Here is a 57307-nt window from a genome sequence, read left to right on the forward strand (position 1 = left end):
TCTATCTCAAACTGGATTAGTGGTAGGGGGCAACGTCAGGCGAAACCACGAACGGCCGCAGACCGCTGAAGAGCCCGTTACTAACCAAACGATTTATTCCGGCCGTACTGGACAGGCGAGACGTGTAAGTGCAGTAAGAAAACCTTCTGCTCACACTTGCTTAGTCGATATTGCAGGGGCATTGTAGCCCCTGGATTATGGGGGCCAACAAAACCTATCGCGTGCCTCCTGCTGGCGGCAGTTAATCTGAACACTTCGTTGGTTCGCGAAGCAGACACATTGGAGTAGGCAATATTGATGTAAAGTTAATTTTTTTACTGTACAAAAATTTGGACGATTTCAGATATATCTGAAAGCTGCGGGAGATACAAATAATGCGGGCATTTCTTTCACATTCTTCGCTCGACAAAGGTTATGTGGAGGCAGTAGTCGAGAATCTGCGCCCAGGACAATATGAGCTTGACGCTCATACATTTGAGGAGGCAGGATTAAATGGTTCAGAGATATTGAAGTCCTTGAACCGCTCAGATTTATTTTGTTTGTTTCTTTCTAAAAATGCTATTGATTCGGGTTATGTCAATTTTGAAATTGCCTTTGGAGCTGAATTAATAGCGAGCGGAAAAATAGAGCGTCTTCTAACGATATGTCTCGATGAAGAAGTGTTTCAGGATGCGCAAAAGTTTATTAAACATTACAACATGATCCGTAAACCTAGATCTCCAGAAAGTGCAGCCAGACTTATTGAGGGAAAGCTAATTTCGGCTCGGTATGCTAGAGAACTTAGTCACCACCCTTTTGTTGGTCGTGAGGAAGAGCTGAGGGTACTTGAAAAACAGGCGAACGATCTTACAAAGCCTCGGATAAAAGCGCTATATGTTTCTGGAAACACAGGAGCGGGCAGACGCACAATAGCTAAAAAATTCTACCAAAATCAGTATCCCCAAGTTGGAATAGTATCGCCTCACATCGAACTTGATAGCTTTGAAGGGTTCGATGACATATACCGTGCGATGGTTTCCTCAATAAGGCCAAGTATATCCATTACCAGATTGAGAGACAAGGTTGTGGAATTTGCAGATCTTGATGAGAATCAAAAAGCGAAGGCAATAGCAGATGAAATTAATGCTCTTCTGCCTGACCGCGAAGTGCTTTATGTTTTTGATAGCGGCGGCCTCTTAAGAGACGACGGCTCATTGCAGCCTGAGTTTGATGAAATTTTAAACCACATTGAAGACAAACCTTTTCCTCCTGTGGTGTTTCTGTCTTCGAGAATGATTCCTCATAAGCTTCGTCGAAATGCTGACGACCTTGCATATTTAAGTGTGTCTTCACTAAATAGGGAAGACACAGGCAGGATAATTTCTGGACTGCTTAAGGAAAAAGGAATTCATGCGGATTTAAATCAAGTCGAGAGCTTGATAGATATGGCGGATCAACATCCTTTCAATATTTATCGCATGATTGATCTGATTAAGCAAAGCTCAGTAGATCTTTTTTTGGCGGAACCGAGAGATTTTATAGACTGGAAGCATAAGCAGACTTCCGAGTATCTTCGCTCCGCTCAGCTTAGCAACCTTGACTTCAGAATACTTGCTATATTCTCAATTGCGCCAGAGTTGGACTTTGCCTCGCTTACTGAAGTCATTCCAAACACAGGAGCTGAAATAAGCGCGTCGATTCAAAACATGCTGGACCTGCATATTGTTAGAACTGAAGATGAAAGAATATCGATTTCACCTGCTCTGCGGATAGCTTCTGAAAGAGATCCAAGGACAGAATTGAAGGGCGATGAAAGAACTAAAATTATGCGTCATCTTGCAGAGTCACTCGTAGTAAAGTTAGAGGATGGAGAAGCACCGATATCTTTACTTGATTCTGCCATTTTAGCGTCTCTGGAGGGCGACAAGCCCACCAGCAAGCTCATGGAGGCCTTTATACTGCCTTCTCACCGCGTTTGGCTTGCGAAACGTCACTATGATATGAAGCGTTGGAAAGATAGCATTCGTATGGCACGAGAGGCTCTGGAGGGGCGGGGGCGTCTTTCAAGGTCAGGTGCTGTGGCAGCATGTCGCTATTTAGGATTGGCCGCTGCAAGAGTTAACGATCAGGAAACTTTTAGGTTGGGCATTTCTCAGCTTCGAAGCATAGCTGATGACAACTGGTCTAAGTCGAACGTTCATTTCCTGGAAGGGTTTAACCATAGACTTCAAGGTAAACTATACGAAGCGAGGGAAGAGCTGCTTGCATCTTATGGGTTGGCTCGCGGTAACAGATCAACTGCCCGCGAACTTGCATCGATATGCCTTAGTCTTGAACTCCCTCAAGAGGCAGAGACTTATGCCCGTGAAGCATACGAGACGTCTCGCAGCAATCCCTACATTATAGATATTCTTATTTCCTGCCTGATAAAGAATAAAAAGAGGTCTTGCGTAAACGATTCCGAAGTGGCTGAACTTCTCGCTTCCTTGGAGAAGATAGATGAGGAAGAAGGACGCTCCTTCCATGCAACACGGCTTGCAGAAATTGAGTATCTGTATGGAGATAATCGCAAAGCATTGAAGCTAATACAAGACGCTCTTAAGAAAACTCCAAGATTGTTTGATCCCCTAAGGCTATACTCAAAGATATTGCTAAAGGATGGAAACTTGTCTCGCGCAAAGGATCAAATAAACTTTGTTCAGAAGATTGTTTTTGACAAATCAGCTTTTGACCTTCGAGCGAACCACAGACCTTATCTTCAGCTTCTCGCAGAATACCATATCGAACTTGGTGAATATGGAAATGCATTAGATGTTTATAGAAATAACAAGCTATTCACAGAAGCTGACGTTTCTGCGATGCAGAGGGAAATTGAAACACTTAAGGCGTTAGCCGCGAAAAAGCGGTAGTGACTTGTCCGAATTAAGTTGGTATTTTTGAAAAGCCTCGGTCTCAATGCAGAAGGCTCCCGATATTCATTCTGAGTTTTCTGTTCTAGGAACAAAGTCGTTTCGGCAAAATTGTCTCATTCGCTCGAGAGTTTTGTAGGTTTATCTCTGTTTGATCGGCGTGTGGGTTGAGTTACAGCACGCGAACTATTTTATGTGTTTCACTTGAGCGTGATTTTTCCAGTTTATTTCATGTGTATCTGGTGCCTTTTTATTCGGTTGGTCAGGAATGCTAGAGCTTAGAAAAGACTGAGCCTACCTCCAGAATCGGTATCCTTATCCATCGGTTGCTTCGTGTTTTGTCCGCTTAGTTGCAGGGCACTTTACTCACTAAGCAACTCGCACTCCGGCCCGTGGGGCCTGCGTGCGAGCTGCGCGTTCGCTGGGGCTAAGCGCCCCAGACCCAGCGCCGCTGCGCGCCGCCAGGGAGACACCCATTCTCCCTGACCCTCTCGGGCAAGGGTGTCGTTCCGCACTCCCCCTTGCATCCACCTGCTCGCAGGGTCGTCGTTCGCCACTCCCCCTGCACCCCCTGGCGCCTTCCGGCAGACTTGGGCCGTCGTTCCGCACTCGCTCAAGACCCACTGCTCCCTGGGGAGCGTCGTTCCGCACTCCTTCCCAGAACCCCCACCTGCTCGCGCTCCCCACGCCAGGTCGAGAGGAGGAAAACTCCCTCTCAACGCTCTCCCCATCGCTGCCCGTTTGATGCGGCAGGATAGAACGCAATTCGGACAGTATCGCCACAAGAGGCTGAGGCTTGAGCCCAGGCTCTTTCGCGTGCGCGCGCCCTTTGACGCGCACGACGAAAGGCCTTCGCCCGAGTGGTGGAAGGTTCGGAAGGCGGACGCGTCGATCATTCACCTCGAAAGGAAGATCCGATGCTTGATGCAACCCCAATTACCCTGACCAAGACTGAAGCTTGGCAGGAACACATTTCCTACGGCGATGTCGTGTCGTTCCGGTTTCCTGTAGCCGAAGCGGGCGACGATGCCCCGCTGAAAGCGCGACCTTGCCTGATCCTCGACATTGAGGAGAAGAAGGGCGTGCGCTATGCCCTGCTTGCCTATGGCACCACATCACGGCGTAAAGCCAATACCGGATATGAGATCCACGTCCGGACTTCGTTCGCTTGTGCTGCGGTAGGGTTGGATGCACCCACGCGGTTCGTCGGCGCACGGAGGATCCTCGTTCCGCTGTCGCACAGCGGCTTCGTCATACACCCTGGACTGGGCGCGCCTGTGCTGGGTCGCCTTGAGGGTGACGAGTTCGAACGGATGAATGAAGTCCGCGCGCGCATCTTCGCGATGGCCGACATTCGTGCGGAACGGAAAGTGTGGACCTTACGGAAGCGCACTCGCAAATTCCTGAATACGTACACAGTCGAGCCCCGGCGCCTATCGAGAGCAAGGCCCGCGCCACAAGAATTAAGGCAGCTCGATTTGCCTCTGCCGACAGTGGCGCAACCCAAAAGAAGGTGACCGTCAAACGGTCCGGCCCTTCATGGGGGGGGGCCGGACACGATTTCCCGTCATCACATCGATTAACAGCAAAGAGAGAAACAAATGCTCGTAATACCGAACACCTTTCCCAACCAGAACAATCACCGCATCGCGCTGTTTCAGCCGGATATCGCGCGCACTGACTTCGACCGCATCGAAGACATCGGTGCCAATGCTATTTCGTCTGCTTGCTGTGCCGTGGGCCAGTTGGAACACCTTCCGCACGCGACCATCAAGCCGATCGACGGATTCGTGCGCACGATCAGAACCAGCGATGATCAGCGCCGGATTCTGACCGAGGATTTCCGGCACGCCGCGTTGTTGGTCCTGAAGCATATTGTCCGGGAGGATCGCGGCGATGAGATCACCGGTGATTTGGAGCTCTCCATGCGCTACCTACGAGATGCGCTTAACTACTCGAATAGAGTTAAGGATCTGCTAGCGGCAGAGAGAGACATCGGGAGGCATCGGGGAATATAGGACTTCCCATGCATCGACTTGCAAAACCCATCCAGGACATGAGGCGATGAGCGCCGTAAAGGTCTAGCCCATCAATTGCTGGCTGCGGAGTGAGCGACGATAGGTTCCTAATTTGTTCTTTCTCAGCTATGGATCTTGTGCGAGAGTTCACCTTCGCTGATTATTTGCCTTGGACAACCAATACTGGCTTGAGATAGTCAACATGTAGCAATGGAGGGACCATGCCGCACACTTACTACGATTTTTTCGCTGGCGGCGGCATGGCCGGTCTTGGCCTCGGATCAGAATGGCAATGCCTGTTCGCCAATGACATTGATGCGAAGAAAGCGGCCAGCTATCGCGCCAACCATCACGGTGGCAATGAACTGTTGCTCAAGGACGTGGCGATGGTCACGCTTGATGAGATACCGGGCACCGCTGATCTGGTGTGGGCCTCATTCCCCTGCCAAGACCTTTCGCTTGCAGGAAGAGGCGAGGGACTTGCAGGCAAACGTTCCGGCATGTTCAAACCGTTCTGGCAACTTGTCCGCGACCTTCATGCCGCAGGGCGAGGCCCAAAAATGGTAGCCGTCGAGAATGTTTATGGCGCGATCACAAGTAACGGCGGACGCGACTTTGCAACTCTTGCCGCGTCCTTCTCGGGTCTCGGCTATCACTTCGGCGCGGTCGTCGTCGATGCGGTTCACTTCCTGCCACAGTCCCGCCCACGCTTCTTCATCATCGGCATCAGCGGTGATCTTCGCGTCCCAGACACCTGCACCCAAGAAGCACCTTCGTCGATCTGGCACCCGCCCGCATTGATCGAAGGGCATAGCCTCCTTTCAGCAGCGGCCAAAGCGCGCTGGGTGTGGTGGAACCTGCCTGTGCCACAGATGCGCGAAACGACGCTCTCTGACCTTATCGAGGATCACCCGCAGGGTGTGAAGTGGCATACGGTCTCAGAGACAAAATATCTGCTCGACATGATGACCGATCTGAACCGCAAAAAGGTGGAAGCGGCGATGCTTCTCGGCACCAAAGTTGTCGGCACCATCTACCGCCGCACAAGGCCAGACGAGAACGGCATAAAGCGGCAGCGTGCGGAGGTTCGGTTTGACGAGGTCGCGGGTTGCTTGCGGACTCCTGGAGGAGGTTCAAGTCGTCAAACGATCATAGTGATCGAAGGCAAGAAAGTCCGATCACGCCTGCTGTCACCGCGTGAGGCAGCAGCCCTGATGGGTTTACCCAAGACCTATGAACTGCCTGTTCGCTACAATGACGCCTATAAGCTTGCGGGGGACGGTGTCGCCGTTCCCGTCGTTCAGTTCTTGGCGTCGTCAGTATTCGAACCCGTTATTCACAAGAATCGACTCGCCTTGGTCGCGTGATTTCTATTAACTATATGTCATGATAGACCGAAATGCCTTCGACACCAAAACACCTCCCTTTGAAACTGCGGAATTGCGGTCCAGCTTAGGCAAATTCATGCGCAGCGATTTTGTCGATCCTGTTACAGGCCTGACGAACAAAATTGGCAGTTTCACTTGGGGAGTTTACGCGTTCTTCGATTACGACGGCGAACCCATTTACGTTGGCCAAACGAAGGAAAGCGTCAGCGGGCGTGTCGGGCGGCATCTCACGGGACAGCGGACGGACGCTGTGGCGAAGTCAGTTCTCGATCCTCTCGAAGTCAAAGATATTCAGATTTGGCCCCTACCGCAATTCAAAGGGGTAACGGCCAAGAAAAAACCGCTTGAACATAAGATCGCAACACAGCATCTAAATGCGCTGGAATACCTGATCCATCAGAAATTGATTGCCGAAAGCAGGTTCAATGCGATTCTCAACGAGAAAGACCCACCAGTCCCCAAAATGGTTGTGACTGAGCCTGCATCGTTCAAAGGGCGCATCGTTTCTAACGCAGTTATTGAGATTCGCGGGCATCCCGACTTTCGCATTTCCAGACGAGCGATGGTCATAGCTCGACTCAGTCAAGGCATAGCAGAACGAAAGATCGACGGTGGAGAGGGCGGGCTTCGCCGAGTTCTGCTGACACAAGCAAAACGCCTGCAATGGCTGGCTGACCAAAGATACTTCGCCCTCGGAGGCGACAAAACGGTCCCGGTTGGTCAAGAAGAAAATAACGGCATTGAAGAATAGGTGCACCCGCGGCCAAGGGTGCTACCGGTGGACGATCCTTATCGTTTCAGCCGTTAAGCGGACTGAACCTAATAACGATTGAAAAGAATACGATTTTATCCTTAAGTGAAAAAATATTTTTTCATCAAACTATGAATGGAAATCAACTATGACACCCTTCTCTGTGAGCAACCTGCGTGACGAAACAGATAATTTAAGAGAAATAGAGGGGCCTTTAGAGAAGGGACTGTTAGAGCAGCAGCAGAAAATAATTAACCTAATGAATGATCGACCGGACCGATTTGTTCTTGGGAAATTACGGGATGTAAGAATTCGAAAGGCCATGCAAGCATTGAAAGCAGGTCAGGAGACTATGATCTCTTTGAAAATGACTCTAAGCCACTTAGAGATTGAGTTGAAAATTGCCCTAGATCGAGAAAGAGAAGCTTAGTCCAAGTATTCAAGGGGACACCTAAGAATGATTCTGTTTTGAGTATGGCGGTTCTATTGTTTTTCGGAAATTGGCTGCTTCGCACCCTCCAAATTTTTGCTGCCGCGACTGCCGAGGGTTGGTTCGCAAATTAAGCGAAAGGCAGCGTTGTCCGCCTTCCTGGCCTTCATTACTGCTCGAATGCTACAAGATGCACGAATGGTCTGTCTCGTGAATCTGCGCTGCGGCGTCGACAGTGCCTATGCATCGAAGGTCTGGCCCGGCCCCACGTCAGTTGAGCAGGTTTGAAGTCAGCTACCAAAAGATCCAAACATTGACAGGCATTGTGGAGCAGTTTGTGTAGCGTAAAAGCGCTCCAAAACACATGAAAAATACTTAAAGTATTGATATTAATAAATAAATTCTGCGAACAAAATCTGTGATGTGGCGGAGAGACAGGGATTCGAACCCTGGGTCGGCTTGCACCGACAACGGTTTTCGAGACCGCCGCATTCGACCACTCTGCCACCTCTCCGCGGGGGTCTGGAAGCTGCGTTTAATCTCTCCGGCCGCAGGTGGCAAGAGGGCTTTTCGGGTTTTTCGCAAGCGGGCGGACAAAGCGCCGGCATCGCCCTGCAAGCACAGATCAACTGCTTTTGCATTGTCACGGTCCGGAAATGTCCTAGGCTTGCGACGGGCAGGGGGCTTGACCATATATTGGGCATCCGTCCGCCGCCATGAACCCTATTCCGCGCCGTCAAGAACCGGCTGCAAACGCCCTACCATGATAAGGACCGCCTCAGTATGTATCAGACGGCCACGCCACCGACAGGCAACAGCGCGTTGCGGAATATCCAGTTTCATCTGCTGCAACTGGTCGCAGTCTTGATGCTTGTAACAGGCTTCGCGGGCGACAGCCAGACGGCCCATGCGCAAGCGCAACCGCCGCAATTTCAGGATAGGGACCGGCTTGAGGCGTTTCTGTCTGTTACCGGCTTTGACACGGCGCTGGAATCGATCACACTGTCGGCGGGCGATGCGCCGCTGATGCTGGGGCGTGAGAGCAGCGATTTCGGTGCCGACTGGAGCAGGACCGTCACCGAAGTGTTCGACCTGTCCGTGATGCGTGACATGGCGCTGGATATTCTTGGCAGGGCGATGACCGATGAACTGCTGAACCACGCGGTGGAATTCTATGCCTCGGATCTGGGGCAGCGGCTGGTGGCGGTCGAAAACGCAGCGCATATGGTAGAGGACAAAGAGGACACCCGCAGCGCGGGAGAGGCGATGATCGCCGACTTGCTGCGCGAGGGCGCACCGCGTCTGGCGATCCTGCAGCGGATGGGGCCTGCGATTGACCCGCAAGACAGCGCTGTACGCGCGGTCGAGGAAATCCAGATCCGCTTTCTGCTCAGCGCCTCTGCGGCAGGGGTGGTGGACATGCAACTGGACGAGGCCGTCTTGCGCAACTTGATGGAGGAACAGCGCGGCGCGCTGCGGCTGGCATTACAGGAATCGGCATTGGTGCACGCGGCCTATGTGTACCAAGATTTCACCGATGCGGAGCTAGAAACCTATGTAAAGGCGCTGGAACATCCCGATATGCAGAAAGTCTATGAACTGATGAACGCGATCCAGTATGAGATCATGGCCAACCGCTTCGAAGTGCTGGCCGGGCGCATGGCGGATTTGCATCCCGGCGAGGATCTTTGAGATGGTCTCATACCGACAAACGCTTGGCCGGCTGGCGCTGACTTTTCATGTCTTTGCCTTGTGGGGGCTGATCTGCACGGCGCTGACCTTTGGCGCGGCACCGGCAAAGGCGGATCAGGACAGGCAGGACGCCGCCATTGCGGTCCTGATCGACGAGATGGGGCTGGACGAGATCATCGCCATCATGCGCGAGGAAGGCCTGAGCTATGGCGAGGAACTGGGGGCCGACATGTTGTCGGGCGGGGGCGGTGCGACATGGCGGCAGATGGTAAATCGCATCTATGACACCGATGTCATGTCAGGGCTTGTGGTTGAAACCTTTACGGAGTCTTTCGGCGCGGCCGATCCCACGCCGCTGATCGAGTTTTTCCGCAGCGAAAGCGGCCGCCAGATCGTCACGCTGGAAATTGCGGCGCGCCGTGCCTTCATGGACGCGCAGATCGAGGAAGCCGCCCGCGAGCAATACCGCCGCGTGGCCGCAGAGCTTGCCGCCGACAGCCCCCGCGATATCGACGCGCATTTGGCGGCCATTGATTCCTATATCCAGACCAATGATCTGGTGGGATATAATGTGATGGGCGCGCTAAATGCGAATATGCTATTCTACCGTGGCTTGATCGAAGGCGGCGCTTTCGAGATGTCCGAGGCGGACCTTCTGGCTGATGTCTGGTCGCAGGAAGAAGAAACGCAGGCCGAGACCCGCGAATGGATTTACGCATTCCTGATGCTGGCCTACGAACCTTTGGACGCGGCAGAGATCAACACCTATGTCGATCTGTCCCGTACAGATTCCGGGCGCGCGCTGAACCGTGCGTTGTTCACGGCATTTGACCGGATGTACGGAACAATGTCACAAGCTTTGGGCGTGGCGATTGCCGGCCAGATGCTGGGCGAGGAACTCTAACAGCACCTCGCGTTGCAGCGCCAAGGGACAGGCTGAAAATGGCCAGATCACCCTTGACTTCCCGCCCCAAGCGCCGCATAAGCCCGCAACTCGGAAAGGGCAAACTGCCTTTGCCGTGCCTATTCATCATCGCTCGCAAGGGCGCGCTGTCCGCGGTGGAACCGGAGAAGGCCCAAAGGGTCATCATCCTGCCGAAACGCCCTCAGGGGGACCACAGGACGCGGTAACAAAGGAAGAGACAGATGTTCGCGGTTCTGAAAACCGGCGGCAAACAGTACAAAGTCCAGCCCGGCGATACGCTGCGCGTGGAAAAACTGGCCGCTGATGCAGGTGAGACTATCCAATTCAACGACGTGCTGATGCTGGGCGGCGATACGCCTGTTCTGGGCGCGCCGATGGTTGCGGGTGCCGCCGTGCAAGCCGAAGTGATCGACCAGATCAAAGGCGAGAAAACCATCAATTTCGTCAAGCGCCGTCGTAAACACGGCTCGCAGCGCACCAAGGGTCACCGCCAGAAATTGACCCTCGTCCGGATCACCGAGATCCTGACCGCGGGCGCGGAAAAGACAGGCGTGAAAGCCGCAACCGGCAAGGCACCTGCTGTGGCTGCCGCTGATGCGGCACCTGCCAAGAAGGCACCTGCCAAGAAAGCCGCCAAAGCAGCAAAGCCTGCCTCTGACGCCGCTGCAAAACCGAAACGCGCCGCCAAAAAAGCGGCCGAGACCAAGGAGTAATCCCCCATGGCACACAAGAAAGCAGGCGGTTCATCCCGTAACGGTCGCGACTCTGACGGTCGTCGCCTTGGCGTGAAACTGTTTGGCGGTCAGGCCGCTATTCCCGGCAATATCATCGTGCGCCAGCGCGGCACCAAGTGGTGGCCGGGCGAGGGTGTCGGCATCGGTCGTGACCACACGATTTTTGCGACAACCGAAGGCAAGGTGACTTTCCGCAAGGGCCTCAAGGGCCGCACCTTTATTTCGGTTCTGCCAGTGGCGCAGGCCGCCGAGTAAGCCGTTCTTCAGGTGACATACATCGGGGACCGGCGCGACAGCCGGTCCCTTTTTCGTTTCCGGATTCCGATTTTACGGGTTCCGGTGTCTGGAATTCGCTTCACTATGTTCACATATCCGCCATGCTGCGGTGTCACATAATGGCCGACCGGACAAAGACCCTGCGCCATCTCCGGGGAGGGGGGTGGCATCAGGCATGCGGGTCGGTGGCGCCTAGCAGCTTGGCAACCGGCCATTGACGACAGGAAGCGGAGGACTACGCGGATGAAGATCGACCCCATCACGACCCAGCCGGTAATCAGCACCGAGCGATTCAATCTGCGTCCGCTGCGTCTGTCGGACAAGGGGTTGATTGAAATGCACGGGTCGGACAAGCGTGTGGCGATGAACACACGCTCGATCCCGCACCCGCTGCCACCGGGGGCGACCGATGCTTTCGTGGCGCGCGCGATGTCTCCGGCCAGAACGGAAGACGTCTGGGCGATGGATGGCACGGATCACGGCGGTCCCGAAGTAATGGGCGTGATCAGTCTGGCACAGATGGATCGCAACCAGTCCGAGGTCGGCTATTGGGTGGCACCCGCCTATTGGAATTCAGGCGTGGCATCTGCGGCTGTCAGCGCGCTGGTGGCGGCCAATCCGCTCTCCTGCCGCACGATGTTCGCCGCGGTTTTTCAGGATAACCCGGCTTCGGCGAGGGTTCTTACAAATTGCGGGTTCGAATATCTGGGCGATGCCGAAACATTCTCGGTCGCGCGCGGGGCCAAGGTGGCCACCTGGACCTATAGTCGAAAACTGGATTGAGCAGAGCAAGGCCTTTGCGATAGGGGAAGACCATGAAGTTTCTTGATCTCGCAAAGGTCTATATTCGCTCGGGTTCGGGCGGTGGCGGGGCGGTCAGTTTCCGCCGCGAGAAATTCATCGAATATGGCGGTCCAGATGGCGGCGACGGTGGCAGTGGTGGCTCGGTCTGGGTCGAAGCTGTGGACGGTCTGAACACGCTGATTGATTTCCGCTACCAGCAGCATTTTTTCGCACATAACGGTCAGGCCGGCATGGGCCGCCAGCGCACCGGCAAGGATGGCGACGATATCGTGCTGCGCGTGCCTGTAGGCACCGAGATTCTGGACGAGGATGAAGAGACCGTTCTGGCCGATATCACCGAGTTGGGGCAGCGCGTATTGCTGGCACGTGGCGGCAATGGTGGCTGGGGCAACCTGCATTTCAAGACATCGACCAACCAGGCCCCGCGCCGCGCCAATCCGGGACAGGAAGGGGTCGAGCGTACGATCTGGCTGCGCCTCAAGCTGATCGCGGATGCGGGCCTTCTGGGTATGCCCAATGCGGGCAAATCGACCTTTCTTGCAGCTGTGTCCAACGCGCGGCCCAAGATCGCGGATTATCCCTTTACCACCTTGCATCCCAATCTCGGCGTTGTGGGCGTGGATAATGCCGAATTCGTCATGGCCGATATCCCGGGCCTGATCGCGGGCGCGTCCGAGGGCAGGGGGCTTGGCGACCGTTTCCTTGGCCATGTCGAGCGTTGCGCGGTGCTGCTGCATCTGGTCGATGGCACATCGCCCGCGCTGGACGAGGATTACCGCGCCATCATCAACGAGCTTGAGCTTTACGGCGGCGATCTGGCCGACAAGCCGCGCGTCACGGCCCTGAACAAGATCGACGCGCTGGACGCGGAAGAGCGCGCCGAAGCCCGCGCCATCCTGGAGGCCGAAGTGGGTGGCCCCGTGATGATGCTGTCGGGCGTGACGGGCGAGGGCGTGCCCGAAGTGCTGCGCGCCGTGCGCGCCCAGATCACCGAAGAGCGTCTGCGCCAGAAGCAACCCTCCGTGGAGGAGGACCAGACGTGGCGTCCCTGATCGAAGCTGTCAACGAAACGGTCATGCGCCTGTCCGAGGCGCGCCGGATCGTTGTCAAGATCGGCTCGGCGCTTCTGGTGGATCGCGCGACCGGCTTGCTGAAACAGGACTGGCTGGCGGCGCTGGCACAGGATGTCGTCTGGCTGAAGTCACTGGGCAAGGACGTGATCCTTGTCTCCTCGGGGTCCATCGCCTTGGGGCGCGGCGTTCTGGGTCTGCCCGCCACGGCACTCGCGTTGGAGCAGTCGCAGGCCGCCGCTGCTGTCGGTCAGATCCGGCTTGCCCGCGCCTATGAAGAAGTGCTGGCCCCGCACGGGATCACTACCGGGCAGGTGCTGGTCACGCTGGAGGATAGCACGGACCGTCGCCGCTACCTGAACTCGCGTGCCACGATGGAAATGCTGATCGGTCTGGGCGTCGTTCCGATCGTGAACGAGAATGACACTGTCGCAACCGATGAAATCCGCTACGGCGACAATGACAGGCTGGCCGCCCAAGTGGCCGTGACAGTCGGTGCCGACCAGTTGATCCTTTTGTCGGATGTAGACGGGTTTTATTCCGCCAATCCGCAACAGGACGCGACAGCAATCCATTTCCCCGTGATCGACCGCATCACCCCCCAGATCGAGGCAATGGCCGGCGATGCCGGATCAGGCCTGTCCAAAGGTGGCATGAAGACCAAGCTGATGGCCGCCAAGACCGCTACGGCATCCGGTTGCGCCATGGCCATCACCGAAGGATCGGCGCAACGCCCGCTCCATGCGCTGGAACACGGTGCCCGCGCGACATGGTTCACAGCGCAGCTCGATCCGCAAGCCGCCCGCAAACGCTGGATCGCCGCGATGAAACCACGCGGCGAGGTCATGCTGGATGCAGGGGCGGTGCAGGCCCTGAACGGCGGCAAAAGCCTTCTGCCTGCCGGTGTCACGTCCGTCTCCGGCCGTTTCGGGCGCGGCGATCCTGTGGCGATCCTTGGCCCTGACGGGGCCATTCTCGGACAGGGCCTGATCCGCTATACTGCGCAGGAAAGCGCGCTGATCCTTGGCCATCGCAGCGACGAGATCGAGGCGCTTCTGGGTTATCCGGGACGGGCGGCGCTGATACACCGTGACGATATGGCCCTGTAAAAGCTGCTTCTTCTTGCCCTAAATATCTCCGCCGGAGGCATCCGGCATCGCGACGGATACCAGACTGATGACCCAGAATTCCGACCTTTCCGCCCAGATGGACGCCCTTGGCCGCCGTGCCCGCGCCGCAGCCTCCGTGCTGTCATTCGCGCCCGCTGCCGCGAAAACCAAAGCACTGGACGCCGCCGCCGATGCGATCATCGCGCAGTCCGACACGATCATCGCCGCCAATGCGCGCGATATGGACTATGGCCGCAACAAGGGCCTCAGCCCAGCGATGATGGACCGCCTCATGCTGGACGGCGCGCGTATTCGCTCGATTGCGGAAGGTCTGCGCGCAGTGGCTGCGCAGGATGATCCCGTAGGCCGCGTTCTGGCAGAATGGGACCGCCCCAACGGGCTGCGGATCACCCGTGTTGCCACACCTTTAGGTGTGATCGGCGTGGTCTATGAAAGCCGCCCCAATGTGACCGCCGATGCCGGTGCGCTTTGTCTCAAGGCCGGCAATGCTGTGATCCTGCGCGGTGGGTCTGAAAGTTTCCATTCCTCGCAAGCGATCCATGCCTGTTTGGTTGCCGGTTTGCGTGAAGCCGGTCTGCCCGAGGACTCGATCCAGCTTGTGCCGACACGAGACCGCGAGGCCGTCAGCGCGATGCTGCAAATGACCGACTGGATCGACGTGATCGTGCCGCGCGGCGGCAAGGGGCTGGTCGGGCTGGTACAACGCGAGGCGCGCGTGCCGGTGTTCGCCCATCTGGAAGGGATCGTGCATATCTATGTCGATGCGAAAGCCGATCACGAACTGGCACGCCGCGTCGTCCTCAACGCCAAGACCCGCCGCACCGGTATTTGCGGCTCTGCGGAATGTTTGCTGATCCATCGCGATATCGCGGCTACTCTGGGCGCTGACTTGGTCCGCGACCTGATCGCCGCCGGTGTCGAGGTGCGTGCCGATGAGACGCTGCAATCCATTGACGGCACCGTTCCCGCCGAAGCTGACGACTGGGGGCGCGAGTTTCTTGACATGATCATCGCAGCGCGTGTTGTCGATGATATCGACGCAGCAATCGCGCATATCCGGCAGTTCGGCTCGAACCACACCGATTGCATCCTGACCGAGGATCACACCGCCGTCGCCCGGTTTTTCGAGAGGCTGGACAGCGCGATCCTGATGCACAATTCCTCGACCCAATTTGCGGATGGCGGGGAATTCGGTATGGGTGCAGAATTAGGCATCGCCACGGGCAAACTACATGCACGCGGGCCTGTCGGGGCCGAACAGTTGACCAGTTTCAAATATCTGGTGACCAGCAAGGGTGCCGTTCGGTCCTGATTGTCAGGCGGACGGGCTGTCGCGCCGTTCAGAACTGCATCATTATGGACTGGTCCGTCATTTGCAGGCGGATGGTGCGCCCCGCCTCTTCCAGCAGGACCGGCAACAAGGCGAACTGCACTTCCGATGCGCTTACCTCAAGGGCACTGCCCGCCGTTGCAAGACTGGACCAGAGCGCCGGTAGCGCACGCAACTTGTCGGCATCCCCGCTGATGACCCAGCTATCCCCGTCACGTGCCAGCGTGATACGCCCGCCGTAGGGCATCGCCGATTCCAGACATTGCGCCGCCAGAAAGGCCAGCCTTACCTCGGTCCGCCGGATGTCTTCCAGCGGTCCCCAGTGATAGCTGACGCGACTGCCCTGCGCCACGGCCTTGAGGATACTGACAACTTCGACGCGGCCCATAGGTTGCTGCGCCGAAGCCATCCCATAAGCCACACGAAAGAAACGGATGCGTGCATTCGCATTCTCGACCGATTCCGAGATCAGCGCCGCTTCGGGCGTGAGGGTCGCACCCGACATCTGCATCAGTTCCAGCCCGTTGGCGATGGCCCCGATCGGACTGATCAGATCATGACAGATACGCGAGCCTATCAAGGCGGGCAGATTATTCGTAATGTGACGCAATGATGTCTCCGATACGAGGTGAGGATGTGAGCGATCTGAATGCGATTCTGGAACCGGGCATGCTGGTGCGGCACCCTGACCAGCCTGATTGGGGCGTGGGACAGGTCCAGTCCAACAGCGGGGGTAAGATCACGGTCAATTTCCCCGAAGCGGGCAAGGTGGTCATCGACGGCTCCCGCATCTTCCTGCTGCCTGTGTTTGATCCGCTAAACTAGTTAAAAAAGAATTATCAAAGATAGTCTTTTTTCCATTTCGGGAGAAAAATCTTCGCTTTGACAGTCTGTTACACTCAGCCGCCGCAGTTGCTTTCAAGCCTGCACTTTCTTACAAATCCACAATCAGCCGCCCAACGGATGCCGCAAGATGACCCAGACCGAGCCGCATTATGCTGTCCGCCTTGCACGTTCCGAGGCTGATCTCCGCGCGGCCCAGCGGCTGCGCTATGCGGTTTTCGTCGAGGAGCTTGGCGGTGGCGGTGCGCTTGTGGATCACACCGCGCGGTTGGAGAAGGACAGGTTCGATCCCTTTTTCGATCACCTGCTCTTGCTGGACGAACACCGCCCCGTGGGTGACCGTGTTGTCGGGGTCTACAGGTTGCTGCGGCAGGATCAGGCGCGGCAGGCGGGACAGTTCTATTCTGAGGATGAATTTGACCTGACCGCGCTGACCGCCAGCGGGCGGCGTCTGTTGGAGCTTGGGCGTTCCTGCCTGCATCGTGACTATCGTGGCGGAATGGGGATGTATCATCTCTGGCATGCGCTGGCAGGCTATGTCGAAAAGCACCGGATCGAGATAGTGTTCGGTGTCGCCAGCTTTCATGGCGTTGACCAGCAGGCTTTGGCGGCACCGCTGTCGCTGCTGCATCACCGCCACTTGGCCCCCGCAGATCTGCGTGTCACGGCGCGCGCGACTGGTGCGGCCCCGATGGATCTGATCCCGCCCGAAGATCTGGACCGTCGCGCGGCCATGCTGGCGGTGCCTGCTTTGATCAAGGCCTATCTGCGGCTGGGCGGCTTTGTCGGGCAGGGGGCCTATGTTGATCGCGCATTCAACACCACCGATGTCTGTCTGGTGCTGGATGTGGCGCGGATGAATGCCAGCCAGCGCGCGATCTATACCCGCGAGGTGCGCGTATGAGCGCGGTCTGGACCCCGCCACCGGAACCCGCCGTGCAGCCACTCACGCCCGCCGACTGGATGCGGCTGGTATTGCGCGGCAGTATTCTGGGCACGATCACCTTTGGCGGGCTGGCCGTGATGTTGCTGCTACGCCTGATCGAGCGGCCGCTGTTCGGGCTTCATCGTCCGGTCACGCCCTACCTCACCCAAGGCGTCTGCCGCGTGGCCTTTGTGATCCTTGGCATGGGCTACGTCACGCGCGGCAAACGGATGGAGGAGCGTGGCGCGGTCGTGTGCAACCATGTATCATGGCTGGATATTTTCGCCCTGAACGCGCGCAAGCGGATCTATTTTGTATCGAAATCCGAGGTGGCGGGCTGGCCCGGTATCGGCTGGCTGGCGCGCGCCACGGGCACGGTCTTTATCAACCGCAATCCGCGCGATGCCCGCCGCCAGCAAGCACTGTTCGAACAACGGCTTCTGGCGGGGCACAAACTGCTGTTTTTTCCCGAAGGCACATCCACCGATGGCTGTCTCGTCCTGCCCTTCAAGTCAACGCTGTTTCAGGCCTTCTTTTCGGACGATCTGAAACACCGCACCAGCATCCAGCCCGTCACGCTGATCTATCATGCACCAGAGGGCGAGGATGCGCGTTTCTACGGTTGGTGGGGCGAGATGGGATTCGCGCCCCATCTGGTCAAGGTGCTGGCGGCCAGGCGCAATGGCAGTGTGGAACTGCTCTATCACCAGCCTGTGCGCGTTGACACCTTCCCCAACCGCAAGTCGCTTGCCGCCCATGTCGAGGATGTGGTGCGCACTGGTTTGCTGCACGGCACCGCACAGGTCGATAAGCAGGCCTAGATCCTGACCTGAGCGCAAACCTGCATCAAAGCTGCATCGCGGATGTCAGGCGGGCCAGTTCCGCGACGGGGTCTTGCGCCGTCCATATCTCTTCACCAAGGGCGATAAAATCGGTGATCGGGGCCAGCGTGCGGATCAGATCTTCGGTCAGAGCGCCTTCGGCGACGACAGGCACCTCGATGATCTCGGACCACCAGGCGAACACATCCATATCCACCTGCGTGCCATCCCCCAAGGGCGTCTGGCCCACGGGACCAAAGCTGATGTAATCCGCGCCCGCCTCGCCCGCCGACATGCCCTCGTGCCGCTGGATGCCACAAAAGGCACCGACAATCGCGTCGGCGCCCAGATCCTTGCGGGTCTTGCGGACAGAACGCGCGCCATCGGTCAGATGCACACCGTCCAGACCAAGCCGTTCGACCATCAGGATATGATTCTCGATCACCAGCGCCACATCGCGCGCATGGGTTACCTCGCGCAGCGCATCGGCGGCCCGCGCGATATTGTCCTCGTCCTTGCTGGCAAGGCCCAGACGCACGCAACCGACAGGCTGCGCGTCCAGCACGCGGGCCAGCAGATCGGGAAACACCTGCAGATCGAACGTCGCTGGCGAGATCAGATAGAGTTGCGGCGTTTGCGGGGCGTCAGGCGTATCGGCCATTGCGGTCAGGCTCCTTGCTTGTCATGGCTGTGTCATAACGGGGATTTACAGCTTTGACCATCGTGGCTTTATGGGGCAGGGCACGGGCGGAAGCGCTTGGAAATTGCCGCGCAGTGGCGTATCAGGCGGCCTGCCCGACCGGAGATGCCGCCGATGCCCAGCACCACGCCCCAGCCTGCCTTTGTTCTTGTGCGCCCCCAGATGGGCGAAAACATCGGGGCCGCCGCCCGCGCCATGTGGAATTTCGGTCTGGACCGGATGCATGTGGTCGGACCGCGCGACGGCTGGCCCAACAGCCGCGCGGTCGCGATGGCCAGCGGTGCAGGTCGGCTGCTGGACGAGGCGGTTCTGCATGACGATCTTGCGGGTGCGCTGTCGGATGTCACCTATACTTTCGCCACGACCGCACGGGCGCGCGGCCTGACCAAACCTGTCTACAGTCCCGAACGCGCCATGCAACTGGCGGCAGAGATGATTGCGGCAGGTGAAAAAGTGGCCGTCCTGTTCGGCCCCGAACGCGCGGGGCTGGAAAACGAGGATGTAGCACAGGCCAATGCGATCATCTCGGTGCCCGTCAATCCGGAATTTGCCAGCCTCAACCTGGCGCAATGCGTTTTGCTGACAGCCTATGAGTGGCAGCGGCAAGTAGCGGCAGTGCAACACGAAACCCATGAGATGGGACGCACTGACTGGGCCACTGGCACCGAAGTCGAAGCATTGGCACGCCATTACGAGGAACGGCTGGACGAGGCCGGGTTCTTCTTTCCCGACACCAAGGCGGCCAGCATGAAGCTGCATCTGCGCAATCTCTGGAGCAGGATGCGTCTGACCCGTGCCGATACGCAGATGTTCCACGGCATCCTGCGTCAAATGGTGCGCTGGAAAGAGCGGGGTTAGGTTCTGGACGAAGGGCAGCCCAGGCCCTAGTTTCGCAGCCAACAGGAGACAGCACAGCAATGACAAAAAAACGCGCTATTTTCGAAGAGGTTGCAGCCGACACACGGGCAACGCCCGCGCCGCAGGGCGGTTTGATCGACAAGGGCAACGCAGGTGCACGCGGTGCGATCCGTATCTGGCTGATGGTGCTGTTCGCGCTGGTCGTGGTCATGATCGCGGTGGGCGGGCTGACACGTCTGACCGATAGCGGTCTGAGCATCACCGAATGGCGGCCCCTGACAGGTGCGATCCCGCCACTGACGCAAGCCGACTGGGAAGCCGAATTCGCCAAGTATCAGGAAATCCCGCAATTCCAGATTATGAACCGGTGGATGGGACTGGACGATTTCAAGTTTATCTACTGGTGGGAATGGGGCCATCGACAGCTTGGCCGTGTGATCGGTCTGGTCTGGGGACTTGGCTTTCTGGGCTTTCTGCTGGCGCGCAAGATCCCCACAGGCTGGACGCCGCGCCTGTTGTTCATCGGCGCGCTTGGCGGCGTACAGGGCTTTATCGGCTGGTGGATGGTCGCATCCGGCCTGACCGGCAGTATGACCAGTGTGGCCAGCTACCGGCTGGCCACCCATTTGGGACTGGCCTTTGTGATCCTCGGCTTCATCGCGTGGTATGTGTTCCAGCTTGGCCGGTCGGAACGTGACCTGCTGCAGGCGCGCCGCACCAAGGAGGCCAAACTTTTCGGACTGTCGACGGGGTTGATGCATTTTGCCTTCCTGCAGATCCTTTTGGGCGCATTAGTGGCCGGGATCGACGCGGGGCGGTCCTATACCGACTGGCCGCTGATGGGCGGACAGATCATCCCGCCGCAACCCTTCATGCTCGAGCCGCTCTGGACCAACTTTTTCGAAAACCCCGGACTGGTGCAATTCATCCACCGTGTCAGCGGCTATCTGCTGCTGGTCTTCGGCGTTGTGGTCTGGCTCAAGGGTCGCAAAAGCGCGCATGCGACAACGCGCAGCGCCTTCAACCTCGCCTTCGGGGCATTGCTGGCACAGATCGTACTGGGGATTGTGACAGTCATGACAGCAGCCCCTTGGGAAATCGCGATCCTTCATCAGGTGCTGGCCGTGATCCTGTGGGTGCTGATCCTGCGCGCGCGCTATCTGTGCGGCTATCCTGTCGCCACCTCGATCCGCGGGGCCCGCGCATGAACCGTCCGAACGCCGCCTATACCGACCTGATGACCCATACCCGCCAGACGACCGCTTTGGGTCAGGTGGCAGGGCGTCTGGGTTGGGATCAGGAAACCATGATGCCACGCGGTGCCGCAGACCAGCGATCCGAGGAAATGGCAGCGATGGAGTCTGTCCTGCATGCCAGACGGACCGATCCCCGTATCGGCGACTGGCTTGCGGCGATAGATGCCGCAGCGCTTGACGACGTCGGGCAGGCGCAATTGCGCCATATCCGGCGTGGCTATGACCGCGCCCGCAAGCTGCCTGCCGCATTAGCCGAAGAACTGGCCCGTCTGACCAGCCGCGCACAAGGCCAATGGGCCGAGGCGCGCGCCGCCGAGAATATGGCAAGCTTTGTGCCGGTGCTGGAGCGTATCGTCGCCCTGAAGCGCGAGGAAGGGGCCGCATTGGCGGCAGGCGGTGATCCCTATGACGCGCTGTTGGACGACTACGAGCCCGACACCAACGCGGCCGAGATCGCAGCCATGTTCGACACCATGCGCGGCCCGTTAGTGGCGCTTCGGGATGCGGCCTTGGCACAACCTGCGCCTGCAGCGGTCAGCGGGGAATTCGACGAGGACAGGCAGATGGAACTGACCCGTCTGCTGGCACGGCAATTCGGCTATGATTTCAACATCGGACGTCTGGACAAGGCCGTGCATCCGTTCTCAAGCGGATCCGGACAGGATGTGCGGATCACGACACGCACCAATCTGGTCGATCCGTTCAACTGCTTCTATTCCACAATCCACGAGGTCGGACATGCCTGCTATGAACAGGGGATCGACACCGACTATGCGCTGACTCCATTGGGGCAGGGCGTGTCGATGGGCGTGCATGAAAGCCAGAGTCGCATCTACGAAAACCAGCTTGGCCGCAGCCGTGCCTTTACCGGATGGCTTTTTGCGCGGATGCGCGATGCCTTCGGTGATTTCGGCATCGTTGATGAAGATGCATTCTATGCCGCCGTGAACCGCCTGCAACACGGCTATATCCGCACCGAAGCCGACGAGGTGCAATATAACCTGCATGTCATGCTGCGTTTCGATCTGGAACGCGCGCTGATCGCGGGCGATCTGGCGGTGCGCGATCTGGAAGCCGCTTGGAATGACCGGTTCAAGGCCGATTTCGGCTTTGCTGTGGACAGACCGTCAAACGGGTGCTTGCAGGACGTGCATTGGTCGGTCGGTCTGTTTGGCTATTTCCCGACCTACAGTCTGGGCAATGTCTATGCCGGATGCCTGCATGCCGCGCTGCGTACGGCGCTGCCTGATCTGGATGACAGGCTGGCGCAGGGCGATACTTCGGGTGCCACCGCGTGGCTGCGGGACAATGTGCAACGCCATGGCGGGCTTTACCGCCCGCGTGAGGTGATCGCTCGCGCTTCGGGGATGGGGCCGTCCGCGGCTCCGCTTCTGGCCTATCTGCAGGACAAGTTCGGGCGTTTATACGGGCTTTGATCTCATGCAAAAAGGGGGGCTGTCCGCCCCCCTTCCAAACCCTACGGGTTTGACCCCCCGAGGATATTTTGCGCAAGAAGACGCCGAGATTTACCCGGCCTCAGGTGTTTCCGGCTCTTCCGGCCCATCAGTAATGTCCTCGTCACCCTGATCGGCAATGCGCGCGACCGAGACGACGAATTCATTCTTGGCCGTGTTGAACACCTTGACCCCGCCAGCCGAGCGTGACCGGAACGAGATACCATCCACCGGCACACGGATCGACTGACCCTTGGAAGTGGCGAGCATCACCTGATCGTCCAGCTCGACGGGGAAGGACGCGACCAGCGCACCGCCGCGCATTGCCTTGTCCATCGCGGTCACACCCATGCCGCCGCGACCGCGCACAGGATAATCATGGCTTGAGGACAGCTTGCCCGACCCGTTGGCCGTGATCGTCAGGATCAGGTTTTCAGCCGCCGACATTTCCACATAGCGCTCGTTCGAGAAATTCGGATCGGCTGGTGCCTCATCCTCTTCGCCCTCGGCATCATCGGCAAGACCCGCCATCGCGCGGCGCATCTTGAGATAGGCAGCGCGTTCCTCGGCGGTGGCGTCGAAATGTCGGATCACCGACATGGATACAACACGGTCGTCACCCAACAAGCGTATCCCGCGCACGCCGGTGGAATCGCGGCCCTTGAAGACGCGCACATCGGTGGTCGAAAAGCGGATTGCACGGCCCGAATCCGTCACCAGCATGACATCGTCATCCTCGGAACAGATGCGCGCATTTACCAGTTCGATCCCCTCGGGCAGCTTCATCGCGATCTTGCCATTGCGCATCACATTCGTGAAATCCGACAACGCGTTGCGCCGCACATCACCTGCGGATGTCGCAAAAACGATCTGGAGCGCGTCCCATTCGCTGTCAGGCCGGTCGACCGGCATGATGGCCGCGATCGAGACACCGACAGGAATCGGCAGGATATTGACAATCGCCTTGCCCTTGGAGGTCCGCCCCCCCAGGGGCAGACGCCATGTCTTGAGCTTGTAGACCATACCATCGGTCGTGAAAAACAATAGCTGGTCATGGGTATTGGCCACGAAGAGCGTGGTCACCACATCCTCTTCCTTGGTCTGCATACCGGAAAGGCCTTTGCCGCCACGCTTCTGGGCGCGGAAATCGGCGAGCGGCGTGCGTTTGATATAGCCGCCCGAGGTGATGGTCACAACCATATCCTCCCGCTCGATCAGGTCTTCGTCTTCCATGTCGCCCGACCAGTCGACAATCTCGGTCCGGCGTGGCACGGCGAACAGCTCGCGCACTTCGCGCAACTCGTCCGAGATGATGCCCATGATCCGTTCGCGGCTGGCAAGGATTTCCAGATATTCGCGGATCTTGGCGGCGAGTTCCTGCAACTCGTCCGTGACTTCCTTGACACCGATCTGTGTCAGACGCTGCAGACGTAGGTCCAGAATGGCGCGGGCCTGAATTTCGGACAGGTGATAGGTGCCATCCTCGTTGACCGTGTGGGTCGGATCGTCAATCAGGCGGATATATTCAGCGATATCACGCGCAGGCCAGGCGCGAGTCATCAACCGCTCGCGGGCATCCGCCGCATCGGCAGAGGCTCGGATCGTGGCAACAACCTCGTCCACATTGGTCACAGCGACGGCCAGACCGCACAGGATATGGCTGCGTTCACGCGCTTTGCGCAGGTCATAGGCGGTGCGGCGGGCCACGACCTCTTCACGGAACTCGATGAAGGAGGTCAGAAACCGGCGCAGCGTCAATTGTTCGGGGCGGCCACCGTTCAGGGCCAGCATGTTACAACCGAAATAGGTCTGCATCGGCGTGAAGCGGTACAACTGGTTCAGGACCACCTCGGGTGTGGCATCACGCTTGAGTTCGATGACCACGCGCACGCCGTTACGGTCGCTTTCGTCCTGCACGTGGCTGACACCTTCAATCTTCTTCTCGCGGACCTGTTCAGCGATCTTTTCGATCATCGCGGCCTTGTTCACCTGATAGGGGATCTGCTCGACGATGATGGCATAGCGGTCCTTGCGGATCTCCTCGACCCGGGTTTTGGCACGGATGATGACCGAACCGCGCCCTTCCAGATAGGCTTTGCGCGCACCGGAACGGCCCAGCATCAGCGCACCTGTCGGGAAATCCGGCCCCGGCACATATTCGATCAGGTCTTCGGTGGTCAGGTCGGGATTGTCGATCAAGGCAAGCGTGGCATCCACAACCTCACCCAGATTATGTGGCGGGATATTGGTCGCCATGCCGACAGCGATACCGCCTGCGCCATTGACCAGCATATTCGGGAAACGGGCGGGCAGAACCGTGGGCTCACGGTCCTTGCCATCATAGTTGTCCTGAAAATTCACAGTCTCGCGGTCGATATCGGCCAGAAGGAATGCCGCAGGCTTGTCCATCCGCACTTCGGTATAGCGCATGGCAGCGGCATTATCGCCATCCATGGAGCCGAAATTGCCCTGACCGTCCAGAAGCGGCAGCGACATCGAAAAATCCTGCGCCATCCGCACCAGCGCGTCATAGATCGCGCTATCGCCGTGGGGGTGGTATTTACCCATGACGTCCCCGACAGCGCGGGCCGATTTGCGGTAGGCTTTGTCGTGGCTGTTCCCTGCTTCGTGCATCGCGTAGAGGATGCGGCGATGCACAGGCTTCAACCCGTCGCGCAGATCGGGAATCGCGCGGCTGACGATCACGCTCATCGCGTAATCGAGATAAGAGGTCTTCATCTCTTCGGTGATCGAGATGGACGGGCCATCGTAGACATAACGCTGCGGAGCGTTTTCGTCTTCGTTATCAGGGGTTTCCGGCGTGTCGTTCACGTGATTTAACCGCTCTGTCCAGTTTTACAATATCTTGTTGGCCAGACTATAACAGAGGCTGGATATGGGGTGCAATGGCGCAGGGCAACCCAGTTTGGCAGCCAGCATAGTTGATTGCTAACATACTGTTTTTATTGAAAAGTAAATTATCCTTGGCATGATTTAATCAGCGATTCATGCAGGAGGTGCAAGATGCAGGCATCCGATACCGAGTTGATGCTGAAAGGGTATGGCCTGACGACAGCGGAATTTTACTATCGCATGCCCGATTACCAATCGGTTCTGAACAGTTTTATCTGGCAGGATTACGATCTGGCACCGGATCATCCGCGCCTGTTCAAATTCATCGACTTCTGGAAATCCGAGATCGAAGGCCCATTACATTCGGTGCGATTCACCCATCGCAAGATGATATCGCCCGGAGAATGGCGCAACGTCGTGGGGGAATTCATACTGCATTGATGCGGCCGGCGCGGGTCAGCCCCGCGCCGCTAACTGGATCAGGGAATGATGCGCGTATATTTCACGCCTTCCAGCGTCGCGCCGACCATCAGCCCTGCCTGTCCGAAAATCACGGCCAGAACCGGCGATGTCGATGTTGTGGTTTCCGCGCGGATATTGTCGGCCTGATCGCTGATCACATAGCCCACATCGGCGCCGGCGGCCCAGCCTGACGAGCGGCGGAAACGCTGCAGGGCGTCATCTGTCATGAAAAACAACACATGGGCGAATTGCTGCGCCCCGATCTGCAACCCGAAGGTGCCCTTGGTCGCAGAATAATAATCGACCGTCGTTCCGTTCACGCGCAAAGCGCCGCGCCCATAGCCGCCACCAATGCCGAAACCAGCCTCGGTGATCAGCGGCATGACCAGCTGTCCGGTAGATTTGGCTGCCAGATCGCGCGTGTTGGGATAGGTGTTGAAAAGATAGTTCAACGTGGCGTCGACGCGGTTGTCGATCACGGCCGATCCCGGACTGCCGATCCCGTTGCCACAGGCCGCCGTAACACTGGCCGCGGCCAAAGCCGAAAGCGTGAAAGTCCGTCTGCTCATCTGGGTCATGTTTTGCCTGTTCTGTTGTTCCGTGGAATGCACTGCTGCGTTGCCGGTATTATGAAATTTTCCGGTTATGCCATGAATATAGATGTAAAATGCCAGCCTGTCACCACTGCTTGTGGCGTGGTGGTGAACTCAAGGTCAACATGGCGGTTTATCGCCCAGATGCGCGCGGATCACCCGCGCGCCAGAAGCCGTGCCACCGCAGGGGCGAAATAGGTCAGAATGCCATCGCAACCGGACCGCCGGAAGCACATCAGACTTTCTAGCATCGCGCGTTCTCCGTCGATCCAGCCGTTTTGTGCTGCCGCCTGTATCATCGCGTATTCGCCAGACACCTGATAGGCATAGGTCGGCGCACCGAAGGTATCCTTCACGCGGCGGCAGATATCCAGATAGGGCATGCCCGGCTTGACCATCACCATGTCGGCGCCCTCGCGCAGATCACGCTCGACCAGACGGATCGCCTCGTCCGAATTGGCGGGGTCCATCTGATAGGTCTTCTTGTCACCCTTCAGGGCACCGGACGCCCCCACAGCGTCACGGAAAGGCCCATAGAAGGCCGAGGCATATTTCGCCGCATAGCTGAGCAGCATCACATCGGTATGGCCCGCCGCCTCGAGCGCCTGACGCATTGCGCCGATCCGTCCATCCATCATATCGGACGGTCCGATGATATCGGCACCGGCTTCGGCTTGGGAAAGCGCCTGTTTCACCAGCGCCGCGACGGTTTCGTCATTGACCACGATACCGTCGCGCCAGAACCCGTCATGCCCGTCCGAATTATAGGGATCAAGCGCCACATCCGTCATGATCGCAATATCCGGCACCGCGGCCTTGATCGCACGTGTCGCGCGGTTGCTCAGGTTTTCGGGATTCCACGCCTCGGCGCAATCGCGGGTTTTTTTCGCGGGATCGGTATAGGGAAACAAGCAGATTGCGGGGATACCCAGATCGGCCGCTTCACGCGCTGCCGCGACCACACGATCCACCGAGCGACGCATTACGCCGGGCATCGAGGCGACCGGCTCTTCAACGCCCTCGCCGTCACGCACGAAAACGGGCCAGATCAGATTACCGACCGACAGGGTGTTTTCCTGTGTGAGTGCCCTGATGGCAGGCGACTTGCGGGCACGGCGGAAGCGTGTTGCGGGATAGGCGGCTTGGGTCGGGATCATGTTGACGTCATCTCATTTTTGTCCAAGTCATGCGTGACATGGATATTACCGCATCTCAAGGGTAGGAATTGCCGCAAGACGCCGCTATGGAAACGGTCGTTGGTGAAAGGGCATTTGATTTGGAATGGTTCAGCACGCTTGGTGAGGTGATCAACCTGCGGTCTTTCTCCAATCTTTGGTATTGGGTGATGCTGGCTGTTGTATGGTCCAGTTCCAGTCATTGGGTGCTGGGTGTGCCTTATGACATGGTGACACGCGCCGCCGCGCAGGGGGGTGAGGCGGAAACGGACCTGTCCGATATCATCCGCGTGAATGTGAACAGACTGGTCTATATCGGCGACGTCTCGGGCCTGTGGATTATCGGCTTTGGTGCCTTTTTCCTGAGCTTTCTGGGGCTGAGCGGATTCGTCTACGGCTTCCAACTGGCACAGGCGGTGTTCCTGATAACCTTTCCGATGTCCATTGTCGGATTGCTAAGCTTCAGAACCGCCCGCAACCTGCAACTGGACATGCCCGCAGGCAAGGCTCTCCGCAAGGCGCTGATGCGACATCGCCTGATCACGCAGGTGATCGGCATGATTTCGATTTTCATCACGGCCCTGTGGGGCATGTACCAGAACCTGTCCTACATGATGCCCGACCATATCATCAGACCGCTTGGATAAGACCACCTCATGACCACGCAGAAACGTATCACCGTCGGCGGTGCGCCCGAAGGCTTCGACGCTCGTTTGATCCTGAAAGAGATCGCACAGCGTGACGCGCCGGTGCTGCATATCGCGCGCGACGACAAGCGGCTTGCGGCGATGCAGGCCGCATTGCGGTTTTTTGCCCCTGATATGCCCGTCATCACCTTTCCGGGCTGGGATTGCCTGCCTTACGACCGTGTCAGCCCGAATCCCGACATCTCAGCCACCCGGATGGCGACGCTGGCGGGCTTGGCCCATGGCATGCCTGAACGGTTTATCCTGCTAACCACGATCAGTGCCGCGATGCAGCGACTGCCCGCGCGCGCCGTGCTGCGCGAGGCCGCGTTCAGCGCCCGCGTGGGCAGCAGGCTGGACGAGGCCGCCCTGCGCGGCTTTCTGGTGAGGATGGGCTTTACCCAAGCCCCGACGGTGATGGAGCCCGGCGACTACGCGATCCGTGGCGGGATCATCGACATTTTCCCACCGGGCGAGGGGGGGCCGGTCCGGCTTGATCTGTTCGGCGATGTGCTGGACGGGGCGCGCCGGTTTGATCCGGCCACGCAGCGCACCACCGAAAAGCTGGATCTGGTCGAGCTTGCGCCGGTGTCAGAGGTTATTCTGGACGAGGCCGCGATCACCCGTTTCCGCCAGAATTACCGTATCGAATTCGGCGCGGCCGGCACCGATGATCCGCTTTACGAGGCGGTCAGCGCAGGGCGCAAACATGCCGGTATCGAGCATTGGTTGCCGTTCTTTCACGACCGGCTGGAAACCCTGTTCGACTATCTGCCGCAGGCGACCGTGACACAGGACGATCAGGTCACGCCCACGCGCATCTCGCGGTGGGACAGCATTGCCGATCAATATGAAACGCGCCGCCTTGCCATGACCCAGAAAGGCCGGATGGATTCGGTCTATAAGCCCGTGCCTCCTGCGTTGCTCTATCTTGATGATGCGGCATGGGAACAGGCGGCAGGTGCGCGCCGCGTGATGCAGTTCAACCCGCTGGCGCAGGCCACAGGGCCAGGTGTCATTGATGCAGGCGGACGTATCGGTCGCAGTTTCGCGCCGGAACGCCAGCAAGAAAACCTAAGCCTTTTCGGGGCATTGGCGACACATGTGAAAGCACGAATGGAAAAGGGTCCGGTGCTGGTCGCCTCTTTCTCGGAAGGGGCGCGTGAACGGCTTGACGGATTGATCAGCGACGAAGGTCTGATCGGGTCCGTGCATGTCGCAGATGCGCGCGGGATCGGTAAACACGGGCTGCATCTGGCGGTCTGGCCACTGGAGCAGGGATTCGAGGCCGAGGGCCTGACCGTGATCAGCGAACAGGATGTGTTGGGCGACCGCCTGATCCGCGCACCCAAGAAACGCCGCAAGGCGGAAAATTTCCTGACCGAAGCCCAAAGTCTATCGCCCGGTGATCTGGTCGTGCATGTCGATCACGGTGTCGGGCGCTATCTGGGGCTTGAGGTGGTCACGGCCCTTGGCGCTGCCCATGAATGCCTGACGCTGGAATATGCCGAAGGTTCAAAGCTTTACCTGCCGGTCGAGAATATAGAGCTGCTCAGCAAATACGGCCATGACGAGGGCCTGCTGGACAAGCTGGGCGGCGGCGCGTGGCAATCCAAGAAGGCGCGCCTCAAGGAACGTATCCGCGAAATGGCGGATCGCCTGATCCGCGTTGCCGCCGAACGCGCGCTACGCACCGCGCCGGTGCTGGAACCGCAGCATCACGCATGGGAAGCCTTCAGCGCCCGGTTTCCCTATACTGAAACCGACGACCAGTTGCGCGCAATCGAAGATGTGCTGGCCGATCTGGGGTCGGGGAATCCGATGGATCGCCTGATCTGCGGCGATGTCGGCTTTGGCAAGACAGAGGTGGCCATGCGTGCGGCCTTTATCGCGGCGATGTGCGGCGTGCAGGTGGCCGTGATCGCGCCGACAACGCTGCTGGCGCGGCAGCATTTCAAAAGCTTTGCCGAGCGTTTTCGCGGCTTCCCGCTGGAAGTGCGCGCGTTGTCGCGTTTCGTCAGCGCCAAGGATGCACAAACCACGCGGGACGGGATCGCGCGCGGAACCGTGGATATCGTTGTTGGCACACATGCGTTGCTGGCGAAGGGCGTCAGTTTCAAGAACCTTGGCCTCTTGATCATCGACGAAGAGCAGCATTTCGGCGTTGGCCACAAGGAACGGTTGAAGCAGCTTCGCACCGATATCCATGTGCTGACCCTGACCGCCACACCGATTCCGCGCACGCTGCAATTGTCGCTGTCGGGTGTGCGCGATCTGTCGATCATCGGCACGCCGCCGGTCGACCGCCTATCGATCCGCACCTATGTCTCGGAATTCGACGGCGTCACCATCCGCGAGGCATTGCTACGCGAGCATTATCGCGGCGGGCAAAGCTTCTTCGTGGTCCCCCGCATCAGCGACCTGCCCGAGATCGAGGAATTTCTGCGCACGCAGGTGCCCGAAGTCAGCTATGTGGTCGCCCATGGCCAGATGGCGGCGGGCGAACTGGATGACCGCATGAACGCCTTCTACGATGGCAAATTCGATGTGCTTCTGGCTACGACCATCGTGGAATCCGGTCTTGATATCCCTACCGCCAATACAATGGTGATCCACCGCGCCGATATGTTCGGCCTCAGCCAGCTCTACCAGATCAGGGGTCGCGTGGGTCGCTCTAAAACTCGGGCCTATGCGTTTCTGACCACCAAACCGCGCGGAAAGCTGACTCCTGCCGCGGAAAAGCGGCTGCGGGTGCTGGGGTCGCTGGACACGCTGGGGGCAGGATTCACGCTGGCCAGCCAGGATCTGGACATTCGCGGCGCAGGCAACCTGCTGGGCGAAGAACAGTCCGGCCAGATGCGCGATGTGGGCTACGAGTTGTACCAGCAGATGCTGGAAGACGCGATTGCCAAGATCAAATCGGGCGAGTTGGAGGGGCTATCCGAATCCGACGGTCAATGGGCACCCTCGATCAATCTCAGCGTACCGGTCCTGATCCCCGAGAACTATGTGCCTGATCTGGATGTGCGTCTGGGATTGTATCGCCGCCTCAGCAACTTGCACAGCAAAGTTGAACTGGAGGGCTTCGCCGCCGAACTGATCGACCGTTTCGGCAATTTGCCGCGCGAGGTGAACACGCTGCTGTTGATCGTGCGGATCAAAGAGATGTGCAAACGCGCCGGTATTGCGCGTCTGGACGGTGGACCGAAGGGGGCCACCATCCAGTTCCACAACGACAAATTCGCCTCCCCGCAGGGTCTGGTCGAATTCATCGCCGCCCAAAACGGGCTGGCCAAGGTGCGCGACAACAAGATCGTGGTGCGGCGCGACTGGTCGAATGAAAAGGACAAGATCCGCGGCGCCTATGCGATTGCGCGCGATCTGGCCGAGAAGGTGATTGACGAGAAGAAGCGCAAGAAGGCCAAGCAGGACGGCTGACATGTTACATAAGACGCAGCGTGCAGACTACTGATCAGACGTTGAAAAAAGCCCTGATACGCGGGTTTATCCAACCCCACAGGCTGGGCGCGCCATGGGCAATCTTGTCGCCCACACGGTTGACCAGCGTGTCATAGCCGACATTGTAGTCAGTCCAGCTTCCGCCGCCTGCGGCAAGATTCTGGTTCGGGGGCTGGAACCGGTCCAAAGATTTGGCAAAGCGCGCGTCGGGCGACTGGTTCGCCTCGAACTCGTCCCACAAGGCGCGAAGGGTTGCGCCCTGATCGGCTGGCAGCAGGCCAAAAATCCGCGTGGCGGCCGCAAGTTCTGCGTCGCGCAAGGCTGCTGCATCGTGATTGCCATAGATCGGCGCGTCACCGGCATCAATCTCGACCAGATCATGGATCAGCAACATCCTGATGACGCGGTTTATATCCACACCCGCGGGGGCTTGATCCGCCAGAACCAGCGCATAGAGCGCGATATGCCAGCTGTGTTCCGCCGAATTCTCGGGCCGTGATCCGTCGCAAAGCGGCGTCGCACGATTTACCGATTTAAGGCGGCAGGCCTCGGTCAGAAAGGCCATCTGCGCGTCAAGACGCGGGGTCATTCCGGAGTTGCGGGTTTGCGCGCCGCCAGTGCCTTTTGCAACCGTGCCTGCAACAGCTTGCGCGCCCGCGCCTCGGCGGTGCGGACGCGGATCGACGTCATGAACGCGTCCTGCGTCACCGAAGACGAGGTGCCAAGCGTCTTGGCAATCTCTTCGATCAGCGTGTCATCGCCCAACTTCTCAACCGCGTCAAGAACATCGCGCGCCAGAGCATCGGCAAGATCCTCGGTGATGCTCATAGGCTCACCGCGAGCTTTCCGTCAGGCGACGTTTCACATAGTCGGAGACCGACCCGATCATGTGATCCATCTGCCCCGGACCATCAAAGAAATGGCCCGCGCCTTCGATCTGCTCATGCGTGATCGTGATGCCGCGCTGCTCGTGCAATTTGCTGACCAGACTTGTTGTATCGGCAGGCGGCGCGACGCGGTCGGCCGTGCCATTGATCACCAGACCGGAGGCGGGGCAGGGTGCAAGGAAGGAGAAGTCATACATATTGGCGGGTGGGGCGACCGAGATGAAGCCGGTAATTTCAGGACGGCGCATCAGAAGCTGCATGCCGATCCACGCGCCGAACGAGAAACCAGCCACCCAGCAATGTTTGGAGTTGTTATTCATCGACTGCAGGTAATCGAGCGCCGAAGCGGCATCCGACAATTCGCCAATGCCCTGATCATACTCGCCCTGACTACGCCCGACGCCGCGGAAATTGAACCGCAGCACTGTAAAGCCCATATTGTAGAAGGCATAATGCAGGTTGTAGACGACCTTGTTGTTCATCGTGCCGCCAAACTGCGGATGCGGATGCAAGACGATGGCAATGGGGGCGTCACGTTCCTTTTGCGGGTGATACCGGCCTTCGATCCGACCTTCAGGGCCGGGAAAAATAACCTCGGGCATAGTGGGTACTTGTCTCCTGCATGGGTGCGGCAATTAATCTTGACGAATTTGCTCAAGCACCTTAGAACGTTTCTAAATCCGACGGCGGTTCCGCAGCGGGTGCAAGCGAGATAAGCCCTGCACCCCGTCACGTCAATGTGTTCACGAAGGCAAGCCAATGAAACTTAGCACAAAGGGCCGCTATGCGATGGTTGCACTTGCGGATATCGCGCTGCAACCACAGGGGGCTTTGGTCACTTTGGGGGAAATCTCGAAACGGCAGAACGTGTCCTTGCCCTATCTGGAGCAGTTGTTCGTCAAACTGCGCCGTGCGGGTCTGGTGGATTCCGTGCGCGGTCCGGGGGGCGGCTACAGGCTGTCGCGACCTGCCAGCGAAATCAGGGTAGTCGAAGTTCTGGGTGCGGTGGATGAAACCGTGGACGCGATGCATCGCGGCGAGGGGGCCAGCGGTGCCGTGTCCGGCAGTCGCGCCCAATCGGTGACAAACCGTCTGTGGGAAGGGCTGAGCGCCCATGTCTATGTCTATTTGCACCAGACAAGGCTATCGGATGTGGTCCGAAACGATCTGGCCCCCTGTCCAGCGGTTCCGTCGCTGTTCTCGATGCCCGTCGTGGATGAGGCATAGGGCGGAGTTGAGTATTTCTGGCAAGATGAAAGGCTGACCGTGCGCGCCTATCTGGATCATAATGCGACAACACCGCTGCGCCCCGAGGCGCGGGAGGCGATGCTGCGCGCGATGGATCTGGTTGGCAATCCGTCTTCGGTGCATGCCGAGGGACGAATGGCAAAATCTGTGGTCGAGGCGGCACGGGCGCAGGTCGCGGCGGCTTTGGGTGCGGAAGGCGCGGATGTGATCTTTACCTCCGGTGCGACCGAGGCGGCGGCGCTGGCTCTGGCAGGGCGTGACCTGCACGGCGCGGAGATCGAGCACGAGGCGGTGGCTGCCTGGGCAGATACCGGTCTTGCGGTTGACCGCAACGGTCTGGTGACGGTCGATGATCCGGCGCGAAGCACCTTGCAACTGGCCAATTCCGAAACCGGCGTGATCCAGTCATTGCCCGAAGGGTTGGCTGTGTCCGACATGACGCAGGGCTTTGGCAAGCTGCCGCTCGCGTTCAACTGGTCGGGCTGCACGATGGCGCTGGTCTCGGCGCATAAGCTGGGCGGTCCCAAAGGGATCGGCGCGCTGGTCGTGAAGCGCGGCACCGATCTGGCGGCGCAACTGCGCGGCGGCGGGCAAGAGCAGGGCAGACGGGCAGGGACCGAGAATATTATCGGCATCGCGGGTTTCGGCGCGGCTGCTGAAGCCGCCGCACTGGAATTGGCGCAGGGCGCTTGGCACCGGGTTGCGGAACTTAGAAATATTCTAGAAAAGACCATTGAGGCTGCGGCCCCCGATACTATTTTCCCAGGAAGGGATGTGCCGCGCCTGCCGAACACAAGCTGTATCGCCACCCCGGGCTGGAAGGGCGAGACACAGGTCATGCAGATGGACTTGGCGGGTTTCGCTATTTCGGCGGGTTCGGCCTGTTCCAGCGGCAAGGTGCGCGCCAGCCGCGTGCTGCGGGCGATGGGATATGATGACGATGTGGCCAGCGGCGCGATCCGTGTATCGCTTGGGGTCCAGACGACAGAAGATGACGTGCTGCGCTTTGCCGATATATGGCTGGACAAGCGCCGCAAATACGCCGCACGCGCGGCATGATGAGCAAGACGCGAACAGGAGTAAACGGGCATGACCACAGTTAAAGAAGAGATCCGCGAAGGCGTCGACCGCGAAACGGTCGAGGCTGTGCGCGAGGTGGGCAGCACCTACAAGCATGGCTGGAACACCGATATCGAGATGGAGTTCGCCCCCAAAGGTGTGAACCCCGATATCGTACGCCTGATCAGCGCCAAGAACGAGGAACCCGAATGGATGACCGAATGGCGTCTGTCGGCCTTTCAGCGCTGGGAACAGATGGACGAGCCGACATGGGCAATGGTCAGCTATCCCGAGATCGACTTTCAGGATCTCTACTACTATGCGCGCCCCAAAAGCATGATCGAAAAGCCCAAATCGCTGGACGAGGTCGATCCCAAGCTGCTGGCCACTTATGAAAAGCTGGGGATTCCGCTGAAAGAGCAGATGATCCTTGCCGGTGTCGAAGGGGCCGAGGATTACGTGGCCGAAGGCCGCAAGGTCGCGGTCGACGCTGTGTTCGACTCTGTCTCGCTGGGCACGACCTTCCAGAAGGATCTGGAAAAGGCGGGCGTGATTTTCTGCTCGATCTCCGAGGCAATCAGGAACCATCCCGAACTGGTCAAGAAATATCTGGGCACGGTTGTGCCGCCTTCGGACAATTTCTATGCCACGCTGAACTCGGCTGTCTTCTCGGATGGCTCCTTTGTGTATGTGCCGCCTGGCGTGCGCTGCCCGATGGAACTGTCGACCTATTTCCGTATCAATGCCGAGAATACAGGCCAGTTTGAACGCACGCTGATCATTGCCGACAAGGGCAGCTATGTGTCCTATCTGGAAGGCTGCACCGCGCCCAAGCGCGATACGGCGCAGCTACATGCGGCCGTGGTCGAGATCATCATCGAGGAAGACGCGGAAGTGAAATATTCCACCGTCCAGAACTGGTATCCGGGCGACGAGGACGGCAAGGGCGGGATCTACAACTTTGTCACCAAGCGCGCCGATTGCCGTGGCGATCGCGCCAAGGTGATGTGGACCCAGGTGGAAACCGGCTCGGCTGTGACATGGAAATACCCCTCCTGCATCCTGCGGGGTGATGACAGCCAGGGCGAGTTCTATTCCATCGCCATTGCCAACAACATGCAGCAGGCCGACACCGGCACCAAGATGGTGCATCTGGGCAAGAATACCAAGTCGCGCATTGTCTCGAAGGGGATCAGCGCAGGTCGCGCGCAAAACACCTATCGCGGGTTGGTGTCGATGCACCCGAAGGCACAGAACGGACGCAACTATACCCAGTGCGACAGCTTGCTGATCGGCGACAAATGCGGCGCGCATACCGTGCCGTACATCGAGGTGCGCAACAACACCGCACGGGTGGAACACGAGGCGACGACATCCAAGGTAGATGACGATCAACTGTTCTATTGCCGATCGCGCGGTATGGACGAGGAAGAAGCGGTGGCGCTGGTCGTCAACGGGTTCTGCCGCGAGGTGTTGCAGGCCCTGCCGATGGAATTCGCTATGGAAGCGCAGCAACTGGTTGCCATCTCTCTGGAAGGCAGCGTCGGCTGAGGCCGGGGGCTGCGGCCCTGCGTGTGGGACAAGGCTATGACTGTGGCGGGAAAATCCCTGATCGCTATGCTGAGGGGGCGGCTGGATCTGGCAGCACCTCTGGCTGTTGTCGATGTGGGCGCAAACCCTTTGGGCAAGCCGGTCTATAAGCCGCTGGTCAAGGCCGGTCTGGCGCAGGTGTGGGGATTCGAGCCGAATGCCGAAGCCTTTGCCAGACTGGAACCGTCCGAACATGCGACATGGCTGCCGCTTGCGGTAGGGGCAGGTGGAGAGGCCACATTGCATGCCTATCCTGCCTCCGAAATGTCGTCGCTCTACCCGCTGAGCGACAGCGCAATCGGCTATCTGGGTCATTTCCGCCGCCATCTGGGGCAAGAGGAAAAGATCCCCATTACGACGCATCGTCTGGATGATATCCCCGCGATCATGCGGATCGACCTGCTGAAAGTGGATGCACAGGGGGCCGAACGTGATGTGATCGAGGGCGCACACAGCAAGCTGGCCCAGGCTGTCATGGTGATCGCCGAGATGCGGTTCTACCGCCTATATGATGGCGAGCCGATGTTGCACGCGGTGGACCAGTCCTTGCGCGAAAAGGGCTTTGTGCTGCACCGCTTCCTGCATCAGAAATCGCGCATGCTGAACCACAGCCAGAAGGCGCGGGTCAATACCCGCGCACTGTCCAGCCAGTTGATCGACGGTGATGCCGTCTATATCCGCACCTTCGAGGATCGCAGCCTCTGGAGCGATACACAGTTGCGTGCACTGGTGATGCTGTCGGCCTGTATCGGCAGCCATGATCTGGCCCTGTTGGGGTTGGATACGCTGGTGTCGCGCGGGCTGGTCCGCAAGAACCTGCCCGCGGCCTATGTCGATCATCTGCCGCAAGAGCTGCGCGCATGACTTTGGCGCATATCAGCCCGATCCTGATGCTGGCGGTGTCGAATGTCTTTATGACCTTCGCATGGTACGGGCATTTGAAATTCCCGGCTGCGCCGCTATTCGCGGTCATCGTGATCAGCTGGGGGATCGCGTTCTTTGAATACTCGCTGGCGGTGCCTGCCAACCGGATCGGACATCAGGTCTATAGCGCCGCGCAACTCAAGACCATTCAGGAAGTGATGACCCTCATCGTCTTTGTGGGCTTTTCGGTCTTCTGGCTGAAAGAAACGATCACCTGGACGACGGCGGCGGGATTTGCCTTCATAGCGCTCGGGGCGGCGTTGGTGTTTCGGGGGGCGGCATGAAACAGGACGAGATCACCCGCCCCGAACTGACCATGCCCAAGGCCGAGGGGGTCTTGCTGCGCGACATCTATGCCGCCGCTGATACGATCCTTGAATACGGATCGGGCGGATCAACCGTGATGGCCGCTGAAATGGGCAAGCGTGTCACATCAGTGGAAAGCGACAAAGCATGGGCACAGATGATGCGCGCATGGTTCGCCGCAAATCCGCCTGCGGGTCAGGTAGACATCGTCTGGTCCGATATCGGGCCAACCAAAGAATGGGGCCATCCCGTGGACGACAGTGCGTGGAAGCGGTTTGCCCGCTATCCTTTGGAAGTCTGGGATCTGCCGGATTTCGCGCATCCCGATGTGATTCTTGTGGATGGTCGGTTTCGCGCGGGTTGCGCGCTGGCATCCGTCTTTCGGATCACACAGCCCGTGACTCTGTGCTTCGATGACTATACCAACCGTCCGCGACACCACGAGGTCGAGGAATTTCTGGGCGCACCCGCAAAGATAGTGGGCCGGATGGCCTACTTTGCCCTTCGCCCCATGCCCGTGCCAGCCGAGCGGCTGTTGCGGGTGATACAGCTGATGACACGACCCTGACAGCCCCGGTGGCCGGGTCGGAAATGAAATACGGAAAGGACACGATATGTTGAAGATCAATAACCTGCACGTCAAACTTGAAGCAGAGGACAAAGCCATTCTCAAAGGTGTCGATCTGACGATCGAACCGGGCACTGTGCATGCGATCATGGGTCCGAACGGATCGGGCAAATCGACGCTGTCCTATGTCCTGTCCGGTCGTGACGGCTATGTCGTGACCGATGGCACCGCCACACTGGAAGAAAGCGATATCCTTGACATGGAGCCTGAGGAACGCGCGGCAGCGGGCCTTTTTCTGGCGTTCCAGTATCCGGTCGAAATCCCCGGTGTCGGCAACATGACTTTTCTGCGCACCGCCGTGAACTCCCAGCGCAAGGCGCGCGGGCAGGATGAGATGAGTGCTGCTGACTTCCTCAAGGTGATCCGCGAGAAGGCCAAGACCTTGCAGATCGACGCCGATATGCTCAAGCGTCCAGTGAATGTGGGCTTCTCGGGCGGCGAGAAGAAGCGCAATGAGATCCTGCAAATGGCCATGCTGGAGCCCAAGATGTGCATTCTGGACGAGACAGATTCCGGTCTGGATGTGGATGCGATGAAACTGGTGTCGGACGGGGTTAACGCGCTGCGCGATGCGGGTCGCTCTTTCCTTGTTATCACGCATTATCAGCGACTTCTGGATCATATTAAACCTGACGTCGTGCATATCATGGCCGATGGCCGGATCATCAAGTCGGGCGGCCCCGAACTGGCGCTGGACGTGGAACAGAACGGTTATGCTGATCTGCTGGCGGAAGCGGAGGCGCAGTAATGGCACGGGCAGAACTGACACAGGATGCGACAGAAGCACGGATCGCGGCACTGGATCTGCCCAAGGGCGGAAAATGGGCAACGTCTGCGCGCAACGACGCTTTGGCGCGGTTTCGGGCCATGGGCTTACCCGCGCGACGTGACGAATACTGGCGCTACACCCGCGCGGACGCGCTGAACCAGCCAACGGCGACCGAAGCCAGCCTGTTCGACAGCCGCGAGACCATGGTGTTTGACAAGGTTGACCGGCTGCGGATCGTCTTTGTCGACGGTGTGTTCGACGCGGCGGCCAGCGATGATCTGTCTCTGGCGGGGATCGAGATCGAGCGTCTGGCCACGGCAGCGCAGGCGGATATCCATTGGGCCAAGGATCTTTATGGCGTGCTTGAAACGCGTGGACAGACTCCGGTCAAGCGCCCCTTCGCGGCGTTGAATTCGGCCTTTGCCACAGACGGCGTGCTGATCCGTGTCACGGGGGCCGCGGCCAAACCCGTAAGCCTGATTTACCAACGCGGCAGCACTCAGGCGGATGCGATCCTGCACCATGTGATCAAGCTTGAGAAAGGGGCCGAAATGACCCTGCTCGAGAATGGTCCGGCCGCGGCACGCTTCAACAAGGTGCTCGAGGTGGATGTGGCTGACGGTGCGCGCTTTCACCATATCCGCGCGCAAGGGCGGGATCACGAACGGCGCGCCGCCACGCATATCTTTGCGCAGCTTGGCTCCGAGAGCCAGTTCAAATCCTTCACCCTGACCGTCAACGGCATTCTGACCCGCAACGAAGCCGTCATTGAATTCACCGGTGACGATGCCGTAGCCCATGTCGCGGGGGCTGCGATGGGCGATGGCGATTTCCACCATGATGACACCGTCTTTGTGACCCATGATGCGGTGAATTGCGAAAGCCGTCAGGTCTATAAAAAGGTGCTGCGGAACGGGGCTGTCGGCGTATTTCAGGGCAAGATTCTGGTCAAGGAAGGTGCGCAGAAAACCGATGGCTACCAGATCAGCCAGTCGCTGCTGCTGGATGGCGACAGCCAGTTTCTGGCCAAGCCCGAGCTTGAGATCTACGCCGATGATGTGGCCTGCTCGCACGGATCGACATCCGGCGCGATCGACATGGACGCGCTTTACTACCTGCGCTCGCGCGGCGTGCCTAAGAAAGAGGCGACGGACCTGCTGGTCCTGTCCTTTCTGGCCGAAGCGGTCGAGGAGATCGAGGATGAAGGCCTGCGTGATGAAATCGTTGGCCGCCTGACAGGCTGGCTAGCGCGTCGGGGGGGCTGATGCCGGTTACGACAGATATTGTTGCGACCTACCGCGCGCCGGGACGGGTTATCTCGCGGCTGCTGGCTGCGGGACAGCGCGAGGATCGCGCCTTGGTGATCCTTGTCGCCGCCTGTGCGGTGATGTTCGTGGCCCAATGGCCGCGCCTGTCGCGCATATCCTATCTGACGGGTGAGGACTTGCAGATGCTGCTAGCAGGCTCTCTTTTCGGCCTGTTGTTCATCATGCCTCTGGTTCTATATTTCGTAGCTTGGTTAAGTCGTGCAGTAGTCTGGATTTTCGGTGGTAGAACCACCGGATACAGCGCCAGACTGGCGCTGTTCTGGGCACTTTTAGCAGCAAGCCCGCTGGTGCTGTTCTGGGGTCTGGTAGCAGGATTTATCGGCCAGGGGGGGCAGCTCACAGCCGTGGGTTTGTTGTGGCTGGTCATTTTCCTGTGGTTCTGGATAGCAGGGCTGCGACAGGCCGGATGGAAAGAGAAAAAAGAATGAAACTGAACGATCTTGTCCCTCTGGCGATAGACACCCTGCGCGAGCCGCGCGATGTGGCAGCACGGCTGATCGCGATGGATATCGGGCTGCCGGTTTTGTGGACGGCTTTGTCGCTGGCCGCAGTGCTGAACGCGATGCTGTTCAGCTTCAACCTGATTATGTTCCCGTCCAGCTTTCCCCTGCCTGCGCTGTTCTACAACCCGATCGTCTATGCCATTGTGATGGCCGGCGGCATGGTCCTGACCATGCATCTGCTGACATGGCTGGGCAGCAAGATGGGCGGGCAGGGCAGGCTGGCCGATGTCACTGTGGTGCTGGTCTGGCTGCAATATCTGCGCCTTGCCGCCCAGCTGGTCTTGATGATCTTGACTATGCTGGTGCCGGTCGTTGCTGTATTGGCCACGCTGGCGGTGGCATTCTACAGTCTCTGGCTGCTGCTGAACTTTCTGGATGTGGCACATCGTTTCACCTCGCTGGGCAAAACCGCGCTGCTGCTTGTTTTTTCGGTCATCGGCATCACCATTGGCTTGTCTGTCCTGATGGCGTTCCTAGGCGTCCCTGTCCCCGAAGCGAGCTGAGCCATGTTTGACGTTGAAAAAATCCGTGCCGATTTCCCGATCCTGTCGCGTCAGGTGAACGGCAAGCCGTTGGTCTATCTGGATAACGGGGCCTCGGCGCAGAAACCGCAGGTGGTGATTGATGCCATCACGCAGGCCTATAGCCATGAATATGCCAATGTCCATCGCGGTCTGCATTACCTGTCCAACCTGGCCACCGACAATTACGAACGCGTGCGCGGGATCGTCGCGCGCTTTCTGGGGGCCGGCTCGGAGGACGAGATCGTTTTCAACTCGGGCACCACCGAAGGCATCAACATGGTCGCCTATGGCTGGGCCATGCCACGGATGGAGGCGGGCGACGAGATCATCCTGTCCATCATGGAGCATCACGCCAATATCGTGCCATGGCATTTCCTGCGCGAGCGGCAGGGTGTCGTGATCAAATGGGTCGATGTCGACAGCACCGGTGCGCTTGATCCGCAAGCCGTGCTGGACGCCATCACGCCGCGCACCAAACTGATTGCGGTCACGCATGTCTCGAACGTATTGGGCACCGTCGTGGATGTGAAAACCATCTGCGAGGGCGCCCGCACCAAAGGGGTGCCGGTGCTGGTCGATGGATCGCAGGCAGCGGTGCATATGCCAGTAAATGTGCAGGATATCGGCTGCGACTTCTACGCCGTCACGGGGCACAAGCTGTACGGACCGTCTGGGTCAGGGGCGATCTATGTCCGCAAGGAACGCATGGCCGAGATGCGCCCCTTTATCGGGGGCGGCGACATGATCCGCGAAGTGACACGCGACACCGTCACCTATAACGATCCACCGATGAAATTCGAGGCCGGCACGCCCGGCATTGTGCAGACCATCGGGATGGGCGTGGCGCTGGACTATATGATGGGTCTGGGGATGGAGAACATCGCCGCACATGAAACGAGCTTGCGCGACTATGCCCGCAAACGGCTGGACGGTCTGAACTGGATTTCTGTGCAGGGCACCACCAAGAACAAGGCCGCGATCTTTTCGTTCACGATGGACGGGGCGGCGCATGCCCATGATATCTCGACCATCCTTGACAAGAAAGGCGTCGCCGTACGCGCGGGCCAGCATTGTGCAGGCCCCCTGATGGAGCACATGGGCCTTAACGCCACCTGCCGCGCGTCATTCGGCCTGTACAATACCGAAGCCGAGGTGGATGTGCTGATCGACGCACTGGAACTGGCGCACGAACTCTTCGCCTGAACAGGTCGCACACCGCGGCAAATAGCGGTTGCGGCAGCGTCAGCTTTGTCCTATTCCACCCGCAGATGCACCCGTAGCTCAGCTGGATAGAGCGCTGCCCTCCGAAGGCAGAGGCCACAGGTTCGAATCCTGTCGGGTGCGCCAATATTTTCAATGACTTAGGGCCTTTGTTCCGCTTTGCGCCTTGGCGCAGGAAGCACATAGGAAGCACGACGCGGGTAATCCGCGGTCACTTCCGGTCGATTCCAAAGGGCCGCCGCACCCCTAAGACAGATAGAGATAGAGATACTAAGAGAGCTTGTTTTCCTCGGAGCCGCCTTCGCGCCCCCATAGCGAGAAGAAGGCGGCTCCGAGGGGAACAAGCGGGTTTTCCTTGGTGAGCTTGAAGCAAGTCCTGCCATCACAGCGCCGCAACCTTCGCCAAGGTCGTCACCCAGTCCCGCAGGTTCCGCTCAGCGACACCGCCGTCGCGCAGCTCTTTTTCGCCGTGTGCGACGTAGGTGTTGCGGAACGTGTTAACTGCCGAAACCATCTCCAAGACGCTGTGAGCGCTTTCGAAACGGAACTCATCACTTACCGCTTTGAACACGCCATCAATTTTCGTGCTGTCGTTGAGCGCGTAGTCGAGGCATGACCTCAGCAGACCAATCACCGAATGCGGGTTCCCATAGACCAAGCCTCGTTTCAGGTTCTTCGCCATGCCATTGTAGTGGTCGAGGCTCCTTTTTTCCAAACCGCTGGGCATGTAAGGCTCGAACCAGTCGCGTTGATCCACCGGTCGAGCTGGTAGGTGCGACTGAAGACGTGCAGTGATAACAGCCTTGCAGGCCTCATCAAACGGCCCGAGAAGAGCGCTGAATACGGGTGCGAAGTTCGGCGCTTCAGTTTTCTTTTCGAAGAAACGATACAGCTCCAACGCGTCAGTCGCCGCCTTCTTTGCCCTCATCGGAAGCGGGTCAAAGATTTCCTTTCCGTAGAAGTTCTCTGCGTCGTTGTCAGCCTTTGGCCCAAACAGGGGAAGCTCCGGTTGTGCCGTAGTCTCGCTGATGAGGTTTTGAAGTGCTGGGGCACAAGCCCGCGCCAGATCAGCAAAGCGGTTACCTGTTAGCCGCTCCATGACATTCTGGGGGGTGAAAACGTAGTTCCACTTCGCGCTGCCCTTGGATGCGGCCTTGCACCATTCAATAGCGGCTTGTGCCTTTCGTGGGACATCGCTGTCCTGCCGTCCTTTGGTTTCAACGAGGGCGTACTCTTCATCGTTCATTCGCACAAAGAAATCAGGGCGGTAGAATGCCAAGCGCTGATCGGCTGTGAGATAGTCGATGCGAAGCGCTTGAGGTCCGGCATTCTTCGCAAACGCCGAAACGTCCGCACAGTTGTCTAGAAATGCCGTCATTGCGACCTCAAGTGACTGGTCACAAGGCACGAGATTGAAGAGTGTTTGCTTTGCCTTCTCGACAGGCTTCCTTTCCGAAAGCGTCGCTTGGTAAGGCTTCCAATTCCTTAACTGCATGGCCAAACCGTCAGCGCGGCGCTTCTCGGTTTTGACTGTCCGCTCGCGGATCAGGGGGATGAAAACCGCCCGAATGTGTTCGCGCACATCCTGATCGGCAAGGCGGCTTGTGAGGCGCTTGTCGAAAAGCCCCGATTTCTCGGCGAATAGGATGTCCGTCAGATAGGTTTCGAGAAGGGGGGCAAGCACTGTGTGCGTCGATTGGACCTTGCACGCTGCTTCAAGCTCTCGAACATAGAATGAGATAGCTGTCACGCCGTTCTGAAGCAGGGGAAGGCTGATATTCATCACCTCGACCACTTCGTCGGTGATCAGGTGACGCCCCTCATAGACAACATCAACTTCGCCCTTGCTGCCAAGAGGGAGTGGCTTGTAGCGTGCAAAAGCCTTCCGAACATCGTCGATGCTGAGCGCTTCCAGCTTCGGCTTGATCTCATGCGCTGCGGACAACGCAGGCAGAACGATGTCCAGCGCCAATAGGTCTTTTGACTCGTCAGGGAAAATTGTGACCGTCGTCGCTGGCACCTTGTCAGTATCCAGCACCTCAATGGGCAGGCCCTCTTGCTCAAGCTCTTGCTCGTACAGGCTCGAAAAGGCAGGGTGTTCGACAACGGTAACCAGTTCGTTGGCTTGGCCGGGTGCCGTCATCCGTCGCAGACCTCTGCCAAGTGTCTGCTCGGGCAGGATGTTCGCCTTGGAGCTATACGGTCGGAGCGGGACGATGGTGGTGACATTCCGAACGTCCCAACCCTCGCGAAGCATCAGAACGGACACGATGCAGGAATATGGGCTGTCTGGTCGATCAAGTTCGCGGCTGATGCGGCGGATCGCCTTCAAGTCTTCGTCACTGATCTCCTTTTCGCTTTCTTCGAAGACCTCAATCGTCTGCCCGCCGATGTTGCGGCGCTTGACCTTGCCTTTTAGATTGGTGTGCAGATTGATCGTTTTGCCATTCAGGTCCGAGAAAACGCTGTCAGCGTTCAGACGCGCCGTGATCTGGTTCGCAGCTTCGGTGTCGGTGCACATGACAAAGAGAAGGGGCTTCTTGCCGCTCTTCTCCCATTCCGCGCGACTGCGCTTCCAACGCTCGTAGCCGAGGCGAAGATGGGCCTCGTAGCGATACGCTGCATCGTCGTGGGCCTGTTCGACCAGTTCCTTGGTGCGCCCGATGATCGGTGTCTTGACGATCCCCGCATCAACGGCTTCCCCCAATGGCGTGTCACAAACGACATGGGGAAAGATTCGGCCCTTGTTGTCTTTCGGCGTGGCTGAAAAGTCGAGCTGCGCGACCAGACCGGCCCCGGTCCGTTTGCGGATCGCCTCGTGCAGCCAGCGAATGGCCTCGCTCCACGCAGAACCGGGGTCCCAGACGTGGTGCGCCTCGTCGTTCAAGACCATGATGCGGGGGGGCGAGGTGATCCGGTCGCGAAGTTCGGCCCCGGTATCCAGCGCCTTGGACTTCGAGACAGCGGGTCCAGCCCAATCGTAGGTTTCAGCCTCTGATTTCTTGCCGTCTCTCGGTTCAAACAGACGGTGAATGTTGGTCAGATAGAGTGCGCCGCCAGTCGTCGCGCCGCTGGCCTCGTCCTGCAAGACGACCGAGAAATTCCAGTCCCCGCGCCATTCTGGCGGTACGAGGGGATCGGTCATGAAAATGTCGGGGCCACCCCCTTCGGGTCTGAAATCCTCCTTCAGTCGTTCGAAGACCGTCAGGTTCGGGGCGACCATCACGAAATGCTTGGCAAGCTGGCTTTCGCTCTCGCGCAGCGCGTGGAAGTAGCTCCAGACAATCGCCAAGCTCATGCACTTGGTCTTGCCTGCGCCGGTCGCGAGCTTGAAGGCGTACCGCGCCCATTCATCATCTTCGGGCTTGATGCCCAAAGCTTCGGTCTCCGCGTTTGGCCCGCCGAACTCGAAGATCAGAGACGACAGCGAGGTAAGCCCGCGAACCTCGATCAGGTAGATGAATGTTTCAATCGCTTCCCGCTGGCAGAAATAGTATCTGAAGTCGAACTCTTCCCCCGCCGAATTGCTCAAGCGATGCGGGCGCTCGAACCAGTAGGACAGCAGATCGCGCGTCGTGTCGCTGGCCCCAAAATAGTTCAGTTCACGCCATTCCTTCACGGCGGCGCGGAGCGGGTTGACCATGCGGATGGGTGATTGCCGCCGATAGGACTTGATCTCGGGAGGTTGGCCTTTCTTCGCGCGGACACGATGCTTGTTCGGTTCTTCCCAAGGGGCGAACAGCGGTTCGAGGGCGGCGGAATTGATCGCGATGGCTTCGGAAGCGGTGTCACTCATACGTCAATCTCCACCGTGATACTCGTGTCGCACCCAAACACATCCACCACTTTCACGCAGGCGATGTGCTTGCCGGGCTTGTCATAGCTGAACTCGGCATCGCTGACCGTCTTCAGCGACCGGTCTTTGCGCGTCCGGTAGTCTTGCCAGTGATGGTTGAAGGGCTGATCCGGGTGCCAATCGAAATCGACGGCCCAGAAGTCGATGAAATCGAAGCCGCTGGTCAGCGCGCGTTCCTGCAAGGCTTCCAATTCCTTGGACGGAACTTCGGTCAGGCTTGGCAGGAAGTTGCCCAGTTTGATGTCGACCGTTGTCTCGCCGCCAGCCTTGCGAATGACGGGCTGCGCTTCCAGAAGCGCTACCTCAAAGAAGGGCGGCACTTCAGTCCGGTTCTTCTCCATGATCTCGCGCGGGATGCGGTGCAGCCTGATCTTCACGCCGAACTCGGTTTCGAGTGACGCCACGGTCTGCCTGATCTCCATTTCGAAGTCCCAGGCGAGGCAGTGCACCTGTCGCCCGCCCGCTGCCTTGGTTGCTTCAGCAACCGCGCGGGCCTCCTCGCGAGTAAAGATGCTGTCGATTCCATCAACATGGACAAATGCGGTCGACTTCCGCCCGTGCAGAAGTGGCGACGGGGCACTTCCTAGGACTTCGGCGCGGAAGAACGAAAGAACAATGGCCCTGTGCTCGGACTCTGCTCCGGACAGGGAAGCTTGTTGCCACCATTGCCGTTCGTAACGGCCTAGGTTGAAGACATCGAAGGAGCGATAAGGCTTCTTTGCCCCGTGTAGGTCACGTTGCACGCCAATGAGCCGCTTCCGCGCTGTGTGAATCGAGTACCGCCCAAGGTCAGCGCCTATCCATCGGCGTCCAAGCTGCTCCGCCACAGCCAAGGTGGTTCCCGACCCACAGAAGAAATCTGCAATCAGGTCGTTCTCTTCTGTTGCCGCAGAAATGATGCGGCCAAGAAGTGTTTCGGGTTTTTGTGTTGCGTATCCAAGGTTCTCGGTCTTATCAGCTGGTTGAAGCATTGAGAGATACCAAACGCTGTCAACCCCACGGCTATCGCTGTCTATGTAAATGACCTTGCCGTCTTCGCCTTTCGCGTTGACGATCTTGCCTTTGTTCTTGTCCCATACACGCTTGATTTGCTTAGTTGTCTTTTCACGATCTTCACGCTGTGGAAAATACTTAAACTTGTCACCGTTTCGATACCAAAACACTACATCATGGTTCTTCGCGAAATGACCTACATTTCCCTGCATCTTGTTGTAATAGTGCCAGATGATCTCATTCACAAAACGATCCCGACCGAAGACGACGTCGAGCAGCATCCGAATCATGTGAGACATGTGCCAGTCGCAATGAACAAATATTGAACCTGTTTCACTCAACAGGGACCGCATTAGTGTAAGCCGCTCATAAAGCATTTGAAGGTAGCTATCAGCGCCTTTGCCCCAAGTGTCGCGATAGGCTACCAACTCAATCAGAGACTGCTCTTTCTCCGTTACCTGCGCGCCATCTCCGATGGCAACATCCATCGTGAAATCAGCCCCTACATCAAATGGCGGGTCGATGTAGATCAAGTCAAGTTTGCCCTTGAACTCTTCCTGAAGGGAAGCAAGGACAAGCTTGTTATCACCCCATATCAGCTTGTTCCGAAAATCATCCCGATATGCCGTTCGTTCATCAAAAAGCGATTTCTGTGCGACTGCCTCAGATCGAGGCCAATCGATGGTCTCAATTCGCTGTAGCGGCATTGTAAAGGATGCAACATCGAACTCGCGGCGATTGCCAAATTCATCGTATTTGCCCTCCCAAACTAGTTCAGTTTTCATCTGCGAAAGTGGGTGCGGGTTACCGGGGCCGTAGATGTTCTTTTTCGAATCTGACATGGGACTTCTCAATGTACAGGGGGCAGGCTTGCGCGGCGCTCTGCTTCGCGAACGGACTCGGGGTCTGCCATTACAATATGTTGTTGTTGCGGGTCTTTCTCTGTTTCCTTGTAATCCAGCCCCGTATGCTTCTTGAAGTAGAAAAGCATGGCTAGCCGCATGGGAAGTTCGAAAACGCCGTCCTGCATGCCGTAATCTGCGGCAATCGCCTGTTGCTGTTCTGGTGATAGCTTCGGATGCGGCTTGAGCTTCAGGTGGTAGATTTCATGCCAAGGCTGATCCGCAACGCCTAGCAGGCCGGGTTCACCCTGCTCGCCAAGTTCCGCGATGCGTGGAAGCAAGAAGTCGCGGAATGCCTTGCGCGCGTGGCAGTAGGAACGGACATGCCAGCGTAGACCATCGAAGCAGAAGGCATGTGGCGTCACCTTGCGCCACTCCGGCTTGGGTTTCTCAGGGTTCAGTGACTGGTAGAGGATGTCGACAGACTTCCGCTCGCGCACCACCTGCAGGAGGGCGCGCAGGATGCCGGTGTCGATGATCCGCTTGGGGCGCACGATCACGTCGAAGGACGGGGCGTTCGCAAACCAAGCCTCATCCGCGCTGATCAGCCCGCGCCCAAGCGAAGCAAGTTGCGACAGGTATCGGCTTGCATCGGGTTTCAGGAACTTCGGTTCGAAGTGTTCGGCTACGACATAGCGCTTGAGGCTTGTGTCATACGTCATGTTCTCGGGCGCAAGCTCTTGGTAGTGCGACAGGTCTTTCGACGCTTGCGGGACTGACACCCCGAAGAAGTCGATGAGATCGCTCCGGTTGATGGCACCCTCCCAGAACAGCCGGAACTCGATGAACTCTAACCGCTGCTCGATGCCCCATCGCAAGCCGGGTCTCGGGTTGATCATGCTGCGGCACCTCCCTGATGCGTATAGTTAGTATTCGAACCCCTTGACAACTGGAGCTGATGCGAATAGTTAATATACCCATAAGGCCGGGGCGTCAATCGCTGCCAACAGTAGGAGAGGGCCATGTTGAAGATTGAGTGGAAACTGAACGGGCGCAAGATCAGGCCCAACGACATCGCCAACCAGCTTGAGCGGGCGATGCTTTCGCAGGTCGAGGAAATGGTGCGCAGCAAGTTGCGCGATGTCCGCGATCCCGAGACCGGCGCTGCGCCGACCATCACGGTGGTCGGGCGCTCTCTCGACAATCTTTCCTTCGAGGTCTCGGGTTCGCCCGCGCTTATCGAGGAAGTCAAACGCCGCCTCCAGTAGGCAGCGCGCAAACGCCACGAAAGGAGGTGATCATCATGGCGAAGTCCAACAAGGAAGTGACGAGCGCGAAGGCTGCATCGGCAGCTTCGAAAGTGCTCCGCGATCCGAAGTCCAGCCCGGCGGCAAAGTCGGCTGCGGCCTCGGCGCTGACCCAGCGTCCGAACAAGAAAAAGTAGGACGCGACCAACCGGGGGCCGGGGAAACTCGGCCCTCCGCCCAACCTCATCAATGCGGCTCAAGGAGGCCGGACACATGATCTATGCGATCAACTACGACCTGAAGCGTCCCGGTCAGAGCTACGCGGCGCTGCATGAGGCCATCAAGTCCTGCGGGGAGTGGTGGCACTATCTGGATTCGACCTGGCTGGTCGATACCTCGCTTACCGCCACTGGCATTTGGCAGAAGCTCGAACCGCATGTCGACAAGAACGACTTCTTTCTCGTGATCGGCGTGACCCGCGACTATCAAGGCTGGCTGCCCAAGGAAGCGTGGGACTGGATCAATGCGCGCAGCGGCAAGATGGCCGCATAGGAGGAATGGCGATGCGCTTCCAAGGAGCAGTAATCAAAGAGCAAGGTCAGACCTTTGCGATTGTTGTCGTGAAATCCCATGTCGTGCAGAACAGGGCGTCGGCGAGCGATGCGATCCGTGCCTTTTCCCCGACCTTTGGTGGCGTGCCGGTGGTGCTGATGGCGCAAGACAGCCGGGGGCGTCCTACCTACTTCGGGCGCCCCGACATCGCACGGTTCCTGTCCCGAACGCCGCTTGGCGCGATCCCGTGGAAAGAATACACGATCAACTAGTGTGGAGGTGGCTGCGCTGATGCCTCCACCTCCTGCAGAACATGCCTCGTTAGGCTGGGGTAGGGTGAGGCCATTTCCTTCTGGCTTCACCCTTTTGAGCCGATATGGCCTACCGGCAAGGCCTGATCCTTCGTCCTTGGTCCTGTCTTCGTCTTGATCCTGTAACCTGGATTGATCATTCTTCTTTTCCATCGAAGAGCTATGATCAACATCCTTTATCCTGTCACATAATCCACTATCCAAATCATTATCCGGCGGGGCAGTTCTGGTGTGGGTGCTGGTGCTCTTCCGGTGGTCCTTGGCCTACGCAATCTCGGCCCAGCGGGTGAACGTGCGCAAGTCGCAATGCCAAGCCAGTTTGGCTTGCCGATCTTTAATACCGCCTGACAGACTCGACCACAGAATCCGGCAATCGCGATTCAGTGGTGGCAGTTCTGGCGTTTCCCTGTTTCCCAGTTTGTTTCTGGCTTGGTTCCGTGTTTCTCCACCGTGTTTCTTAGCAGCAAGCGAAAACTCGGACTGGCTGACTCTGCGGGCTGGCGCGATGTTTCCCCGGTGTTTCTTTGTTTCTCTGGGGTAACATCAGGGAAACCGGCCAAGACGGGACTGCTCAGATTTTCGCGCGTTTCAGCAAGTCACCGCTCTTGTGCATCCCGCGTGGATCATTTCCTGCCAAGGCTTCCATCCGTGCGATGCGGGCCATTCGTTGGGCTGTCTCGAACGGGATGCTGGTCGCCTTCCCGAGTGTCAGCCTGTAAGGCTTGCGGTTACCTCTGATGCGGAACATGACGATATAGGACTTTGCACCGCTCGGGCGGATGCGAAGGCCGAAACTGCTCATGCCGTCCAGCCAGATCGTGTATTCCGTGTCGCGGGGTGGGGCCTTCTTGAATGTGTCTTCGCTCAGATCGGGGCGAATGGTGACTTCCAGCGTGTTCAGGGTTACGCGATTGGGCACGAGGATTTCGTCGGGGTCGATGCCTTCGAAAACCCCTTTCGGATGCTCGATAGTCTCGCGCGTCACGCGGGGCTGCTCATCGCGCAATGTACGTTTGGCAAGCCCGTGTGAATAGCCCTGCGCCCGCAAGGCCCAATAGGCATCGTTACGGGCGCGGGCATCGGTGCGCGACGTGGGGGTGCCGCGCATCCGTTTAGCAAGCTGCTTGTCGGTGGGGTTGTTGCGGGGCTTCATGGCGAAACCCCGCAAGCCTTGGCCGGATCAGGCGATTTCGGCCTTCCGTGCGCCGAGATATTCCGCAAGCTGCGGAATGGTCGCCGTTGTGTAGACGGACGGGCCGGAGGCCAGATAGAGGATTGCGCCTTCGGCACCGTTGGCGCGACCGCCCGCGATCTGGCTGCGCCGCACGAGCGCGCCCCCGCCGCTTTTGGCCGGGATGAGGATGAAGTTGTCATTCTGTTCGTCCATGACGTGACCCTTTCTGATGGTTGGTGTCATGGTGAAGGCCGGGTGGCCTTCACCTATCAATACAAACCAGACCCTCAGAGGGTGTCAACAAATGAGTTTCTGTTAAAGCATTGGGAAAGAACAACAAATGCCGATCTTTCCTGATGCTTCTAGTGCAGATCGATCTCGCCGGTCGCCGTGGCTTCCGGGAACGTGATCCCCAGCGCCGCCCAAACGTCGCAATCGCGTCCGGGGTCGGGATATTTTGCCGGGTAGATGTCGGACGTGCTGCGCCGGATGAACGTGCGCCAGTGAACCCACTTGTTGAGTTCCGCGATGTCGTAGAACACGCTCGCCCCGATCTTCTTGAAAACGGGGCCTGCGCCCTCACATCTCAGGCGAGCCAAAGTGCCCGGTGTGTAGGAAATGTTGAAGGTGTTGCGAAGGTAGCGGCTTGCTTCTTTGGGAGAAAGCGGAAGCGGATTGATGGCGTTCATGGTGAAGCTCCGTCAGGCATGAATGAGGGTGGCCGCATTCGGTCATCCGAAAGCGGGTTCAGTGCTGTATTTCCGGGGGCTGTCCTGATACCTGGGGGCTGCACCGTTCCGTTGATGCGCGCCGGGTCGATCTGATTGGATCGATGCTGCCCTATGTATCGGAATGCTATGTTTGCCGCAACGCTGCCTGATGTTGTCAGTTGTAAAACCGACTGGCGGGCTGGACTACGACTTTGGCTTGCCTCGGATCATTTCGCCAATCTCGTTTATTCCCCGCTGTATGGGATCTCGGGCAAGGTGGGCATATCGCGCCGTGGTCTCTGGCGACTTGTGCCCAAGGAGCTTGCCCACCATGTAGAGGCTCATGTTCTGCTCGACCGCGATTGACGCGAAGGTGTGCCGAAGGTCGTGAAGGCGCAGGTTTTCGAGCTGGGCGTGGCGCGTGATTCGCTGCCAAGGTCGTTTGAGGTCGGAACGCGGTTTGTCTTGCTGGCTGCCCGCGATGACATAGGAGCTCACACGGGGAATGTCGCGCAGCACCTCGACGGCCACGTCTGACAAGTAGACTGTCTTGCGCCCCGTCTTGCTGTCGGGCAGGAGCAGGAACCCGCGTTCGAAGTCTATCTCTTCCCATCGCAGGTGCAGTATCTCGCGAAGGCGGCATCCCGTAAGAAGAAGCAGCCTGATAGCCCCGGTCACATGGGGCGAAAGCACTTCGCGCAGGTTTTCCTCCTTCGGGCGATGCTTGGCCTTGGCGTCCTCGCGAAGTTCCCACGGCAAGCCGATGGTCTCGGCCTCTTCCAGCGTTTGAAGAAGGCGGTCGATCTCGTCGCGGTTCAGGAACCTGTCCTTGCTTCCGTCCTTGTAGAGCTTCACGCCTTTTCGCGGATTGGCTTCCAAGTAGCCTTGGTTGACCGCATAGGTGAAGATGCCGCCCAAGAGGCGAGCCGTTCGGGTGGCGGTTCCCTTGCCGCCTGTCACGATGGAGCGGCCCTTTGAGGTGCGCTTGTCGCGGGCGGTCTTGCCCTTGGCGACATCACTCAAGAAGCGCTCGATGTCCTGCCGCGTGACCGCGCTGATCTTCTTCTTTCCCAAGAGTGGCCGGATGTGTGCGTTGATCCGCCCTTTGTCTGTCTTGACCGTGCTTGCCTTCTTCGTGTCCATGCCGTGCTCAATGTACTCGTCACAGAGCTGTGACACGGTCATTTCCGCGCGGACCTTCCTTTCGGCCCCGACAAGATCGTTGCCGAGGTGCGCAGACGCCAAGTAGTCCTCTGCCGCCTTGCGTGCTTGATCGACCGTCACGACGCCAAAGGTGCCAAGCGACTTGCGCCGGGTAGGTGCGCCGCGACCGCCTGCACGATACTGCACCACAAAGGTCTTCTTGCCATTCGGCCAGACGCGCACGCCAAACCCGGACAGCTTCCCGCACCACGCGAAGTAGTCCTTCGCGCCGGGGTCCAGCTTGTCCACCACGGTCTTTGTCAGACGCTCTTGGGCCATCGGAGTTACAGGAAGCACATAGGAAGCACGCCTTCGGTAATCTCGCGGAAAACGGGGTAATCCCCGGTCATCCGCTCTGATGCCCATAAAACACTATTTTTGCTAGGAAATCAAACTTCTCGTGGTGTCTGTGGCTATCTGCGGTAATGCTCAGAAAACCAATCCCCTAGCCCTCCGAAGGCAGAGGCCACAGGTTCGAATCCTGTCGGGTGCACCATTCCTCTAGACTTCACCTTTTCGTGGGTTTTCACGCGCAGCATGGCGTTTGCTGAGATGTTCAGTGGCTCGCCGTCATGTCCGGTTCGGGTTGCTGGCTTTGTTTCACGCCGCGCAATTTGGTGACATCATTGTATTGCGCCGGGTTGACAGACGGTGCAGGGAATCCCTAACGTATCCGCAGAGCGAAATGAAATTCCGCAACTTTGGAGGACGTCCGCAGACAAGCGGTCGCAAAGTGTGGCAGTCGACGTTTCGCCGGATAAAGGGAGGATACCATGAAACCACTTTTTGCCGCTTTTGCGGCTGTGACGCTTTCGGCCGGAATGGCCACAGCGCAAGACATCAACCTGCCGCAGCAATTGTCGTGGACAGCCTATGACACCGGGTCGGCCGGGTATAACCAGGCCGTTGCGGTCGGGGCGGCGCTTCAGGATGCGGCGGGGATCAACCTGCGCGTTCTTCCGGGCAAGAACGACGTATCGCGGACCGAGCCTCTGCGTCAGGGGCGTGTACAGTTTTCGGCCACCGGCGTGGGCGGCAGCTTCATGGCACAGGAAGGCGCGTTCGACTTTGGTGCCGAGAATTGGGGGCCGCAGCCGGTACGCGTGCTGATGGCCAATAATGGCGGGGCGATCAACCTCGCCGTCGGTGTTGCGGGCGATCTTGGAATCGAAACCTATGCCGATCTGAAAGGTAAACGCGTGGCCTATATCGTCGGCGCCCCGGCGCTGAACGTGAATACCGAGGCCTATCTGGCCTATGGTGGCCTGACATGGGATGACGTCACACGTGTCGATTTCGGCGGCTTCGGTGCAAGCTGGACTGGCCTGATCGAAGGACAGGTGGACGCCGCTTTCGCCGCCACCAACTCGGGCAACGCCTATGAGGCGGCAGCAGGTCCGCGCGGCCTGTTCTGGCCGCCGGTCGATCCCGACAATGCCGAAGGACTGGCCGCAATGCAGGCCATCGCACCTTTCTTCCTGCCCAACCTTGCCAAAGTCGGCGCCAATATCGACGGCACCGAAGGCTATCAAGGTGCCGGCTATCCCTATCCGGTTCTGGTCGCAACGGAAGAGACAGACGAGGATCTGGTCTACAACATGACCAAGGCGATGGTGGAACTGTTTCCTGCCTATGATGGCAAGGCCCCCGGTATCGGCGGCTGGGCGCTGGACAAGCAGGAAATGGAATGGGTGGTGCCCTATCACGAAGGCACAATCCGCTACTACACAGAGGTGGGCGTCTGGTCCGATGAGGCGCAGGCCAATAACGATCGCCTGATCGAACGTCAGGCCGTATTGAAAGCGGCATGGGACGCACTGAAAGCCGAAGCGCCTGCAGACTGGGAAGCGGCATGGTCCGAAGCCCGCCGCAAGGCACTTGCCGATGGTGGTTTCGAAGTCGTTTTCTAAGCGTCAAGCACTGCAACCTACCGGCCGGAGCATGCGTTCCGGTCGGTCTTGCCAGCCGTATCAGCCCCGAACAGCCCCGATCTTTGCGTGCGCCTGACATGTAGTGTCACAGGCGCCCATCTGACCCCCGAACGATCAAGGAAATACCATGAGCGTTGATCAAAAACCGGCACCCACCGGCAGCATTCCGACATATGAGCAGGTCGCAATCGACGGTTCCAGCCCTGCCGAGCGGATCTCGGGGATCGCGCGCTGGGTGGTGATCATCGGCACCTTGGGTGGCCTGGTGATGGTGATCCACCAGTTGTTCAATATTCAGGCCTTCGGGATCGTGTTGATCGACGGGCGCTACCTCTATCTGCTGGGCGGGTTGTTTCTGGCGCTGACCTTCCTGATTTTCCAGATGCGCGGCGGCAAGGGGGGTGCACCCTCGCTGATTGACTGGGCGCTTTTCGCCACGGCACTGGGTTGCACGGCCTATCTTGGCCAGACAGCGCAGCAGAACCTTTCGCAGGGTTGGGAATATGCAGCGCCGCAAGCCGCGCAATATGTATCCGTGATCTTCTTCCTGCTGGTGCTTGAGGCGACGCGACGCGCGGGTGGTCTGGTCCTGTTCATTATCGTGACGATCTTTGCCTTCTACCCCACATTCGCAGGCCATGTGCCCGCCCCGCTAACAGGGTTCCAGAGCACCTTCATGCAGACGGTGCCCTATCATATCTATTCGTCCGAGAGCAGCTTTGGCATCCCGATGAAAGCCTTTGGCGGCGTTGTGATCGGCTTCATCCTGTTCGGCGCGGTGTTGCAGCGCACGGGCGGGGGCCAGTTTTTCAACGATCTGGCCCTGGGAATGGTCGGGGGATATCGCGGCGGGGCGGCCAAAGTGTCGATCTTCGCCAGTGGCTTCATGGGCTCGATGTCGGGCTCGGTCATCTCGAACGTGTTGACCACGGGCGCGGTATCCATTCCGGCCATGCGGAAAACCGGCTTTTCCGCCAAGACTGCCGCCGCGACCGAGGCCTGCGCCTCGACCGGCGGGGTGCTGATGCCGCCGATCATGGGGGCCACGGCCTTTGTGATGGCCTCGTTCCTGTCGCGTCCCTATGTCGATATCGCACTGGCCGCGGCTATCCCCAGCCTGCTGTTTTACTGGGGACTTTTTACCCAGATCGACGCCTATTCGGCGCGCCGCGGGCTGCGCGGGCTGCCAAAGCCCGATCTGCCGGTATTGCGTCAGGTGATGAAGGACGGATGGCCCTATATTTTCGTCTTCGCGCTGCTGTTATTCATGATGATCGGCCTGCGGCGTGAAACCTCGGCGCCATTCTATGCCACGGCGCTGCTGCTTGTGGTCAACCAGTTCCGCGCCAGTCACCGGCTTGATCTGCAACGCCTGTCCAACATGATCGTTGGCGTGGGCATGGGGCTGGCCGAACTGACAGCGATCCTGCTGGGTGTCGGCCTGATCGTCGGCTCTTTCTCGGCGACGGGTCTGGCGGGAACCTTGGTAAACGATCTGGTCTTTATCGCGGGCGACAACACGCTTGTGCTGGTCCTGATGGGCGCAATCACGGCCTTTGTCTTTGGCATGGGGATGACCGTCACCGCCTGCTACATCTTTCTGGCCGTGGTGCTGGCCCCCGCGCTTGAAGCGGGCGGGCTGAACCAGTTGGCGGTGCACCTGTTCATCCTTTACTGGGGTATGGTCAGCTTTATCACACCGCCTGTGGCCCTTGGTGCCTTTGCGGCCTCGACCATGGCAGGCTCAAACCCCATCGCTACAGGGTTCGAGGCCATGCGCCTTGGCGGTGTCATCTATATCATGCCGTTCTTCTTCGTGCTGAACCCCGCTTTGGTGGGGCAGGCACCGGCATGGGAGGTGGCGGTCGCGCTGTCCTGCGCGATGGTCGGTGTGGCGATGATTTCTTCCGCACTGCAGGGTTATGTCAGCCTTGTCGGGCCGATCAACGGCGCTTTTGCCATCCCGCTGCGGGTGATGAT

Annotated in this window: 54 protein-coding genes, 2 tRNA genes and 1 pseudogene (1 of these 57 cut by a window edge); 41 read left to right on the forward strand and 16 right to left on the reverse strand. The window is 58.5% G+C overall.

Going from position 1 to position 57307, the window contains the following annotated elements:
• Positions 1-374 precede the first annotated feature (374 nt).
• The 6 genes from K7H22_RS12440 (at position 375) to K7H22_RS12465 (ending at position 7475) form a co-directional block, all read left to right on the forward strand.
• Positions 375-2888, forward strand: coding sequence for a toll/interleukin-1 receptor domain-containing protein (locus K7H22_RS12440; RefSeq protein ID WP_230801188.1), 2514 nt, complete (start codon positions 375-377; stop codon positions 2886-2888).
• Positions 2889-3805: 917 nt separating this feature from the next.
• On the forward strand, positions 3806-4405 hold the full coding sequence (locus K7H22_RS12445; protein WP_230801189.1) for a hypothetical protein: 600 nt from the start codon (positions 3806-3808) through the stop codon (positions 4403-4405).
• Between the two features lie 84 nt (positions 4406-4489).
• Positions 4490-4906, forward strand: a complete 417-nt coding sequence (locus tag K7H22_RS12450; protein WP_230801190.1) for a hypothetical protein — start codon at positions 4490-4492, stop codon at positions 4904-4906.
• A 221-nt stretch (positions 4907-5127) separates the two neighbouring features.
• Positions 5128-6273 carry a DNA cytosine methyltransferase gene (locus K7H22_RS12455; protein WP_230801191.1) on the forward strand — a complete coding sequence of 382 codons (1146 nt, stop codon included), beginning with the start codon at positions 5128-5130 and terminating at the stop codon, positions 6271-6273.
• Between the two features lie 97 nt (positions 6274-6370).
• Positions 6371-7045 carry a GIY-YIG nuclease family protein gene (locus K7H22_RS12460; protein ID WP_230801192.1) on the forward strand — a complete coding sequence of 225 codons (675 nt, stop codon included), beginning with the start codon at positions 6371-6373 and terminating at the stop codon, positions 7043-7045.
• A 148-nt stretch (positions 7046-7193) separates the two neighbouring features.
• Positions 7194-7475 carry a hypothetical protein gene (locus tag K7H22_RS12465; protein WP_230801193.1) on the forward strand — a complete coding sequence of 94 codons (282 nt, stop codon included), beginning with the start codon at positions 7194-7196 and terminating at the stop codon, positions 7473-7475.
• A 424-nt stretch (positions 7476-7899) separates the two neighbouring features.
• Here the strand turns inward: K7H22_RS12465 and K7H22_RS12470 are convergent.
• Positions 7900-7989, reverse strand: a tRNA-Ser gene (locus K7H22_RS12470).
• 269 nt (positions 7990-8258) lie between these two features.
• Here K7H22_RS12470 and K7H22_RS12475 point away from each other — a divergent pair.
• The 8 genes and pseudogenes from K7H22_RS12475 to K7H22_RS12510 all read left to right on the forward strand — a co-directional run bounded on the left by K7H22_RS12475 (position 8259) and on the right by K7H22_RS12510 (position 15418).
• A complete protein-coding gene (locus K7H22_RS12475) occupies positions 8259-9167 on the forward strand; it encodes a DUF2059 domain-containing protein (RefSeq protein WP_230801194.1) in 909 nt (302 codons plus the stop codon).
• Between the two features lies 1 nt (position 9168).
• A complete protein-coding gene (locus K7H22_RS12480) occupies positions 9169-10071 on the forward strand; it encodes a DUF2059 domain-containing protein (RefSeq protein ID WP_230801195.1) in 903 nt (300 codons plus the stop codon).
• Positions 10072-10313: 242 nt separating this feature from the next.
• Positions 10314-10778 (forward strand): annotated as a pseudogene (rplU, locus tag K7H22_RS12485) (50S ribosomal protein L21); the annotation flags it as partial.
• Between the two features lie 33 nt (positions 10779-10811).
• The gene (rpmA, locus tag K7H22_RS12490; protein ID WP_230801196.1) at positions 10812-11081 is read left to right on the forward strand and encodes a 50S ribosomal protein L27; all 270 of its coding nucleotides are present in this window, start codon (positions 10812-10814) and stop codon (positions 11079-11081) included.
• A 264-nt stretch (positions 11082-11345) separates the two neighbouring features.
• Positions 11346-11885: a GNAT family N-acetyltransferase gene (locus K7H22_RS12495; protein WP_230801197.1), complete on the forward strand. Its 540-nt coding sequence runs from the start codon at positions 11346-11348 to the stop codon at positions 11883-11885.
• 32 nt (positions 11886-11917) lie between these two features.
• Positions 11918-12958 carry a GTPase ObgE gene (gene obgE / locus K7H22_RS12500; RefSeq protein WP_230801198.1) on the forward strand — a complete coding sequence of 347 codons (1041 nt, stop codon included), beginning with the start codon at positions 11918-11920 and terminating at the stop codon, positions 12956-12958.
• Between the two features lie 23 nt (positions 12959-12981).
• Complete coding sequence (gene proB / locus K7H22_RS12505; protein ID WP_230801412.1) at positions 12982-14085, forward strand: glutamate 5-kinase; 1104 nt, start codon at positions 12982-12984, stop codon at positions 14083-14085.
• A gap of 67 nt (positions 14086-14152) precedes the next feature.
• Positions 14153-15418 carry a glutamate-5-semialdehyde dehydrogenase gene (locus K7H22_RS12510; RefSeq protein WP_230801199.1) on the forward strand — a complete coding sequence of 422 codons (1266 nt, stop codon included), beginning with the start codon at positions 14153-14155 and terminating at the stop codon, positions 15416-15418.
• A gap of 28 nt (positions 15419-15446) precedes the next feature.
• Here the strand turns inward: K7H22_RS12510 and K7H22_RS12515 are convergent, their stop codons facing one another.
• Complete coding sequence (locus K7H22_RS12515; protein WP_230801200.1) at positions 15447-16046, reverse strand: histidine phosphotransferase family protein; 600 nt, start codon at positions 16044-16046, stop codon at positions 15447-15449.
• Between the two features lie 26 nt (positions 16047-16072).
• On the opposite strand from K7H22_RS12515, the gene K7H22_RS12520 reads away from it, so the two are divergent.
• The 3 genes from K7H22_RS12520 (at position 16073) to K7H22_RS12530 (ending at position 18025) form a co-directional block, all read left to right on the forward strand.
• Entirely contained in the window at positions 16073-16261 is a 189-nt protein-coding gene (locus tag K7H22_RS12520) for a DUF3553 domain-containing protein (RefSeq protein ID WP_230801201.1), read from the forward strand.
• 148 nt (positions 16262-16409) lie between these two features.
• Positions 16410-17183, forward strand: coding sequence for a GNAT family N-acetyltransferase (locus K7H22_RS12525; RefSeq protein WP_230801202.1), 774 nt, complete (start codon positions 16410-16412; stop codon positions 17181-17183).
• Positions 17180-18025 carry a lysophospholipid acyltransferase family protein gene (locus K7H22_RS12530; protein ID WP_230801203.1) on the forward strand — a complete coding sequence of 282 codons (846 nt, stop codon included), beginning with the start codon at positions 17180-17182 and terminating at the stop codon, positions 18023-18025. Before K7H22_RS12525 ends, K7H22_RS12530 begins: the two co-directional genes overlap by 4 nt.
• A gap of 25 nt (positions 18026-18050) precedes the next feature.
• Here the strand turns inward: K7H22_RS12530 and K7H22_RS12535 are convergent, their stop codons facing one another.
• Positions 18051-18686 (reverse strand): thiamine phosphate synthase, encoded by a 636-nt coding sequence (locus K7H22_RS12535; protein ID WP_230801204.1) that lies wholly within the window; start codon positions 18684-18686, stop codon positions 18051-18053.
• 153 nt (positions 18687-18839) lie between these two features.
• Between K7H22_RS12535 and K7H22_RS12540 the strand changes: the two genes are divergently transcribed.
• From K7H22_RS12540 to K7H22_RS12550, 3 genes are read left to right on the forward strand one after another with little or no spacing between them, the layout of a single operon-like run.
• A complete protein-coding gene (locus K7H22_RS12540; protein WP_230801205.1) occupies positions 18840-19583 on the forward strand; it encodes an RNA methyltransferase in 744 nt (247 codons plus the stop codon).
• A 59-nt stretch (positions 19584-19642) separates the two neighbouring features.
• Positions 19643-20791 carry a heme A synthase gene (ctaA, locus tag K7H22_RS12545; RefSeq protein WP_230801206.1) on the forward strand — a complete coding sequence of 383 codons (1149 nt, stop codon included), beginning with the start codon at positions 19643-19645 and terminating at the stop codon, positions 20789-20791.
• Positions 20788-22275 carry a carboxypeptidase M32 gene (locus K7H22_RS12550; protein WP_230801207.1) on the forward strand — a complete coding sequence of 496 codons (1488 nt, stop codon included), beginning with the start codon at positions 20788-20790 and terminating at the stop codon, positions 22273-22275. The genes ctaA and K7H22_RS12550 overlap by 4 nt, the downstream gene beginning before the upstream one ends.
• Positions 22276-22365: 90 nt before the next feature.
• Here the strand turns inward: K7H22_RS12550 and gyrA are convergent, their stop codons facing one another.
• Complete coding sequence (gyrA, locus tag K7H22_RS12555; RefSeq protein WP_230801208.1) at positions 22366-25125, reverse strand: DNA gyrase subunit A; 2760 nt, start codon at positions 25123-25125, stop codon at positions 22366-22368.
• A 192-nt stretch (positions 25126-25317) separates the two neighbouring features.
• Between gyrA and K7H22_RS12560 the strand changes: the two genes are divergently transcribed.
• Entirely contained in the window at positions 25318-25587 is a 270-nt protein-coding gene (locus tag K7H22_RS12560; RefSeq protein ID WP_230801209.1) for an usg protein, read from the forward strand.
• A gap of 38 nt (positions 25588-25625) precedes the next feature.
• Here the strand turns inward: K7H22_RS12560 and K7H22_RS12565 are convergent, their stop codons facing one another.
• Both K7H22_RS12565 and hemB read right to left on the reverse strand, forming a co-directional pair.
• A complete protein-coding gene (locus K7H22_RS12565) occupies positions 25626-26186 on the reverse strand; it encodes a YSC84-related protein (protein ID WP_230801210.1) in 561 nt (186 codons plus the stop codon).
• 170 nt (positions 26187-26356) lie between these two features.
• Positions 26357-27358 (reverse strand): porphobilinogen synthase, encoded by a 1002-nt coding sequence (gene hemB / locus K7H22_RS12570; RefSeq protein WP_230801211.1) that lies wholly within the window; start codon positions 27356-27358, stop codon positions 26357-26359.
• Positions 27359-27444: 86 nt separating this feature from the next.
• Here hemB and K7H22_RS12575 point away from each other — a divergent pair, with 86 nt between their 5' ends.
• On the forward strand, positions 27445-28023 hold the full coding sequence (locus tag K7H22_RS12575) for a component of SufBCD complex (RefSeq protein ID WP_330165850.1): 579 nt from the start codon (positions 27445-27447) through the stop codon (positions 28021-28023).
• Between the two features lie 9 nt (positions 28024-28032).
• Positions 28033-31500, forward strand: coding sequence for a transcription-repair coupling factor (gene mfd / locus K7H22_RS12580; RefSeq protein ID WP_230801212.1), 3468 nt, complete (start codon positions 28033-28035; stop codon positions 31498-31500).
• A 34-nt stretch (positions 31501-31534) separates the two neighbouring features.
• On the opposite strand, the gene K7H22_RS12585 is transcribed toward mfd, so the two are convergent.
• Genes K7H22_RS12585 through K7H22_RS12595 form a run of 3 tightly spaced genes read right to left on the reverse strand, consistent with a single transcriptional unit; the run spans position 31535 to position 33010 of the window.
• A complete protein-coding gene (locus tag K7H22_RS12585) occupies positions 31535-32110 on the reverse strand; it encodes an HD domain-containing protein (protein WP_230801213.1) in 576 nt (191 codons plus the stop codon).
• The gene (locus K7H22_RS12590) at positions 32107-32349 is read right to left on the reverse strand and encodes a hypothetical protein (RefSeq protein WP_230801214.1); all 243 of its coding nucleotides are present in this window, start codon (positions 32347-32349) and stop codon (positions 32107-32109) included. Before K7H22_RS12590 ends, K7H22_RS12585 begins: the two co-directional genes overlap by 4 nt.
• Before the next feature lie 4 nt (positions 32350-32353).
• Positions 32354-33010, reverse strand: a complete 657-nt coding sequence (locus K7H22_RS12595) for an alpha/beta hydrolase (RefSeq protein WP_230801215.1) — start codon at positions 33008-33010, stop codon at positions 32354-32356.
• Positions 33011-33167: 157 nt separating this feature from the next.
• Here K7H22_RS12595 and K7H22_RS12600 point away from each other — a divergent pair, with 157 nt between their 5' ends.
• The 12 genes from K7H22_RS12600 to K7H22_RS12655 all read left to right on the forward strand — a co-directional run bounded on the left by K7H22_RS12600 (position 33168) and on the right by K7H22_RS12655 (position 42634).
• A complete protein-coding gene (locus K7H22_RS12600; RefSeq protein ID WP_230801216.1) occupies positions 33168-33635 on the forward strand; it encodes an Rrf2 family transcriptional regulator in 468 nt (155 codons plus the stop codon).
• A gap of 39 nt (positions 33636-33674) precedes the next feature.
• Complete coding sequence (locus tag K7H22_RS12605; protein ID WP_330165851.1) at positions 33675-34715, forward strand: cysteine desulfurase family protein; 1041 nt, start codon at positions 33675-33677, stop codon at positions 34713-34715.
• Between the two features lie 30 nt (positions 34716-34745).
• Positions 34746-36266, forward strand: coding sequence for a Fe-S cluster assembly protein SufB (gene sufB / locus K7H22_RS12610; RefSeq protein ID WP_230801217.1), 1521 nt, complete (start codon positions 34746-34748; stop codon positions 36264-36266).
• A gap of 36 nt (positions 36267-36302) precedes the next feature.
• Positions 36303-37169: an FkbM family methyltransferase gene (locus K7H22_RS12615; RefSeq protein ID WP_230801218.1), complete on the forward strand. Its 867-nt coding sequence runs from the start codon at positions 36303-36305 to the stop codon at positions 37167-37169.
• The gene (locus tag K7H22_RS12620) at positions 37166-37513 is read left to right on the forward strand and encodes a DMT family protein (RefSeq protein WP_230801219.1); all 348 of its coding nucleotides are present in this window, start codon (positions 37166-37168) and stop codon (positions 37511-37513) included. The genes K7H22_RS12615 and K7H22_RS12620 overlap by 4 nt, the downstream gene beginning before the upstream one ends.
• A complete protein-coding gene (locus tag K7H22_RS12625; RefSeq protein WP_230801220.1) occupies positions 37510-38103 on the forward strand; it encodes a hypothetical protein in 594 nt (197 codons plus the stop codon). Before K7H22_RS12620 ends, K7H22_RS12625 begins: the two co-directional genes overlap by 4 nt.
• Before the next feature lie 46 nt (positions 38104-38149).
• Positions 38150-38911 (forward strand): Fe-S cluster assembly ATPase SufC, encoded by a 762-nt coding sequence (sufC, locus tag K7H22_RS12630; protein ID WP_230801221.1) that lies wholly within the window; start codon positions 38150-38152, stop codon positions 38909-38911.
• Positions 38911-40197: a Fe-S cluster assembly protein SufD gene (sufD, locus tag K7H22_RS12635; RefSeq protein ID WP_230801222.1), complete on the forward strand. Its 1287-nt coding sequence runs from the start codon at positions 38911-38913 to the stop codon at positions 40195-40197. The genes sufC and sufD overlap by 1 nt, the downstream gene beginning before the upstream one ends.
• Positions 40197-40688: a YIP1 family protein gene (locus K7H22_RS12640; protein WP_230801223.1), complete on the forward strand. Its 492-nt coding sequence runs from the start codon at positions 40197-40199 to the stop codon at positions 40686-40688. Before sufD ends, K7H22_RS12640 begins: the two co-directional genes overlap by 1 nt.
• Positions 40685-41266: a Yip1 family protein gene (locus K7H22_RS12645; protein WP_230801224.1), complete on the forward strand. Its 582-nt coding sequence runs from the start codon at positions 40685-40687 to the stop codon at positions 41264-41266. The genes K7H22_RS12640 and K7H22_RS12645 overlap by 4 nt, the downstream gene beginning before the upstream one ends.
• A 3-nt stretch (positions 41267-41269) precedes the next feature.
• Positions 41270-42490, forward strand: a complete 1221-nt coding sequence (locus K7H22_RS12650; protein ID WP_230801225.1) for a cysteine desulfurase — start codon at positions 41270-41272, stop codon at positions 42488-42490.
• A 67-nt stretch (positions 42491-42557) separates the two neighbouring features.
• A tRNA-Arg gene (locus K7H22_RS12655) sits at positions 42558-42634 on the forward strand.
• 256 nt (positions 42635-42890) lie between these two features.
• On the opposite strand, the gene K7H22_RS12660 is transcribed toward K7H22_RS12655, so the two are convergent.
• The 3 genes from K7H22_RS12660 to K7H22_RS12670 are packed head-to-tail and all read right to left on the reverse strand — an operon-like array spanning position 42891 to position 49098.
• Positions 42891-46304, reverse strand: a complete 3414-nt coding sequence (locus K7H22_RS12660; protein ID WP_230801226.1) for a DEAD/DEAH box helicase family protein — start codon at positions 46302-46304, stop codon at positions 42891-42893.
• Entirely contained in the window at positions 46301-48199 is a 1899-nt protein-coding gene (locus K7H22_RS12665; protein ID WP_230801227.1) for a site-specific DNA-methyltransferase, read from the reverse strand. Before K7H22_RS12665 ends, K7H22_RS12660 begins: the two co-directional genes overlap by 4 nt.
• Before the next feature lie 8 nt (positions 48200-48207).
• Positions 48208-49098 (reverse strand): WYL domain-containing protein, encoded by an 891-nt coding sequence (locus K7H22_RS12670; RefSeq protein ID WP_230801228.1) that lies wholly within the window; start codon positions 49096-49098, stop codon positions 48208-48210.
• Positions 49099-49221: 123 nt separating this feature from the next.
• Between K7H22_RS12670 and K7H22_RS12675 the strand changes: the two genes are divergently transcribed.
• From K7H22_RS12675 to K7H22_RS12690, 4 genes are all read left to right on the forward strand, one after another.
• Complete coding sequence (locus K7H22_RS12675; protein ID WP_230801229.1) at positions 49222-49467, forward strand: hypothetical protein; 246 nt, start codon at positions 49222-49224, stop codon at positions 49465-49467.
• 35 nt (positions 49468-49502) lie between these two features.
• Positions 49503-49643 carry a hypothetical protein gene (locus K7H22_RS12680; RefSeq protein ID WP_230801230.1) on the forward strand — a complete coding sequence of 47 codons (141 nt, stop codon included), beginning with the start codon at positions 49503-49505 and terminating at the stop codon, positions 49641-49643.
• Between the two features lie 76 nt (positions 49644-49719).
• Positions 49720-49998, forward strand: a complete 279-nt coding sequence (locus tag K7H22_RS12685; protein ID WP_230801231.1) for a hypothetical protein — start codon at positions 49720-49722, stop codon at positions 49996-49998.
• 11 nt (positions 49999-50009) lie between these two features.
• Entirely contained in the window at positions 50010-50270 is a 261-nt protein-coding gene (locus K7H22_RS12690) for a hypothetical protein (RefSeq protein WP_230801232.1), read from the forward strand.
• Positions 50271-50880: 610 nt separating this feature from the next.
• On the opposite strand, the gene K7H22_RS12695 is transcribed toward K7H22_RS12690, so the two are convergent.
• The 4 genes from K7H22_RS12695 to K7H22_RS12710 form a co-directional block, all read right to left on the reverse strand.
• Positions 50881-51462 carry an Arm DNA-binding domain-containing protein gene (locus K7H22_RS12695; RefSeq protein ID WP_230801233.1) on the reverse strand — a complete coding sequence of 194 codons (582 nt, stop codon included), beginning with the start codon at positions 51460-51462 and terminating at the stop codon, positions 50881-50883.
• A 27-nt stretch (positions 51463-51489) separates the two neighbouring features.
• Entirely contained in the window at positions 51490-51696 is a 207-nt protein-coding gene (locus K7H22_RS12700) for a hypothetical protein (protein ID WP_230801234.1), read from the reverse strand.
• 149 nt (positions 51697-51845) lie between these two features.
• A complete protein-coding gene (locus K7H22_RS12705) occupies positions 51846-52172 on the reverse strand; it encodes a hypothetical protein (RefSeq protein ID WP_230801235.1) in 327 nt (108 codons plus the stop codon).
• A 225-nt stretch (positions 52173-52397) separates the two neighbouring features.
• Positions 52398-53675: a tyrosine-type recombinase/integrase gene (locus tag K7H22_RS12710; protein WP_230801236.1), complete on the reverse strand. Its 1278-nt coding sequence runs from the start codon at positions 53673-53675 to the stop codon at positions 52398-52400.
• Between the two features lie 494 nt (positions 53676-54169).
• Here K7H22_RS12710 and K7H22_RS12715 point away from each other — a divergent pair, with 494 nt between their 5' ends.
• On the forward strand, positions 54170-55306 hold the full coding sequence (locus K7H22_RS12715) for a TAXI family TRAP transporter solute-binding subunit (RefSeq protein ID WP_230801237.1): 1137 nt from the start codon (positions 54170-54172) through the stop codon (positions 55304-55306).
• 148 nt (positions 55307-55454) lie between these two features.
• A protein-coding gene (locus K7H22_RS12720) for a TRAP transporter permease (RefSeq protein ID WP_230801238.1) crosses the window boundary here: on the forward strand, positions 55455-57307 show its 5' portion. The gene runs 148 nt beyond the window's last position; the window shows 1853 of its 2001 coding nt (coding positions 1-1853); the start codon lies at positions 55455-55457; its stop codon lies beyond the right edge, outside the window.

The organism is Seohaeicola saemankumensis, from assembly GCF_021021435.1.
Classification (GTDB): Bacteria; Pseudomonadota; Alphaproteobacteria; order Rhodobacterales; family Rhodobacteraceae; genus Seohaeicola.

Bases quoted from the DNA above. Each gene is read 5' to 3' on its own strand.
- K7H22_RS12645 (WP_230801224.1), top strand. From the start codon at position 40,685: ATGAAACTGAACGATCTTGTCCCTCTGGCGATAGACACCCTGCGCGAG.
- K7H22_RS12695 (WP_230801233.1), bottom strand. From the start codon at position 51,462: ATGAAGCCCCGCAACAACCCCACCGACAAGCAGCTTGCTAAACGGATG.
- K7H22_RS12440 (WP_230801188.1), top strand. From the start codon at position 375: ATGCGGGCATTTCTTTCACATTCTTCGCTCGACAAAGGTTATGTGGAG.
- K7H22_RS12495 (WP_230801197.1), top strand. From the start codon at position 11,346: ATGAAGATCGACCCCATCACGACCCAGCCGGTAATCAGCACCGAGCGA.
- K7H22_RS12540 (WP_230801205.1), top strand. From the start codon at position 18,840: ATGCCCAGCACCACGCCCCAGCCTGCCTTTGTTCTTGTGCGCCCCCAG.
- K7H22_RS12450 (WP_230801190.1), top strand. From the start codon at position 4,490: ATGCTCGTAATACCGAACACCTTTCCCAACCAGAACAATCACCGCATC.
- K7H22_RS12525 (WP_230801202.1), top strand. From the start codon at position 16,410: ATGACCCAGACCGAGCCGCATTATGCTGTCCGCCTTGCACGTTCCGAG.
- sufB (WP_230801217.1), top strand. From the start codon at position 34,746: ATGACCACAGTTAAAGAAGAGATCCGCGAAGGCGTCGACCGCGAAACG.
- ctaA (WP_230801206.1), top strand. From the start codon at position 19,643: ATGACAAAAAAACGCGCTATTTTCGAAGAGGTTGCAGCCGACACACGG.
- K7H22_RS12685 (WP_230801231.1), top strand. From the start codon at position 49,720: ATGATCTATGCGATCAACTACGACCTGAAGCGTCCCGGTCAGAGCTAC.
- K7H22_RS12530 (WP_230801203.1), top strand. From the start codon at position 17,180: ATGAGCGCGGTCTGGACCCCGCCACCGGAACCCGCCGTGCAGCCACTC.
- K7H22_RS12455 (WP_230801191.1), top strand. From the start codon at position 5,128: ATGCCGCACACTTACTACGATTTTTTCGCTGGCGGCGGCATGGCCGGT.
- K7H22_RS12565 (WP_230801210.1), bottom strand. From the start codon at position 26,186: ATGACCCAGATGAGCAGACGGACTTTCACGCTTTCGGCTTTGGCCGCG.
- K7H22_RS12575 (WP_330165850.1), top strand. From the start codon at position 27,445: ATGGAAACGGTCGTTGGTGAAAGGGCATTTGATTTGGAATGGTTCAGC.
- K7H22_RS12475 (WP_230801194.1), top strand. From the start codon at position 8,259: ATGTATCAGACGGCCACGCCACCGACAGGCAACAGCGCGTTGCGGAAT.
- K7H22_RS12535 (WP_230801204.1), bottom strand. From the start codon at position 18,686: ATGGCCGATACGCCTGACGCCCCGCAAACGCCGCAACTCTATCTGATC.
- K7H22_RS12640 (WP_230801223.1), top strand. From the start codon at position 40,197: ATGCCGGTTACGACAGATATTGTTGCGACCTACCGCGCGCCGGGACGG.
- K7H22_RS12660 (WP_230801226.1), bottom strand. From the start codon at position 46,304: ATGAGTGACACCGCTTCCGAAGCCATCGCGATCAATTCCGCCGCCCTC.
- obgE (WP_230801198.1), top strand. From the start codon at position 11,918: ATGAAGTTTCTTGATCTCGCAAAGGTCTATATTCGCTCGGGTTCGGGC.
- K7H22_RS12690 (WP_230801232.1), top strand. From the start codon at position 50,010: ATGCGCTTCCAAGGAGCAGTAATCAAAGAGCAAGGTCAGACCTTTGCG.
- K7H22_RS12665 (WP_230801227.1), bottom strand. From the start codon at position 48,199: ATGTCAGATTCGAAAAAGAACATCTACGGCCCCGGTAACCCGCACCCA.
- K7H22_RS12680 (WP_230801230.1), top strand. From the start codon at position 49,503: ATGGCGAAGTCCAACAAGGAAGTGACGAGCGCGAAGGCTGCATCGGCA.
- K7H22_RS12700 (WP_230801234.1), bottom strand. From the start codon at position 51,696: ATGGACGAACAGAATGACAACTTCATCCTCATCCCGGCCAAAAGCGGC.
- sufC (WP_230801221.1), top strand. From the start codon at position 38,150: ATGTTGAAGATCAATAACCTGCACGTCAAACTTGAAGCAGAGGACAAA.
- proB (WP_230801412.1), top strand. From the start codon at position 12,982: ATGCGCCTGTCCGAGGCGCGCCGGATCGTTGTCAAGATCGGCTCGGCG.
- K7H22_RS12460 (WP_230801192.1), top strand. From the start codon at position 6,371: ATGCGCAGCGATTTTGTCGATCCTGTTACAGGCCTGACGAACAAAATT.
- K7H22_RS12550 (WP_230801207.1), top strand. From the start codon at position 20,788: ATGAACCGTCCGAACGCCGCCTATACCGACCTGATGACCCATACCCGC.
- K7H22_RS12590 (WP_230801214.1), bottom strand. From the start codon at position 32,349: ATGAGCATCACCGAGGATCTTGCCGATGCTCTGGCGCGCGATGTTCTT.
- K7H22_RS12675 (WP_230801229.1), top strand. From the start codon at position 49,222: ATGTTGAAGATTGAGTGGAAACTGAACGGGCGCAAGATCAGGCCCAAC.
- K7H22_RS12705 (WP_230801235.1), bottom strand. From the start codon at position 52,172: ATGAACGCCATCAATCCGCTTCCGCTTTCTCCCAAAGAAGCAAGCCGC.
- K7H22_RS12480 (WP_230801195.1), top strand. From the start codon at position 9,169: ATGGTCTCATACCGACAAACGCTTGGCCGGCTGGCGCTGACTTTTCAT.
- K7H22_RS12615 (WP_230801218.1), top strand. From the start codon at position 36,303: ATGACTGTGGCGGGAAAATCCCTGATCGCTATGCTGAGGGGGCGGCTG.
- K7H22_RS12465 (WP_230801193.1), top strand. From the start codon at position 7,194: ATGACACCCTTCTCTGTGAGCAACCTGCGTGACGAAACAGATAATTTA.
- K7H22_RS12650 (WP_230801225.1), top strand. From the start codon at position 41,270: ATGTTTGACGTTGAAAAAATCCGTGCCGATTTCCCGATCCTGTCGCGT.
- mfd (WP_230801212.1), top strand. From the start codon at position 28,033: ATGACCACGCAGAAACGTATCACCGTCGGCGGTGCGCCCGAAGGCTTC.
- sufD (WP_230801222.1), top strand. From the start codon at position 38,911: ATGGCACGGGCAGAACTGACACAGGATGCGACAGAAGCACGGATCGCG.
- K7H22_RS12670 (WP_230801228.1), bottom strand. From the start codon at position 49,098: ATGATCAACCCGAGACCCGGCTTGCGATGGGGCATCGAGCAGCGGTTA.
- K7H22_RS12510 (WP_230801199.1), top strand. From the start codon at position 14,153: ATGACCCAGAATTCCGACCTTTCCGCCCAGATGGACGCCCTTGGCCGC.
- K7H22_RS12715 (WP_230801237.1), top strand. From the start codon at position 54,170: ATGAAACCACTTTTTGCCGCTTTTGCGGCTGTGACGCTTTCGGCCGGA.
- K7H22_RS12585 (WP_230801213.1), bottom strand. From the start codon at position 32,110: ATGACCCCGCGTCTTGACGCGCAGATGGCCTTTCTGACCGAGGCCTGC.
- K7H22_RS12445 (WP_230801189.1), top strand. From the start codon at position 3,806: ATGCTTGATGCAACCCCAATTACCCTGACCAAGACTGAAGCTTGGCAG.
- K7H22_RS12625 (WP_230801220.1), top strand. From the start codon at position 37,510: ATGAAACAGGACGAGATCACCCGCCCCGAACTGACCATGCCCAAGGCC.
- K7H22_RS12560 (WP_230801209.1), top strand. From the start codon at position 25,318: ATGCAGGCATCCGATACCGAGTTGATGCTGAAAGGGTATGGCCTGACG.
- hemB (WP_230801211.1), bottom strand. From the start codon at position 27,358: ATGATCCCGACCCAAGCCGCCTATCCCGCAACACGCTTCCGCCGTGCC.
- rpmA (WP_230801196.1), top strand. From the start codon at position 10,812: ATGGCACACAAGAAAGCAGGCGGTTCATCCCGTAACGGTCGCGACTCT.
- K7H22_RS12600 (WP_230801216.1), top strand. From the start codon at position 33,168: ATGAAACTTAGCACAAAGGGCCGCTATGCGATGGTTGCACTTGCGGAT.
- K7H22_RS12620 (WP_230801219.1), top strand. From the start codon at position 37,166: ATGACTTTGGCGCATATCAGCCCGATCCTGATGCTGGCGGTGTCGAAT.
- K7H22_RS12710 (WP_230801236.1), bottom strand. From the start codon at position 53,675: ATGGCCCAAGAGCGTCTGACAAAGACCGTGGTGGACAAGCTGGACCCC.
- K7H22_RS12595 (WP_230801215.1), bottom strand. From the start codon at position 33,010: ATGCCCGAGGTTATTTTTCCCGGCCCTGAAGGTCGGATCGAAGGCCGG.